The organism is Serinicoccus sp. CNJ-927, from assembly GCF_001942435.1.
GTDB lineage: Bacteria > Actinomycetota > Actinomycetes > Actinomycetales > Dermatophilaceae > Ornithinicoccus > Ornithinicoccus marinus.
On sequence record NZ_MKKF01000050.1, the window covers coordinates 169,406 to 214,309 of the forward strand.

Consider the following 44,904-nt stretch of genomic DNA (forward strand, 5'->3'; position numbering starts at 1 on the left):
GATCTGTCCGGCGTCCTTGGGGTAGACGACCTGGGCGCGCGCGGCATGGAGAGGACGAAGTCGGAGAGCAGCGGGCGCAGCGCGAGGTACTCGGCGCCGGAGGTGTGCCGCACGACCGAGCCGTCGGGGGCGTCGATGAGGTCGTCGTGCCGCAGGTGGCCGCGGTGGGTGTGGAACTCCTTGCCGACCTCCAGGGTGATGGTGTGCATCCGTCCCTTGGGATCGGTCAGCTGCACGCGGTCGCCCGCCCGGAAGGGTCCGCGCCGCATGTCGGCGCCCGTCGGCCTGCTCACCTGGTCAGTCTACGAGCGGGGCGCCGGTGAGCTCGTGCGTGCTCACCACGCCCCAGGGCCGGCCGTCGTCGTCCAGCAGGGCGACGACGCCGGACCCGGACCGGCGCATGACGTCGATGACGCTGTCGAGCCTCGCCTCGGGCGCCATCGGCACGGCCCAGCCGCCGGGGAGCCGGACCGCCACGGCCGAGACCGGGGTGCCGGTCCACTGCTCGCGCGGGACCCGCTGCAGCGAGGGCGGGTCGACGAGGCCCTCTGGGCGCCCGTCCGCGTCGAGCACGACCCACACCGGCCGCTCGGACCAGGCGACGGTGTGCAGCGGCTCGTCGTTGCGGACGACACCGGCGGGCAGGGCGGCGTCGCCGAGCCGTCGGCGGGAGGCACGTCGGCCGTGGACGCCGACCTTGATCGCCTGGCTGGCGCCCTGCCACAGGAAGAGCCCCACGAGGGCCACCCACGCGACGCGGGTGAACGGCACCCGCTCGCCCTGGAGTAGCGGCGGGAGGAGCAGCGCGAGGGCCACGAGCACGACGACGGCGCGACCGGCCCAGCCGGCGGTGATGGTGCCGACGTGCCGGTCGCCGGACAGCTTCCAGACCAGGGCCTCCAACAGGTAGCCCCCGTCCAGCGGCAGCCCGGGGACGAGGTTGAAGACCGCCACGAAGGAGTTGGCCCAGGTGAAGGCATACGCCAGCAGGAGCGGGACGCCGGTGCCGTCCACGAGGGTCCAGGACCACCAGCCGAGCACAGCGAGCAGCCCGTTGGCCAGCGGCCCGACCACCGCGACCGCCGCGCTGCGCCCGGGCGTCCCGCCGGCCCCGTCGTGCGCGGTGTGGCCGCCCCAGAAGTCGGCGACGATCCGGGAGACGCCGAAGCCGACGCGCTGCGCGACGAGGGCGTGCGCCGCCTCGTGCACGAGCACGGAGACCAGCAGCAGCAGCACGAAGACGAGGGCGACGGCATAGCTCCACAGCCCCAGCTCGGGCAGGACGCGCCCCACCGTCGGCCCGAAGAGGGCGATCATGACGACGGCGACGAGGACCCAGCTGCGGCCGAGGTAGATCGGGATTCCGGACAGGGTGCCGATGCGCCACCCGGGCTGTCGCTCCATCCTCCGAGCGTAGAGTGCGGCGCATGGAGCCGGGCACCGAGGACTGCGCCCGTGCCCTCTCCCCGTCGCGGGCCGCCGACTTCATGCAGTGCCCGCTGCTCTACCGGCTGCGGGTCGTCGACCGCCTCCCCGAGCCGCCGAGCGCGGCCGCCGCCCGCGGGAGCCTCGTGCACGCGGTCCTGGACCGCATCTTCGACCGTCCGGCGCAGGAGCGCACCCTGGAGCAGGCGACCGCCCTGGTCCCCGCCGAGTGGGAGCGCATGGTCGCGCAGGAGCCGGAGCTGGCCGGGCTCGCTGTCGCCGACACCGCCGGTGCGGCCGACGGGCTGCTGGCGCGCTGGTTCGAGCTGGAGGACCCGACGAGGCTGGAGCCGGCCGAGCGCGAGCTCTACGTCGAGGCCGACCTGGACGGGCTGGTCATCCGCGGGTATGTCGACCGCCTGGACGAGGCGCCGGACGGGGCGCTGCGGGTGGTGGACTACAAGACCGGTCGCGCACCCTCGGAGACCTTCGAGGGGCGGGCGCTGTTCCAGCTGAAGTTCTACGCGCTCGCGCTGTGGCGCAGCCGCGGGGTCCTGCCGCGGCGGCTGCAGCTGGTCTACCTGGGCGACCGGACGGTGCTGTGGATCGACCCCACCGAGGCCGAGCTGCGGGCCACCGAGCGCAAGATCCGTGCGCTGTGGGCGGCCATCGAGCAGGTCGCCATCTCCGGTGACTGGCGCCCGCGGCGGGGCCGAGCCTGCACCTGGTGCTCCTTCCAGGAGCACTGCCCGGCCTGGGGTGGGACGCCGCCACCGCTGCCGGAGGGCGCGACCCTGCTGGCGCTGGACCCGCGGTCGGCGGGGCGGGTCAACACCGGGCAGGACGCGCGGTCAGCCGCGGGGTGAGCCGTCGTCGCGCCGCCGCAGGTAGCGCTCGAACTCCTTGGCGATCGCGTCGCCGGAGGCCTCCGGCAGGTCAGCGGTGTCCTGCGCCTCCTCGAGCTGGCGGACGTAGTCGGCGACCTCCTCGTCGGTCGAGGCGAGGTCGTCCACGCCGCGCTCCCAGGCCCGCGCCGACTCGGTGATCGCGGTGTCGTCGATGACGCAGTCGAGCAGCTCCTCCAGCTGCCCCAGCAGCGCCAGCGAGGCCTTCGGCGAGGGCGGGCCCCCGGCGTAGTGCGGGACGGCTGCCCAGCAGGACAGGGTCGGGACGTCCTGCTGCCGCGCCTCGTCCGAGAGCACGCCCACGATGCCGGTCGGGCCCTCGTAGGTGCTCGGCTCGATGTCCTCACTGCTGGCCAGCAGCTCGGCGTCCTCGGAGCTGACGCTGACCGGGATGGGTCGGGTGTGCGGGACGTCGGCCAGCAGGCCGCCGAGCACGATCATCAGCTGGACGTCGCGCGACAGCAGGTAGGCGAGCAGGTCGCTGGCGAAGGTCCGCCACCGGACCGAGGGCTCGATGCCCAGCACCAGCAGCACGTCCCGGCCCAAGGGGGTGTTGCGGGCGAGCATCACCCGGGTGCTCGGCCACCGGATCATCCTGCGGCCGTCCACGGTGAGCACCTGCGGGCGGTTGACCTGGAAGTCGTAGAAGTCCTCCGGGTCGATCGCGGCGACCACCTCGGCGTCCCACACCTGCGCCAGGTGCTCCACGACGCTGGAGGCGCACTCGCCCGCGTCGTTCCATCCCTCGAAGGCCGCGATGACGATCGGGTCGCGCAGCTCGCCCGTGTCCTGCAGCTCGATCACTGCCTCACCTTCCTGATCGGCACCGTGCGACCACCCTAGACGCTCTGCTCTAGCGTGGGGGCGTGACGCGCCAGCACCCCGACCAGCCCTTGCTGCCCGCCGCCGTCCTGTGGGACATGGACGGCACCATTGTCGACACCGAGCCGTCCTGGATCGCCGAGGAGTACCTCCTCGTCGAGGAGGCCGGGGGCACGTGGACCGACGACGACGCCCACGACCTCGTCGGGCAGGACCTGCTGACCTCGGCCCGGATGATCCTCGAGCGCACCCCGGTCCAGGGGGATCCGGAGGACGTGGTGCGGCGGCTCCTCACCGGCGTGGTGCGGCGGACCCGGGCGCACGTCCCGTGGCGTCCGGGAGCCGTCGAGCTGCTGCGGGCCGTCCGCGCGGCCGGTGTGCCGTGCGCCCTGGTCACGATGTCGTGGACCGAGCTCGCCGACGTGCTCGTGGAGCACCTCCCCGCAGGCACCTTCGACGCCGTCGTCACCGGCGACCAGGTGAGCCACGGCAAGCCGCACCCCGAGGCCTACCTCGACGCGGCGCGCCGGCTGGGCGTGGAGCCGCGACGCGCGGTCGCCGTCGAGGACTCCTTCACCGGGGCCACCGCCGCGACGGCGGCCGGGGTCCCGACGCTGGTGGTCCCGCACACCGTCGCGGTGCCGAGCCTGCCCGGGGCGATGCAGGTCGGCACGCTGGAGGGGCTGTCGCCGACGGATCTCGCCGAGGTCGGGCGGACGCTGGTCTCAGAGCTGCACCCCGAGGAGCGCGTCGACCGCGCGCGGGACCAGGCCTGAGGCGGGCTCGCCCGCCGCGACGGTCGTCGCCCAGTCGTCGACCGCGTCGAGCGCGCCGGGGGTGTCGAGGTCGTCGGCGAGACGCTCCCGCAGCCGGAGGACGGTGGACCGACCGATCTCGGTGACCGTGTCGTGGGCAGCCATGTCGCTCGCCCGGCGCCACAGCTCGAGCCGTTCCACGGCCTCGCGCAGGACCTGGTCGGTCCACTCCCACTCGGTGCGGTAACGCTTCGAGAGCAGGGCCAGCCGGATCGCCATCGGGTCGACGCCGGAGGCCCGGAGCCGGGACACGAGCACGAGGTTGCCCCTGCTCTTGCTCATCTTGCCGCCGTCGAGCCCGACCATCGCCTGGTGCACGTAGGCACGCGCGAAGCAGTCATCCCCGCACAGCGCGGCCGCCTGGACGGCGCTCATCTCGTGGTGCGGGAAGACCAGGTCGGTGCCGCCGCCCTGCACGTCGAAGGCGGCGCCGAGGTAGCGCTGGGCGATCGTGGAGCACTCGATGTGCCAGCCCGGGCGTCCCTGGCCGAGCGAGGCGCCGTCCCAGTGCGGCTCCCCCGCGCGTCCGGAGCGCCAGAGCAGCGGGTCCAGCGGGTCCCGCTTGCCCTCCCGGTCAGGGTCGCCCCCGCGGTCGGCGAAGACCTCCATCATCTCCGCCCGGCTCCAGCCCGAGACGGCCCCGAAGCTCGGCTGGGTCGCCAGGTCGAGGTAGACGTCCTCGCCGGTGGCTCCCTCGGCGACCGGCTCCCCGTCGGGCACCGCCAGCCGGTATGCCGTGCCGGCCGCGAGCAGCCGCTCCACCGCGCTGACGTCGTCCGGGATGCCCTCGACCGCACCGACGTAGTGGTCCGGCGGCAGCACCCGCAGCGCCTCCATGTCCTCGAAGAACAACCCGATCTCGCGGGACGCCAGCTCGCGCCAGTCGATCCCGTCGCGCTCGGCCCGCTCCAGCAGCGGCTCGTCGACGTCGGTGACGTTCTGGACATAGGTGACCTGCAGACCCGCGTCCCGCCAGGCGCGCTGCAGCACGTCGAAGGTGACGTAGGTGGCGGCGTGCCCGAGGTGGGTGGCGTCGTAGGGGGTGATGCCGCACACGTAGAGGCGCGCGCGGCCGTCGCCGTCGCCACCGCCGACCGGGACCAGGGATCCGGTGGCGGTGTCATGGACCCGGACGGGTCTACCGTCGTGGTCGATCGGCAGCCGTGGGACGTCGGTGGTCGACCAGGTCATCACGTCGGGGAGCCTAACCCTCGCCCCTGACGCCACCCCAATCGCCCGTCCTCACCAGTCCGTCCCTCCCCCAGAGCCCGGGGAGCCGAGGCTGGACCGGGCGCTCACCAGAGCGGCCACGGCAGCGGGTAGCGGTCGGCCGGCGGCATCGGCAGGATGCCCGCCTCGAGCAGTGCCTCCGTCCGGTGCCGCAGCCCGGCCAGCTCGGCCGGGCTCAGCAGGGTCGCGAGCACGTCGGCCGTCTCCCCCGCCTCCGCCAGCACCTCGGCCACGGCCGTCACGCGTCGCCGGTCCTCCTCGGGCAGCGCCTCACCCGCGAAGCCCCACAGCACGGTGCGCAGCTTGTCGTCCTCGTGCAGCGCGAGGCCGTGGTCGAAGCCACGCAACCGGCCCTCGACGTCGATCGTCAGGTGGGCAGCCTTGCGGTCGGCGTTGTTGAGGACGACGTCCAGAGTGGCCATCGTCCGCAGCCGGGGGTCGTCCGCGTGCGCCACCACGACCGGCGAGCCGTGCTCGTCCTCGGCCTGGACGACCGCCCGCCAGCCCGGCTCCAGGTCCTCGGGCGCGAGCACGTCGACCAGCCCGGCCGAGGGGTCGACGAGCCGCTCGGGCTCCTGCTCGACCCACCACTGCACCGACCCCTCCCCGAGCGGGCCGTCACGCAGGACCGTGGGCGGCACCAGGTCGAAACCACCGGCGCGGGACACGGCATACGCCGCGACCTCACGCGCGGCGAGCGAGGCGGGCGGGAAGTCGTGGAGCGGTCGCTCACCCCGCGCCGGCTTGTAGACGGCCCGGTGACCCGTGGCGGCGCCGTCCTGCGCGAGCTCGACGAGGAGGGTGAGGTTGGAGGCCTGGGTCAGCCGTCCGACCGGCTCCAGCGCGCAGTCCCGCAGCAGGGCCAGCGCCTCGTCCTCCCGCACGTCAGCGGCGGTAGCCGTTGGCGCGGGGGCAGATGTGGCCTCCGGGGTCGAGCGGCTGGCCGCAGAACGGGCAGGACGGGCGGCCACCCTCGATCGAGGCGGTGCACCGCTGCGCGAAGGCGCGCGCCCGGCCGGGCTCCAGGACGATCCGGAGGGACTGTGGGGGCAGACCCGCCCACGGCAGGTCGGCCGGCTCCTCCTCGCCGCTCAGCTCGGCGACATCCTCCTCGCTCGGACGGTCGTAGGCCTCGAGCACGATGCGGCGCTGCCCCGCCTCCCAGGCGACGGAGAGCCGCTGCACGCGGAAGTCGTCCTCGATGGGGGTGTCGAGCGGCGCGTTGTCGGTGTAGGCCTCGGCGGCCTCCTCGCTGCCCTCGTCCCCGGCCACGTCGTCCAGCATCTCCACGAGGGACTCCCCCAGCAGGCGCACCTGCTCCTTCTCCAGGGAGACCGTCATCACCCGCTGGCCGTCGCTGGCCTGGAGGAAGAAGGTGCGGCCCCCGGGAGGACCGACGCTGCCGGCGACGCACCGCTCCGGCGGGTCGAAGACGTGCTCAGCCATGCCGTCAGCCTACGTCCTGGGAGGTCGGCAACCGCTGTCGCCACCGCCCCCGTGTCCCGCGCCACCTCCGACGTCGGCGTCCCCCGAGGCCCCCTCGCTGCTCACCCGGGCGACCAGTCCGGAGAGGTCCAGCGGGTCGCTGCCGGTGTCGTTGGTGCGCAGGACGAAGGGTCGGGCGGCCGTGCGGTGCACCAGGCTGATCGAGGCCGGGTCGACCACGATGCGCTGGAAGTCGTCGAGCCGGGTGGCGAGGGCGTCGGCCAGGATCGCCTTGATGACGTCGCCGTGGCTCACCGCGACCCAGACCGCGCCCGGGCCGTGCTCGGACTCGATCTGCGCGTCCCAGCGTGCGACGGCGCGCACCGCCCGGTCAGCCATGTCGGCCATCGACTCGTGCGCGAAGTCGTCGTCCGCGGGGAAGGTCACCGACGAGGGCTCGTCCTGCACCGCCCGCCACAGCGGGTCGTCCGCCAGCTCCTTCAGCGGCCTGCCGGTCCACGCGCCGTAGCGCGCCTCCCCCAACCCGTCCTCGGTATGCCTGTCGACCGCACGGTCGGCGGGCTGCGCCGCGAGCAGGGCGGCGGCGGTCTCCTGGCAGCGCTGCAGCGGGCTGGCGACCACCGCGGCGAGCGGCGTCGCGGCGAGCCGCTCGCCCACGCGACGCGCCTGCTGGGCGCCGGTGTCGTCGAGCCCGAGACCGGGACTCCACCCGGCCAGGACCCCGTCGGCGTTGGCCTGGGTGCGGCCGTGGCGCACCAGGACGCAGATCGCCATCAGGACCCCCCGAGCCGGGAGTGCGCCTCGACGGCGGCCTCGAGCCCCAGCATGCGGGCCTCGAGATCCGTGCCCCACGGCGCCACCGTGAGGGTGGTGATGCCGGCGTGCTGGTAGCGCCGCATCCGTTCGGTGATCCGGTCGACGTCGCCGAGCAGGCTGGTGTCGTCGACGAACTGCGGCGGCAGCGCCGCCGCCGCCTCGCCCCAGCGCCGGTCGAGGTAGAGCTCCTGCACCTGCTGCGCCTCCCGCTCGTAGCCCATCCGGCAGGCGAGCTGGTTGTAGAAGTTGTGCTCCCGGCTGCCCATTCCGCCGACGTAGAGCGCCGGGTAGGGGCTCACGGTGCGGGCGCAGGCCTCGAGGTCCTCGCCGGTGGCGAGCGCGACGGTGGCGTCGGTCTGGAAGCCACCGTCCGGCAGCGGGTCGGCCCGCCGCCGCATCCCGGCCTCGAGGTGCTCGCGCTGCTCGGCGAAGAAGTCAGGTGCCACGAAGACCCCGAGCCAGCCCTCGGCGATCTCCCCCGCGAGCTCGAGGTTCTTCGGGCCGACGGCGGCGAGGTAGATCGGGATGGACGGCCGGTGGACGTGCGTGAGCCGCAGGGCCTTGCCCGGCCCGTCGGGCAGCGGGAGGGTGAAGAACTCTCCCTCGTGGCTCACCGGCCGGTGCCGCAGCGCGGTCCGGACGATCTGGGCATACTCCCGCGTCCGGGCCAACGGCTTGGCGAACCGGACGCCGTGCCAGCCCTCGGAGACCTGTGGCCCGCTGACGCCCAGGCCGAGCCGGAAGCGGCCCTTCGACAGGCTGTCCAGGCTGACTGCCGCCATCGCCGTCGCTGCCGGGGTCCGCGCCGGGATCTGCATCACGCCCGCGCCCAACCCGATCCGCTCGGTCTGCGCCGCGAGGTAGGACAGGATCGTCACGGAGTCGGGCCCATACGCCTCGGCGACCCAGACGACGTCCACCCCCAGCTCGTCGGCGCGGCGCACCAGCGCCAGATTGTCCTCGTCGCGTCCCTGCCCCCAGAAGCCGCAGCTCAGCCCCAGCCGCACGGATCAGTGCCGTCCCGAGGTGGTGTCGTCGAGATCCTCGTCGTCGTCCTCCACCTCCGGGTCGTCGAGCTCCTCGTCGAGATCGTCGTCGTCCAGGTCGTCGTCGAGGTCGTCATCGTCCTCGCCGTCATCTGCGTCCTCGTCGTCGTCGCTCGCGAGGTCGTCATCGTAGACCTCCAGCGGCGTCACCTCGCCGTAGGCGTCCATGAGCGCGTCGTCGTAGGCGGTGAACGCCTCGGCGATCCGCTCGTAGGCCTCGATCACCGCCGGGTCGTCCTCGCCGCGGCTGACGGCCGAGGTCTCCAGGTGGGTCTCAAGGGCGGCGACGAGGGCGGTCAGGGCGGCACGCGGGTCTGCGGTCATGGGGTGACGGTAGCGCGGATCGCTTCCGCGCGGCGGGTTGTTTCTCCAGGCCGAGAAGGGGTGCCTATGCTGGGCGGCCATGGTGGAGTACGAGTACCGCGAGCTCACCTTCCACCGCGACCAGGGGCGCGGTGAGGTGCGGCAGGCGCTCACCGAGCACGCGGAGTACGGCGCGTGGGAGCTGGCCCGGGTCCGGGTCTACCTCGGGGGCGTGCGCCGCGTGCTGTTGCGCCGCAAGATCATCCGCGTCCGCCGCACCGCCTGACCGCCTCTCGCGACCGGCCGCACGGTCTGCGACGACCGGCCGCGCGGTCTGTCAGCAGTCGGCGATCAGCTGGCCCAGCACCCGCGTGCCGAAGCGGATGGCGTCGACCGGTACGCGCTCGTCCACGCCGTGAAACATGCCGACGAAGTCGAGGTCCTCGGGCAGCCGCAGCGGCGCGAAGCCGTAGCCGGTGATGCCGAGCCGGGACAGATGCTTGTTGTCGGTGCCGCCGGACAGGCAGTACGGCAGGACATGCGCACCCGGGTCCTCCTTCAGCAGCGCGCGCTTCATCGAGTCGACCAGCTCGCCGCTGCTCGGCGCCTCGAGCGCGACGTCCTTGTGCTCGATCTCGACCTCGACGTGCTCACCGGCCAGCTCCCGGATCGTGCCGAGCAGCTCCTCCTCGTGCCCCGGCAGGAAGCGGCAGTCCAGCGAGGCGGAGGCGCTCTGCGGGATGACGTTCATCTTGTAGCCGGAGTCGAGCATCGAGAAGTTCGAGGTGTCCTGCAGCGTGCCCTCGACGAAGCGGCGCGCCCCACCGAGCCGGGCTAGCACGTCCTCGACCCGCTCCTCGCTCCAGCCCTCCCCGGTGACGCGCTCGACCCCGTCGAAGAGCTCGCGCACCGAGGCGATGTAGGTGCGCGGCCACTCGTGGGCGTCGATCCGGGCGATCGCCTCGGCCAGCCGCACGATGGCGTTCTCGGGGTTGGGGACCGAGCCGTGCCCTGCGCGACCGCGCGCGTGCAGCCGCAGCCACGCGATCCCCTTCTCCGCCGTCTGCAGCAGGTATGCCCGCGTCGGCGCCCCGGTCGCGTGGTCCGGCAGGGTGATCGAGAAGCCGCCGACCTCGCTGATCGCCTCGGTGCAGCCCTCGAACCACTCCGGGTGCTCGGCGACGACGTGCCCGGCGCCCTGCGTGCCCCCGGCCTCCTCGTCGGCGAAGAAGGCCCAGACGATGTCGCGCGGAGGCTTCTCCCCGGACCGGGCGAGCTGGCGCAGGGTCGCCAGCAGCATGGCGTCCATGTCCTTCATGTCGACCGCGCCGCGGCCCCAGATCATCCCGTCCTTCTCCACGGCCTCGAACGGGTCGACGGACCAGTCCTCGGCCGCCGCGGGGACGACGTCGAGGTGGCCGTGCAGGACCAGGCCCGGTCGGAAGCTGTCCCGGCCCGGGGTCCGCACGACGACGCTGGTCCGCTCGGGGTGGTCCGCGGGCGCGGTGACCTGCGGGTCCAGCCCGACCTCCCGGAGCAGCTCCACGACGTAGTCCGCTGCGGCCCGCTCCCCCGGCCCGCTGCCGTCGCCGTAGTTGCTGGTGTCGATCCGGATGAGCTCCTTGCAGATCCGGACCGCCTCCTCCTCGGCGGTGCTGGAGGCGGTGAGGTCGTCATGCGTCGAGGTCATGGCGCCACCCTAGTCAGTCTGGACACGGCATAGCGCGGAGGACCGGTCCAGCCGCACCGATGCTCACCGGTACGCCACCGCTCCCCACGCGATCTCGTCAACCGTCGCCGTGAACGGCACCGGCGTCCGGCTCACTCGTGCTCCTCGGCGAAGAGCTCGAGGTGGCGGCACTCCCGGCAGCGCAGCGCGCGGACCGGGTGCCGGGCGGCCTGGTCGAGCGCGGCGAAGCCGAAGATCTCGGTCGACGGCGGCTCCCCCACCCACTCCACGTGCCCGGTCGTGCCGTCGCCGCGACCGATGAGGAACCCCTCGTCCACGAGGCCGAGACTGCCGCAGGCGGTGCACGTCGCGCGCGCCCGCTGCCAGGCGTCGTCGCCGGCCGCCCCGGTGACGAGCCGGTGCATCCCGTCGCCGCGCGCCGGCTCCGCCGGCAGGTCCTCGCTCACGACCGGATCACGCCGTGAGCTTGCCCTCGATGCACTCGACGAACTGGCCGAGCAGCTTGTCCGAGACGCTCTGCATGACGCCGCGGCCGAACTGCGCCGGCTTGCCGGTGATGTTCATCGAGGTGAGCACGTCGGCTTTGGTGCCGGTCCCGTCCGGCTCGAGCTGCAGGGTGACCGTCGCCGAGGCGTTGCCCAGGCCCCGCAGGCCCTTGCCGAGCCCTTCGATGACGGCACGGTGCGCCTCGTCGTCGCGCTCGAGGAACCTGCCCTCGCCCTGGTAGGTCACGCCGATCGGGCCCAGCTTGACCTTGACGTTGCCGGTGAACTCCTGCTCCGACGCCGAGGTGACCGTGGCGCCGGGGAAGCAGCCGCCGACCTGCTCCAGGTCGGTGAGCAGCGCCCAGGTCTGGTCCGGTGGCGCGTCGACGGTGAAGGTGTGGTGCAGCTCCATCGCCATGGGGTCAGGCCCCTGTCGCGGCCAGCACGGCGCGCCGGGTGAGCACCCCGGCGACGTGCTTGCGGTAGTCCGCCTGGCCGTTGAGGTCCGAGGGTGGATCGGTGCCTTCGCCCACCTGGGCGCAGACCTCGGCGATCGCCTCCTCGGTCGCCTCCTTGCCGACCAGTGCCTGCTCCACCGCGGTCGCCCGCAGCGGGGTGGCACCCATGTTGGTCAGCCCGACCTTGGCCTCGGCGATGGTGCCGCCCTCGGCCCTCACGGCCGCGGCGATGCCGATGATCGCCCACTGGTGCGACACGCGCACGAACTTCTCGTAGTGCGCACCCCACCCGGTGTGCTTCGGGATCTCCACCGCCACGAGCAGCTCGTCCTCGCCGACCGCGGTCTCGAAGAGGTCGACGAAGAAGTCGCTGCCCTTGACGATGCGCTCGCCGTCCTGGCCTTGGATGACCATGCGCCCGTCGAGCGCGAGCACGGGCGCGCCGACGTCACCCGCCGGATCCGCGTGCGCCAGCGCGCCGCAGACCGTGCCGCGGTGCCGGATCTGTTCGTCGGCGACCTCCTTGAGGGAGGTGTGCAACAGCGCGAGGTGCTCCCGGACGAGGTCGGAGTCGAGGGCGTCCTGGTAGGTCGCTCCCGCGCCGATCCGGATGGCGTCGCCGACCTCGGTGATGCCCTTGATCTCCTCGATCCGGGAGATGTCGACGATGATGCCGGGCGCGTTGAGCCGCATGCGCAGCACCGGCAGCAGCGACTGACCGCCGGACATGACCTTGGCCTCGTCGCCGTGCTCGGCGAGCAGCGCGAGCGCCTCGGCCACCGTCGCGGGTGCGGCGTAGTCGAACTCGGGGGGGATCATGCCTGACCGCCTTCCTGCGTCGTCGTGGTCGTCGACGTCGGCGCGTCACCGGTGCCGGACGGACCAGGTGGGTCCTGGTTGGGCTCACCCTGGATGAAGTGACCGGCGGCGTCCTCCGCCGTCTCGGCCCGTGCTCCGGCGTTCCCCTCCTGGATGGCCCGCCACACCCGCTCGGGGGTGCAGGGCATGAGGATGTCCTCGACGCCGTACTGCCGGATCGCGTCGAGCACCGCGTTGACCACGGCTGGTGTGGAGGCGATGCACCCTGCCTCGCCCACGCCCTTGACCCCGAGGTCGTTCGACGTCGCCGGCGAGGTGGTGCGGTCGGTGACGAAGTTGATGGTGTCCGCCGTGGTCGGCAGCGTGTAGTCGACGAACGAGCCGGAGACCAGCGTCCCCTGGTCGTCGTAGACCGCCTCCTCCCACAGCGCCTGGGCGATGCCCTGGACGAGCCCGCCGTGGACCTGGCCCTCGACGATGAGCGGGTTGACCACGTTGCCGATGTCGTCGACGCAGACGTAGGACCGCATCGTCGTCGCCCCGGTCTCGGTGTCGACCTCCATCGCGCACAGGTGGGTGCCGTGCGGGAAGGAGAAGTTGACCGGGTCGAAGGTCGCGTCGGCGTCCAGGCTCGGCTCCATGCCGTCCGGGAGGTCGTGCGCGGCGAAGACCGCGAGCGCGAGCCCCGCGAGCCCGATGCCCTCCTGGTCCTCGCCGGCGCCCAGGACGGTGAACTTCCCGTCACGGAACTCCAGGTCGTCCACGTTGGCCTCGAGCTGGTGCGCCGCGAGCGGTTTCGCCTTCTCGATGACCTTCTTGGCGGCGTTGATGACCGCCTGCCCGCCGACCACGAGGGACCGCGAGCCGTAGGTGTCCAGCCCCTTGTGGCTGATCTGGGTGTCCCCGTGCAGCACCTCGACGTCTTCGAAGGGCACCCCGAGCTGGTCGGCCACGATCTGGCTCCAGGCGGTCTCGTGCCCCTGCCCGTGGGCGGAGGAGCCGGTGATGACCTCCACCTTGCCGGTCGGCAGCATCCGCACCGAGGCGTGCTCCCAACCACCGGCGCCGTAGTTGAGCGAGCCCAGCACCCGGGACGGAGCCAGCCCGCACATCTCGGTGAACGTCGAGATGCCGATCCCGAGCTGGACCCGGTCGCCGCTCTCCCGGCGACGCCGCTGCTCGGCCCGCAGCTCGTCATACCCGAAGAGCTCCTTGGCGCGGTCGGTGGCGGCCTCGTAGTTGCCGGAGTCGTACTCCAGCCCGCACACCGTGGTGAAGGGGAACTCGTCGTGGGTGATCCAGTTCTGCTCGCGCACCTCCATCGGGTCGCGCCCCAGCTCGAGCGCGAGCTCGTCCATGATCCGCTCGATGGCGAAGGTCGCCTCCGGCCGACCGGCGCCGCGGTAGGCGTCGGTCCACGTCTTGTTGGTGAAGACGTTGGTGCAGGCGAAGTGGTAGGCGGGGAACTTGTAGATCGAGTTGAACATGAAGGCGCCCAGGATCGGCACGCCGGGCGTGACCAGACCGAGGTATGCCCCCATGTCGGCGAGCAGCTCCACCTTGAGCCCGGTGACGGTGCCGTCGGACCTCGCGGCGAGCGTGAGCTTCTGCCACTGGTCGCGGCCGTGGTGGGCCGAGAGCAGGCTCTCGCTGCGGGTCTCGGTCCACTTGCAGGGCCGGCCGGTGTGCCGGGCCATGAGGAAGGTGATGATCTCCTCCGGGGTGACCTGCAGCTTGCCGCCGAAGCCGCCGCCCACGTCGGGGGCGATGACGCGCACCTTGCCCTCGTCGACGCCCAGGGTCATCGCCAGCATGAGCCGCAGGATGTGCGGCACCTGGGTGGCCGACCACATGACGAACTGCTCGCCCGTGGGGTCGACGACGGTCGAGCGTGGCTCCATGAAGGCGGGGATGAGCCGCTGCTGGCGAAACTCGCGCTCGACGACGACATCGGCCTCCGCGATCGCGTCGTCGACGCTGGAGCCGGTGCCGGCCTCGGCCGAGTCGAAGACCCAGGTGGCCGAGCGGTTGGTGCCGAGGTCGGGGTGCGCCAGCGCCTCGTCGGCGGCCGCGGCCTTGAGGTCGAGCACCGCGGGCAGGTCCTCGTAGTCGACGTCGACCAGCTCGGCGGCGTCCCGGGCCGCCGCGGCGGTGCGGGCGGCGACGACGGCGACGATCTCGCCGGAGAAGGCGACGCGGTCGACGGCGATGGCCGGGTGGGGCGGTGCCTTCTGGTCCTCGGTGATGGGCCAGGCGCAGGGCAGGCTGCCCTGCAGGTCCTTGACGTCCTCGCCGGTCAGCACGGCGATGACACCCTGCGACTCCTGGGCCGCGGTGGCGTCGACGCCGGTGATCCGGGCGTGGGCGACCGGGCTGCGGACCATGGCCAGGTGCAGCATCCCCTGGAGCTGGAGGTTGTCGGTCCACTTGGTGCGGCCGGTGATGAGCCGCTGGTCCTCCTTGCGGCGCCGGTCGCGGCCGACCTCCCCGCTCGGGGACGCCGCGTCGGTGGCCGGCCTGTCGTCGACCGCGGTCATGACTGCTCACCTCCGGTGGCGGTGCCCTGGCCGGAGGCCTGCAGGACCGCCTTGACGATGTTGTGGTAGCCGGTGCACCGGCACAGGTTGCCCTCCATGCCGACGCGGACCTCCGCCTCGGTGGGGCTCGGGTTGCTGCTGAGCAGGTCGGTGGCCTGCATGATCATGCCGGGGGTGCAGTAGCCGCACTGCAGAGCGTGGCAGTCGCGGAAGGCCTCCTGGACCGGGGTGAGAGACTCCCCGTCGGCCAGCCCCTCGATGGTCGTGACCTCGTGGCCGTCGGCCTGGACGGCGAGGACGTTGCAGGACTTCACGCTGCGACCGTCGAGCAGGACCGTGCAGGCGCCGCAGTTGCTGGTGTCGCAGCCCACCACGGTCCCGGTCTTGCCGAGGGTCTCGCGCAGGTGGTAGACGAGCAGGGTCCGGGGTTCCACGTCGTCGGTGTAACTGGTGCCGTCGACCTTCACGGTGATCTTCATGCAGCCCTCCGTCGGGCAGTCGGGACGTCGCTGTCCCTGCCGATCCTGCCGTGACCCAGGTCACCCTGCAACAGATGAGCGGACGCCCGGTCGCACCGGCATTCGGGCACGCGAAGGGGCGCTAAATCCGGCTCACGCGGTATGCCGGTGGATCTCGCCCTCGGTGTCGCGCAGCGGCTCCCCGCGCCCGCCCCAGCGCAGGGCGATGATCTCCGAGGCGATGCTCACCGCGGTCTCCTCCGGGGTGCGCGCGCCGAGGTCCAGACCGATGGGGCTGCGCAGCCGCTCCAGCTGCGGGTCGGTCACGCCGACCTCGCGCAGCCGGGCCAGCCGGTCCTCGTGGGTGCGGCGCGACCCCATGGCCCCGATGTAGGCGAGCTCGGGCGTGTCCTCGCCGAGCAGGACCTCGAGCAGCGGCACGTCGAACTTCGGGTCGTGGGTGAGCACGCAGGCGACCGTCCGCTCGTCGAGCGCGCCCGCGGCGACCTGCTCCTCGACATACCGGTGCGGCCAGGAGACCACCACCTCCTCGGCCTCCGGGAAGCGGGACGCCGTGGCGAAGACCGGTCGGGCGTCGCAGACGGTGACGCGGTAGCCGAGGAAGGTCCCCACGCGCGCGACGGCGGCGGCGAAGTCGATCGCGCCGAAGACGAGCATCCGCGGGCGGGGGGCGTAGGAGGCGACGAAGACGCGCATCCCCTCGCCGCGACGTTCACCGTCCGGGCCGTACTCCAGGGTCGCGGTGCGGCCCTGGGCTAACATGCCCCGGGCGTCGTCGGACACGGCCGCGTCCGCCCGGTCGCTGCCAAGGCTGCCCGCGGTGTCCCTGCCCTCGGGGCGGACCACCATGCGGCGTCCGACGTGGCTGGCATCGGGATGGGCGACCACGGTGGCCACGGCCACCGGTCGGCCCGCGCCGATGTCGGCGGCCACCTCGCCGAGCCCCGGGAAGTCGTCCTGGGAGACCCGCTCGACGTAGACGTCGAGGATGCCGCCGCAGGTCAGACCCACCCCCATCGCCTCGTCGTCGGAGACGCCGTAGCGCTGGAGCACCGGGGTGCCGTCGGCGATGACCTGCTGGCCCAGCTCGTAGACCGCACCCTCGACGCACCCGCCTGAGACCGACCCGACGGCCTCGCCGTCCTGCCCCACCAGCATCGAGGCCCCCGGCTGGCGCGGCGCGGAGCGCCAGGTGCCCACCACGGTGGCCATCGCGGCGGTCTCCCCCGCCGCCCACCAGCCCTCGAGGCGGTCCAGGACATCGCGCATGGTCCGATCGTGCCACGGACCCCCGGCGCCGTCCTGACGGTCCCGTGGGAGTCGGGACCCTTCCCGACTCCCACGGGACGCTGCGCGGTGATCGGATGATGCCGTCCGGGAGCGACGACGCAGGTCAGCGCTGGTATACCTGCGCCATGTCGACACCGCGCCGAGCGCGCCGCCGAGCCACCCCGACCTCACTCGCGCTCCTCGTGGCGCTGACGGTGGCACTGATGACCGGCTCCACCGGCCCCGCCGCGGCCTCGCACGACGACTACGGGCCCGGCGAGGTGATCCTGCGCGACGAGCCGGGCTCGCGCGACCGGGTGAGCGTCGTCTTCCCGGAGGACACCCCGCACGAGGACGCCGAGGCCCGGGTCCGCGACGTCGCAGAGGCGAACGGGCTGGAGGTCGCCGACCTCGACGTCGTCGACAACTCCGGCCCGGACACGGTGCGGGTGCAGGTCACCACGCCGGTCGGCACGGCCACCAGCCTGCTGGGCGCGACCGTGCCGGCGAGCGTGGCACAGCAGTGGGCAGGACTGTCCGAGAGCGGGGAGGTGCACCTGTCGCTGCCCCGGTGGTCCACCGTCGACGGGGACCCTAAACGGCACGACGGCGACGTCGTCATGGGCGGCGAGGCAATCTCCTATCGCCAGGCGTGGTGGATTCCGGTGCTGCCGGCGCTGCTCCTCGTGGTCCTGCCGGTCGTGATCCACCTCCTGCTGCGCGGGTATGCCCGTCGTCAGGTCGCGAGCGAGGAGGAGCGCGACGTGCGGGTGCACCGGCTGCGGGTGGCCACGTCCGCGACGCTGCTCGGGGGGATGCTGCTCCTCGTGGCCGGCTCACTGCTGGGCGGCCAGGACGGCGTGACCCTGCTGCTCGCCGCGGTCGCCCCGGGGGCGCCGGGATGGCTCGCGATCGCGGTGAGGTTCTCGCTCCTGCTGCTGGCGCTCGTGCTGGTGGTCCTGGCGGTGCTCCTCGCGGTCGTCCCGGCGGACCGGGAGCTACGGCGGACCGAGCAGAGCACCGGCGGCGCCGTGCGGGAGGCGGTGCGGGCCTTTCTCGTCATCGGCGTCCTGGGCGGCGTGGTCGGCGGCATCGGCGGGGCGGTGATGGTGTGGGACACCTGGGCCTACCTCGCCTTCCTGGTGGTCGTGATGGTCGTCGTGGCGGTTCTGGGACCCATGCTCATCAGCCGCATGATGCGCACCCGGAAGCTGCCGGAACCGCACCGGTCCCGGCTGCGCGAGCAGCTCGAGGCGCACGACGTCCGCGTCCGTGACCTGCGGATGATCGACACCCGCGGCGGCAAGGTGGTCAACGCCGCGATCAGCGGTGTGCTGCCGCAGCTGCGCTACGTCTTCGTCACCGACCACGCGCTGGAGGTGCTGAGCGAGGAGGACCTCGAGGCGGTCCTCGCGCACGAGGCGGGGCACGGCAAGGGTCACCACCTGCTCATCAAGGCCGGCGCCGCACTGCTGCCCCTGCTGCTCATCGTCGGCGGCGGCTGGGCCGCACGCGAGCAGCTCGGTCGGCTGCTGGAGACGGTGCCGCTGTGGGGCGTGCTCGCGGCGGTCTGGCTGGTCGTGCCGGTCCTGCTCATCACGGTCCAGGGTGTGGTCGGCATCGCCTTGGAGAAGCGGGCGGACGACTACGCCGCCCGCACCGTGGGCGCCGAGCGGCTCGCCTCGGCGCTCGACGCCCTCGCCGAGGCCAACGTCGCGAAGCGGCGCACCGGGTGGCTGTGGAACCTGCTGCAGCAGCATCCCGGGCTCGAGGGGCGCATCGCGCGCCTGCGGTCCGCGCCGCGCAGCGAGGAACCCGCCGACGGGTGAGCGGGAGCCGCGCTGCGACCAGAGCGTCCCGTGAAAGTCGTGACCCTTCCCGACTCTCACGGGACGCTCTGACCGGCGGCGGGTCAGGCGCGCGCGATGACGTCCAGCAGCTCCTCGAAGGTCGCGAGCGAGTGGCCGGCGACGAAGTCGTCGACGTGCGGCAGGGCGGCGACGATGCCCGCCTGGACCGGGGCATACCCCGCCTTGCCGCGGTGCGGGTTGGCCCACACCACCCGGTGCGCCAGCGAGCGCAGCCGTCGCATCTGCTCCCCCAGCGCCTCGGGCGCCTGCCGCTCCCACCCGTCGCTGAGCACGACGACGACCGCACCGCGGGCCATCCCCCGTCGCCCCCAGCGCCGCAGGAAGACCTCGACGGCCTCGCCGAGCCGGGTCCCGCCCGACCAGTCCGGCACCGTCTCCCCCGCGGCGAGCAGCGCCCGATCGGGGTCGCGCTCGCGCAGCGCCCGGGTGACGTGGGTGAGCCGCGTGCCGACGGTGAAGACCTCGGTGCTGGCCGGCGCGGACTGCACGACCGTGTGCGCCAGCCGCAGCAGCGCGTCGGCGTAGGAGCTCATCGAGCCGGAGACGTCCACGAGCAGCACCACGCCGCGTCGCCGGACCGCCTGCTCGCGCCACCGGATCCGGGTGGGCTCGCCGAGGTTGCGCAGGTGTGCGCGCACCGTCGCCCGGCCGTCCACCTCCCCTCGTCGTGACCGGGTATGCCGTCGCCCGCGCCGCGTGGGAGGGCGCGGGCGCAGCGTCGTGAACTGGCGGCGCAGCGCCGCCCGGTCCGCCGGTGACAGCCCGGCCACGTCGCGGTGCCGCAGCACCTCCTGCGCGGACGCGAGCGCGTGCAGCATCTCCTGCCCGTCGGCGTCGTCCTCGCCCCGGCCGTCCTCCAGCGGCGACTGCACCGTCGTGGGCCGCGGCGGCTCCTCGCGGCTCACCGCGTCCAGCGGCACCCCGCCGAACCAGCCGGCGAAGACCCGGTCGTAGGCACCCAGGTCGGCCGGCGAGGCGGTGAGGGTCGCCCGACCGGCCCAGTAGACCCGCGCCTGCTCCCCCAGCCCGACGGCGGCGCAGGCCTGCAGGAAAGTGCGCTCCCGGTCCGCGGTGACCGGGAGCCCGGCGCCCCGGCAGGCCCGGGCGAAGCCAGCGAGCACCTGGCCGGCACCCCACCCCTCGGGCCGGGTCGAGCCGTCGGCCCCGGCCCCGGCGTCATGGGCGTCGGCGCTCATCTCGACCCTCGCCCGGTCCGGATGCATCACGGCATACCTCTCAGCCGGCGAGCATCCGGTCGAGCGCGACGCGGACCCGCTCGGCGTCCTCGCGGTACTTCACCGCAGCCCCCATCGTCGCGGCGGCCACCTCGGGGTCGAGCCGGCTGCGCCCGAGCGCGGCCAGGGCGCGCACCCAGTCCAGCGTCTCGGCCACCCCGGGCGGCTTGACCAGGCTCTCGTCGTCCCGGACCTGCTGGACGAGGGTGACGACCTCGCGTGCGAGGGTCTCCTCCACCTGCGGCAGCCGGGCACGGACGATGGCGAGCTCGCGCTCCAGCCCGGGGTGCTCGATCCAGTGGTAGAGGCAGCGGCGCTTGAGCGCGTCGTGCAGCTCGCGGGTGCGGTTGGAGGTGAGCACGACGAATGGCGGCGTGTCGGCGGCGACGACACCGAGCTCGGGGATGCTCACCGACCACGTCGAGAGCACCTCGAGCAGGAAGGCCTCGAACTCGTCGTCGGCCCGGTCGATCTCGTCGATGAGCAGCACGCACGGCGCCTCCCGCAGCGCCCGGAGCACCGGGCGGGCCTGGAGGAAGCGCTCGTCGAAGAGCTCGGCCTCGAGCTCCTCCACCCGCTGCCCCGCCGTCGCCTTCTGCGCGAGCGCCTCGACGGCACGCAGGTGCAGGATCTGCCGCGGGAAGTCCCAGTCGTAGAGCGCCTGACTGGCCTCGATCCCCTCGTAGCACTGCAGCCGGATGAGAGGCACGTCGACCAGCTCGGCCACCGCCTCGGCCAGTGCCGTCTTGCCGGTGCCGGGCTCCCCCTCCAGCAGCAACGGTCGCTGCAGCGAGTGCGCCAGCCAGGTGACCGTGGCGAGCCCGTCGTCGGCGAGGTATGCCGTCCCCGCCAGCGCGGCGCTCAGCGTGTCCGGGCTGGTCAGGGCGTCGTGCTGCATGGCCGCCAGCATTGCGGACCGGTGCCGGGTTGTCCACGGCGGAGGCTTGCCCCGCCAGGGATGACCCACTAATGTATTAGTCCCGAGTGCTACAGAAAGGAGCGGTGGTGTTCTGGTTCGCCCTCGTCGTCTGCCTGGCGGTGCCGCCCGTCGGCTACCTCATGCGTCGTGCCGACACCGAGCGCCAGCTGCAGCCCCTCCTGTCCGCGGGGTGGAAGCCCGAGAAGGACGTGCTGGAGCGCGCGCGGACCAGCCTGGCCCGGCAGCAGGTCTTCGTGACCACCGGGGCCGCCGTGGGCGGTGTGCTGACGCTGCTCGCCCTCGCGACGCTCCTGCCCGAACCCGCCTACGGCGTCCTGGGCTTCGGCCTCGTGAGCGGGTCGACACTCGGCGGCGTCGCAGGGCACCTCTCCGGCGGGCGGATCCCCACGGGTCCCCGCGTCGCCGAGGCGGTGCCGAGGTGCGCTGCCGACTACCTCGGCCGGGCGCACCTCGTGGCGCTCGGTGCCTGGGGGCTGGTGACGGCGGTCGCCGCGCCCTGGGCGCTGCTGCAGCTCCGCTCGGTGGAGGGGTCGGCCGGGTGGCTCGTGCCGGGTGCCTGGTGGTCGCGGCCGGGTGGCTGGTGGCCGCCCTGCTCATGGGCGTCGCCGTCCTGCGGCGGCGGACGACCGCGCTGGTCGAGGGCGACCTGGTCTGGCAGGAGTGGCTGCGGGCGCGGGTCCTCAGCGACCTCGCCGGGTCCCTCTGGCTCTCGGTCTGCTGCGTCGGCACGGCGCTGTGGGTCGCGCTGCTCGAGGGTTCTGGTGCGGCCATCGCCCTGGAGCTCGCGGGGTGGATCACCGCCCTGGCCGTGCTCGGTCTGTTCGCGTTCTGGTGGGCGCGCACCGGCATACCCGCCGCGGTGCAGGAGGCGGGGGCGTGCTGATCCGGATCGACCCCGACCTCGCCACCCCCGTCTTCGAGCAGATCGTGGACCAGGTGGTCGCCGGGGTGCGCGCCGGCGACCTCGTGCCCGGCGAGAAGCTGCCCCCGGTCCGTCAGCTCGCCGGCGACCTCGGCATCGCCCCCAACACGGTCGCCAAGGCCTACCGCCAGCTCGAGGAGGAGGGGCACGTCGAGACGCGCGGGCGCGGCGGCACGCTCGTGCGGGACGAGCTGGCCCCCGCCCTGCCCAGCCGCGGCGCCGCCGAGGACTTCGCCCGCTCCGCCCGCGCGGCCGGTCTCGACCTGTCCCAGGCGATCGGGCTGCTCCGCCGGAGCTGGTGAACGTGGTGGGGACGACACCGAGGCGGACGCTCGTCGCGCTCGCCGGCCTGCTGACGCTCGGTGCGTGCGGCGGTTCCCAGGACGCGCCCGCGCAGGACGGGCAGACCACGGCGACCTCGACAGCTGGGTCCGAGACCGCCGAGCAACGCTTCCCGGACGTGGTCGAGGCCGAGCTGGTCCCGGCCGAGGAGGGGACCTACGACGTCGAGCAGGTGACGGTCGAGGGCCGCGACCAGCAGTACGGCTACGGCGGTGGGACGGTCACCGCGGACGTCCCCTGAGCGGCTGCTCGTCGACGTCGCGCCCGCTCGCCAGGTCGCCGCACTCGACCAGCGCGGGCCGGGCGCGCCGCAGGTAGGCCCGCGCTCCCGCGTCGCCACTCGCCCCGCCGAGCACCTGCTGCCAGTGCTCCTGCCCGATCGACACGGGGTGGCCGGGCGTGCCCCGGTATGCCGCCCGCGCCAGCGTCGACGGGCGTGCCCCGCCCTCGTCGAGGAGCCGGGCGACCACCTCGGCGCCGACATCGGGCAGGTCCACGAGGTGCACGACGGCGAGCAGTGGCACGGTGCGCCCGCGGGAGACCAGCGAGGTCAGGCCCGCACGCAGCGACTCCCCCATTCCCTGCTCCCACGTGCCGCAGAACGTCGTCGCGACCCGCTGCATACCCTCCGCATCGGCGAGCACCCGCTCGACCCCGTCCGCCTCGGCGCCGGTCACCACGAGCACGTCGCCGCAGCCGCCGTCGAGGAGCGCGCGGGCCGAGCGCACCACCCACGCCTCGCCGTCGCTTCTGGCCAGCGCCTTGGGCCCGCCGTAGCGGCGCCCCGCCCCCGCGGCGAGGAGCAGGCCGGTGGTGCGGGCGGACGGCGCGGACATGGCGACCAGTGTGCCGTGCCTGCCGCACGCCGCCCGGCACGGGTCGCTGACCCGCCGCCACACGAAGATCGGCAACCCCTCCACAAATGTCCGTACATCAGGTAGCGTGAGCCGCGGGCGACGACGCCGAGTGCTCGCCCCCGACCGAGGAGAGCCCATGGACCAGCCCGCCACGCACCACCACGTCCTCGTCGTGGGAGGAGGCACGGCCGGCATCAGTGTCGCGGCACGCCTGCGGCGCAAGGGTGTCCAGGGCGTCGCGGTGATCGAGAAGTCCGAGACGCACGACTACCAGCCCCTGTGGACCCTGGTCGGCGGTGGCTGCGCCACGGCGGCCCAGACCCGGCGGGCCGAGGCGGGTCTCATCCCGGAGGGGGTCGAGTGGATCCGGGCGAGCGCGGTCGGCGTCGACCCGGAGAGCAAGGTCGTGACGCTCGACGACGGCACGCGCCACGGCTACGAGTACCTCGTCATGGCGCCGGGCATCCAGCTCGACTGGGACCGGATCGACGGACTCACCGAGACCCTGGGCCAGGACGGCGTCTCCAGCAACTACCGCTACGACCTGGCCCCGAAGACCTGGGACTTCATCCGCACCACGCGCTCGGGCTCAGCGGTCTTCGGTATGCCCTCCGGCCCGATCAAGTGCGCGGGAGCGCCGCAGAAGATCGCCTACCTCGCCTGCGACTACTGGCGCCAGCAGGGGGTCCTGGACCAGATCGAGGTGCACCTCGTCCTTCCCACCCCGGGGATGTTCGGCGTGCCGGTCTTCGCGCAGGCGCTGGAGAAGGTGGCCCGCGACTACGGCATCACGGTCCACCTCCAGTCCGAGGTCACCGTGGTCGACTCCGCGGCCCGCACGGCCACGGTCACCGACCTCTCGGGCGAGGGGACGGACCGGACGCTGCCCTACGACGTGATGCACCTGGTGCCCCCCCAGTCGGCGCCCGACTGGGTGAAGGCCTCCCCGCTGGCCGCGGCGGACAACCCGGGCGGCTACGTCAGCGTGGACAAGCACACGATGCAGCACACGGCATACCCGGACGTCTTCGCGCTGGGCGACGCCGGCTCCACGCCGAACTCCAAGACGGGTGCGGCCATCCGCAAGCAGGCTCCGGTCCTGGTGGAGAACCTGCACGCGCGAATGCTGGGCGGCCAGCCGACCGCCTCCTACGACGGGTATGCCTCGTGCCCGCTGACCACCTCGCGCCGCACCATGCTGCTGGCCGAGTTCGACTACTCGATGGAGCCGGCCCCGACCTTCCCGATCATCGATGCCACGAGGCCGCGCCGCGACATGTGGTACCTCAAGAAGTACGGCCTGCCCGCGATGTACTGGAACGGCATGCTCAAGGGCGTGGCCTGACCGCAGATCCCCCCAGACGGCCGAGAGGCTGCCCCGTCTCCCCTGCAGACGGAGCAGCCTCTCGGCGCCTTCTGGACCTCAGCTCGCGAGGGGCACGCCCGCGGCCTCGGCATCCCCGAAACCGGCGTCCACGTGGACCGGCGAGCCACCGGCACGCTGGATGAGGCTGGCGGCCACGCCGGCGCGGTAGCCCGAGCCGCAGTGCACCCAGACGGTGCCGGTCGGCACCTCGTCCATGCGGGTCAGCAGCTCGTGCAGCGGCACGTTGACCGCGCCCTCGACGTGCGAGGCGGCGAACTCGTCGGTCCGGCGCACGTCGAGCACGGCCTCGTCCGCGCCGCGCTCCTGGAGCATCTGCTCCCAGCCGACCCGGGGGTAGGACGCGGTGGCGGCGTCCGGGGCGAGCTGCGCGGGGTCGGTGCCGAGCGCTGCGTCCGGGGAGTCGATGCCGATGCGGGACAGGTCGCGGATGGCCGCCTCGACCTGCTCCCGGCTGCCGGCCAGGGTGATGCGGTCGTTCCACGGCAGCACCCAGCCCAGGAAGGTGGTGAAGCTGGCGCCGTCGCCGTACTCGAAGCTCACCGCACCGGAGAGGTGCCCGTCGGCGAAGGCGACGCGCTCGCGCAGGTCGACGACCCACTCCCCCTGCTCCAGGCGCCGGGTCAGCTCCTCGGCGTCCAGCGGCTCGGGGACGGCCAGGTCGACCGGCTGCGGGCCCTTGAGGTTGGCCGGACCCATGTGCGCGTAGTAGGTCGGGTAAGCCGTGAGGTTGGCGATGAGCTGCTCGACGAAGTGGGCCTCGTCCTGGTCGGTCAGGGCGTGGTTGTGCTTCCGCTGCTCGGCGATCGTCGAGCTCTCGGCACCCGTCGCCGGCCCGCTGGAGCAGAACGAACCGAAGCCGTGGGTGGGGTAGAGCGCGGCGTCGTCCTGGGACTCCCCCACGAGCCGCCGCACGGAGGCATACTGCGCGTGCGTGAGCTCGGTCGTCTTGGCCGGCGCGACGAGGTCGGTGCGCCCGACCGAGCCGAAGAGCAGGCTGCCACCGGAGAACACCGCCTGCTCGCCCTCGTGCGTGACGACGTAGGACAGGTGGGTCTCGGTGTGACCCGGCGTGGCGACCGCCTGCACCTGCAGCCCGCCGACGGCGACGCTCTCGCCGTCGCTGATCGGGGTGCGGTCGAACTGCACCGGGTCGGCGGCGTTGACGAGGTATGCCGCTCCCGTCGCCCGGGCGAGCTCGAGCCCACCGGTGACGTAGTCGTTGTGGATGTGCGTCTCCGCGACGTGGGTGATCCGCACCCCTGCCTGCGCTGCGGCGGCGGTGACGCGGTCGATGTCGCGCTGCGGGTCCACGACCAGGGCCACCTCGCCGTCGTGCACGAGGTAGGACCGGTCGCCCAGGGCTGAGGTGTCGATGACGGTGACGTTCATGAGGGGTGCTCTCTCTCCTTCGGTTTGGCGGCGTACCTAAATGTACGTACTATTGCTGCCCGGTGCAACAGCACCACCCCTTCACATCTTCCCCACCACTCGAGGAGCGAACGTGAGCAACACCCCCGCCAGCACGAGCATTACCGTCGACGCCCAGTGGCTCGCCGAGCGCCGCGCCGCCGGAGCCGACCTGCTCGTCCTGGACGTCCGCACCCCCGCCGAGTTCGAGTCGGCCCACATCGAGGGCTCCTACAACGTGCCGCTGGACACGCTCAAGGAGCACCGCGCCGACATCGCCCGGCACCTGGACACCGACGTCGTGCTCGTCTGCCGGTCCGGCGCCCGGGCGGAACAGGCCGACGTCACCCTCAGCGCCGCCGGCAGCGACAACCTCCACGTCCTGCGCGGCGGGATGGGCGCCTGGGAGAGCTCGGGCCAGCGGGTCGTCCGCGGCGCCCAGCGCTGGGAGCTCGAGCGCCAGGTCCGGCTCGTCGCCGGCGGCATCGTCCTCTCCAGCATCCTCACCAGCACCGTCGTGCCGGGCGCCAAGTGGGTCGCCGGCGGCATCGGCGCCGGCCTCACCTTCGCCGCGCTGAGCAACACCTGCGCGATGGGGATGCTGCTGTCCAAGCTGCCCTACAACCAGGTCAAGGGGACCGACCCGGCCCAGCTCGTCGCCCAGCTGACCGGACGCTGACCGTGCTCGTCCTCCTCCTCGCCGCGCTCGTCGGGGTCACCCTCGGCCTGCTCGGCGGCGGCGGCTCGATCCTCATGGTGCCGCTGCTCGTGTACGTCGCCGGGATGGACACGAAGGAGGCGATCGCCACCTCGCTGCTCGTCGTCGGCGTGACCAGCGCCGTGGGTGCGGTCTCGCACGCCCGCGCGGGGCGGGTCCAGTGGCGGACCGGGCTCGTCTTCGGCGTGGCGGGGATGGCGGGGGCGTATGCCGGTGGCCGGCTCGCCGCCTACGTGCCGGGCCACTGGCTGCTCGTCGGTTTCGCGGCCATGATGCTCGCCACGGCCTTCGCCATGCTGCGCGGACGCCGCGAGGTGGACCCGCGCAAGGTCCACGACCACCTCCCCGTGCCCCAGGTCGTCCTGGAGGGGCTGGTGGTCGGGCTGGTCACCGGCCTGGTCGGCGCGGGCGGCGGCTTCCTCGTCGTGCCGGCGCTGGCCCTCCTGGGCGGCCTGCCGATGCCGGTGGCCGTGGGGACCTCGCTCGTCGTCATCGCCATGAAGTCCGCTGCGGGCCTGGGCGGCTACCTCGCCTCGGTCCACATCGACTGGACCACGGCCGGGGCGGTCACCGCCGCGGCCGTGGTCGGCGCCCTGCTCGGCGGCCCGCTCGCCGGCCGCATCAGGCCCGACCGGCTGCGCACGATGTTCGGATGGTTCGTGCTGGTCATGGCGGCGTTCATCATCGTCCAGGAGGTCGTCGTCCCGGCCCTGGCACGGTGACCTCTCCTCGTGAACCTCCCGTGGCTACCCTGGATGGAGTGAGACTCGACCGGACCAGCGCACAGCCGCTCTGGGCACAGCTGCACGCGGACCTGCTGCGGCGCCTGGAGGCGGGCGAGTTCACCCGGGGGTTCCCGGCCGAGGGAGAGCTGCGCGAGGAGTATGCCGTCTCCCGGCATACCGTCCGCGAGGCGCTGCGCCGGATCCGCGCCGCCGGCCTGGTGCGCTCCGGCCGGGGCCGGCGCAGCGAGGTGCTGGCGACCACCATCGAGCAGCCGCTGGGGACCCTCTACTCGATGTTCGCCCAGGTCGAGTCCCGTGGCATGACCCAGCGCAGCCAGGTCCTCTCCTGCGGCATCACCCAGGAGGCCCGGGCGGCCGAGGCGCTCGGTCTGGCCCCGGCGACCGACCTCTTCGGGCTGCAGCGGCTGCGCCTCGCCGACGACGTGCCCCTGGCCCACGACTGCGTCTGGATGCCGGCGTCGCTGGCCGGCGACCTCGTCGGCACGGACTTCACCCGGACCGCGCTCTACGAGGAGCTGGAGCGGCACGGCGTCGCCCGCCCGGACGGTGGGCGCGAGCGGATCGCCGCCGCCGTCCTCGACGACGAGCTCGCCGAGCTGCTCGAGGTGGACCCACCGGCCGCCGGCCTGGTCATCGAGCGCACCGGGACTCTGCAGGGGTCACCCGTCGAGTGCAGACGGACCACGGTGCGGGCGGACCGCTACGCCCTGACCCTTTCCTTCGACGCCGACGGCTTCACCGTCGGACGCTAGAGGCAGGATGTCCCCATGAGCATCGTGGTGGACCTGGAGGAGCTGGCCGAGGCGCTGGGGCGGCACCCCACGGCATACCTCCTGCTGTCCGGGGAGGAGCGCCCGCACGTGGGTGAGGTGCTGGTGAGCATGCGCGACGACGTCCTCGTCGTCGAGCGGCCCGGACGCACCGCGTCGCGCACCGTCCCCGACCGTCCGCACGTCACGCTGCTGCTGCCGCCGGCCGAGGCGGGCGGCTACTCGCTGATCGTCGACGGCGAGGCGGCCCTGGTCGGCGACGAGCTGCACGTCGAGCCGAGCCACGCGGTCCTGCACCGTCGCCCCCGGGAGGGCTCGCCGCCGTCCGCGACCGGCTGCGGCAACGACTGCCAGCCGCTGCCGTGAGCAGCGAGGAGGTCGTCGGCGGCACCGTGCTCGACGAGGACTGGTATGCCGCCGAGCTCGCCGAGGCGTCCTGGCGCGACTGCGTCTTCCGGGAGGTCGACCTCACCGAGGCGGTGACGACCGGGTGCCGCTTCACCGACTGCACCTTCGACCGGTGCCGGTTCAACGCCTCGGTGCACCGCGGCAGCGCCTTCGTCGCCTGCACCTTCACCGACACCTCGTTCTTCGACGCCACGCTCGAGGGCTGCCGGCTGGACGGGTCCAGCTTCGGCGGCTGCGACCTGCGGCCGCTGACCGTCTCCGGCGGCTCGTGGTGGGGCGTGTCGCTGCGGGGCGCCGACCTGCGCGACCAGGACCTGAGCGGGCTGCGGCTCACCGAGGCCGACCTGACCGAGGCCGACCTGCGCAAGACCACCGTGCGCGGGAGCGACCTGTCGGGCGCGCTGCTGCGCGCGGCCCGGCTCGACGGGGCCGACCTGCGGGAGGCGACCCTCGTCGGTGCCGACCTCACCGACGCCGCCGTGCGCGGCGCGAGGCTCGACCTGGCCGGGGCGCTGGCGCTCGCCGAGTCGCTCGGCGCGGTCGTCGACGCCTGACCCGCCCGGGCGTCGCGACCCGGTGCGGCACCGGCGCGTCGCCGGTAGGCTCGTGCGTTTGTGACCCCCTCGGCTGCTGCTCCGGTCGCGCCTGGCCCGGCGCGCGCCTACCTGCGGCTGCTCGTGGCGGGTTTCCGGCAGCAGAGCGCCTACCTCGCCGCGGCCGTCGGCGGGCTCGTCGCCAACGCCACCTTCGGCTTTCTCAAGGCGGCCATCCTGCTCGCGACCCTCGCCGCCGCGGGCGGCACCCTCGGTGGCTACGACACCGGCACGATGCTGGCCTACGTCTGGCTCAGCCAGGCGATGCTGGGCCTCGTCAACGTCTACGGTCGCGACGTCCTGGCCGAGCGCATCCGGTCGGGCGACATCGCGGTGGACTTCCTGCGCCCGCTCGACCTGCAGCTCGCCGGCCTGGCCACCTTTCTCGGGAGCCGGCTCTTCACGCTGCTCCCGCGCGGCCTGCCCACCCTGACCGTCGGCCTGCTCACGACGGGCATGGCGCTGCCCCGGGGGGTCTGGCCCTACCTCCTCGGGACGCTCAGTGTGCTCCTGGCGATGACGCTGTCCTACCTGTGCGTCTACGCCCTGTCCATGAGCGCGCTGTGGCTGGTCGAGATCCGCGGCCTGCAGGTGGCCTACATGGTCGTGGCCAGCTTCTGCTGCGGGCTCTACATCCCGGTGGGCCTCTTCCCCGGCTGGCTGGAGACGCTCGCCCGGATCACCCCCTTCCCGTCGACGCTCATGACGCCGGTCGAGATCCTGTCCGGGTATGCCGCCGGCATGGACGCGCTGCGCCTGGTCGCCGTCCAGGTCCTGTGGATCAGCGTGGTCGCCGCGGGCGGGCACCTCCTCACCCGCGCCGGGCGCCGCCACCTGGAGGTGCAGGGTGGCTGACACGGCAGCACTCGTCGCCGACCTGCGGGCATACCGGGCGGTCCTGGCCTCCCGCGTCCGCGCGCAACGCTCCTACGCGACGTCCTTCCGGCTGGACCTGCTCGGCGCCGGTCTCATCACCCTCGTCGAGTTCGGTGAGGTGTGGGTGCTCTTCGGTCAGGTCGACGCGATCGGTGGGTTGACGCTCGCCTCGGTGATGCTGGTCTTCGGGCTGGCCGAGATGACGTTCAGCCTCGCGGACCTGCTCGTCGGACACTGCGACCGGATGCCGACCTACGTGCGCGCCGGGACGGTCGACATCTTCTACCTCCGTCCGCAGCCGGTGCTGGCCCAGCTGATGACCAGCGATCTCGACCTGCGCCGGATCGCGCGGGTGCTCGGGGGAGGCGTCATCCTCGTCGTCGGTCTCGCGGTGAGCGGGGTGACCTGGACCCCGGAGAAGGTCACCCTGCTCGTGCTGACGATCCCGGCGGCGACCGCGATCTACGCCGCGATCTTCATCGCCGCGGCGGGCCTCCAGTTCTTCCTCGTCAACGGGGCCGAGACCACCAACGCCTTCGTCTACGGCGGGAGGTATGCCGCGAGCCAGCCCGCGTCGGTGTGGCCGCGGTCGCTGGTGCTGGTCTTCGGGCTGATCTTCCCGGTGGTCTTCACCGGCTACCTGCCCGCCCTGGCGCTGCTGGACCTGCCGGTGCCCTTCGGTCTGCCCGGCTGGATCGCCTGGCTCGCGCCGGTCGTGGCCGGCTGGAGCTGGCTGCTGGCCCTCGGGTGCTGGCGGCTGGGGATGCGGCACTACCAGGGGGCGGGCGGATGAATCCGACAGGTACCGGCGGTCGTCCGGCGGGTGAGGGCGCCGTCGTGCAGGTCAGCGGGCTGACCCGCGACTTCGTGGTCCGCTCCCGCGGTCACCGGATCCGTGGCCGGCGGGTCCGCGCGGTGGACGACCTGAGCTTCACGATCCGGCCCGGTGAGGCCGTGGGTTACATCGGGGCCAACGGCGCGGGCAAGTCGACCACCATCAAGATGCTCGCGGGCATCCTGGTGCCGACCGAGGGCGAGGTGCGCACCTGCGGGCTGGACCCGGTGCGGCAGCGGCGCGCGCTGGCCCGGCAGATCGGGGTCGTCTTCGGGCAGCGCTCCCAGCTGTGGTGGGACCTGCCGGTCGCCGAGTCCTTCCGCATCCTCGCGGCCATCCATCACCTCGACGCCACGACCGAGCGGGTGCGCACCGGCGAGCTGGTCGAGCGACTCGAGATGGGGGGCTACCTCGACACCCCGGTCCGGCAGCTCTCGCTCGGGCAGCGCATGCGCGCCGAGGTCGCCGCGGCGCTGCTGCACTCCCCTCGGCTCGTCGTCCTCGACGAGCGACGATCGGGCTGGACGTGCTCTCCAAGCAGCGGCTGCGCGAGTTCCTCATCGAGGAGCGCCGCGAGCACGGCACGACGCTGCTGCTCACCACGCACGACATGGGCGACGTCGAGCGCCTGTGCCCGCGGGTCCTGGTCATCGACGACGGCCGGCTCGCCTACGACGGCACGCTCTCCGGGCTCTCGCGCACCGTCGGCGCCCGCCGGGTGCTCGTCGTGGACCTGGAGCGGCCTGCCGAGCCGCTCACGGGCATACCGTCGACCGAGCACCTGTCCAGCGAGGGGCACGGGCTGCAGCAGCGCCTCGCCTTCGACCCCGAGCGGACCACGGCTGCGGCCGTCCTCGCGGCGGTCTCGCAGCGTGGCGAGGTGCGCGACCTGGCGATCGAGGAGCCCGAGATCGAGGACGTCGTGCGCCGCATCTACGCCTCACGGCGCTGAGCCAGATCGCCCCTCCGCCGCCCGCAGGAGTCCGACCCCTGTTCCTCGGTGATCGGCGCCTGGACGGCGGGCCCCGATGGCTCGACCGCCGGTGCGGGTCGGTGCCCGTGGCGCTCATCACCCGAGAGAGCGGCCTGCCGACGGGCGTGCGGGTACTGGACAGACGACGCGGACCGTGCCCACCGTCAGCTGCAGGAGGCGGGGTCCGTCCGCACGAGGACGTCCTGCGGCTGGAGGGGATGCCGCCGATGTTCACCTTCGACGACTCCGAGGGCAACACCGTCATCCTCCTGGAGCGCGCGGCCCCACCGGTGCCGCGGTGACCGTCCAGGCGCAGGAGGGCACGGCGGTGGCAGGGTTCGCCTCCCTCGAGGACCCCGACGGCAACCTGGTCACCCTGGTGCAGACGGCCCCTGAACTCACGGAAAAACCCCCGGACCGAGGGTCCGGGGGTTTCCCTGTCCTGAGACAGGACACAGTGGGTCGTTTGCGGGTTCGCTCCTAGCGCGCTGACCTGCGGCGCAACGACACCTCCGGGGGATCGGCGGGAACACTTCCCAGGCTCGCGGGCCGTATTTCCCAGGACTGGCTATCGCAGGAATCACCGCGTCAGTGCTCGAACCGAGCGCGCACCTGCTGCGCTTGCTCGGGGGTGAGGTACCAGCGTGCGTAGGGCACGGACTGCCAGCCTTGGTCTCTGAGCCACTGGCGGATCGTCTTTGCGCTCACACCCAGTCCTTTTGCGAGTTGCTCAGGGGTCACGGTCTCCTCGGTCATCCTCAGAGACTAGTGAGCGAGGCGCAGCCTCTCCACGTGCCGTCTGATATCCGATGAGCACGGCCTTCTCAGTGTCGCCTGCGACGATCCTGAGATGAGCAACTTCCCCGCTGCTCGGGTCTGGCAGGCCCGATGGCGCTACTGGCTGGGCGAGCGCAAGGCGTCCCTCATGCGGGTCCTGGGCCGAGGAGCCGAGGCGGATGACTCCTTCTACCGGATCGCGGCCTCTCTGCACGAGAAGCGTGTGGCTTCGGGGGATCGCTCTGATGACGCCCTGGACCAGTCACTCTCCGAGGCGATGGACCTCGTGATCGAGAACGGACCACCTGCCGTGGCGGAGGCCCTGAAAGCGGATGCGCCCAGGATGCTGGCCGACCGTGAGCGCCTGGACAGTGGCTTCGGGAAGCGCCTTCGCAAACGGTGGGGCAGCGCCTTTGACCTCTACATGATGGTGGCGGTGGCCAACCAGGAGATCGGTGCTCAGGGCTACCAAGACGCGCTGCAAGACGTGGATGCAGACGAGGCGACACGTGCACTGCTGGAAGCAGTGAGTGGCTTCAGGCGCGAACCTGTCGCCAGTCGTTGGAGGTGTACGCGCTTCTGGAAGGAGGCTTCCCGAAGGGGGCGCACGTCATCAGCAGGAGCATGCACGAGGCGGCTGTGGTTGCCTCGGTCCTCTGCGAGTTCGGTACGACGCCTGGGCATGAGGACCTCGGCCTGCGGTTCCTGTCGTTCGACCACATGACCAATCTCATGGACGCCGAGGAGCACCAGCGCCACGCCGAACGTCTGGGCTATGAACCCTTCTCCGACGAAGAGATGGCTGCCCTCCGGGCCACGAAGGCCGAAGTGCTGGAGCGTTTCCCAGACCTTGATGCCCCACTTGGTTGGGCTGGCAGCCTTCCAGGACTGAAGAAGCGGGACTTCCGAGGGTTGGAGGCGCTCGCGCGACTCGACCACCTACGCCCCTACTACACCTGGGCAAGCCACGAGGTGCACGCCTACCCCAAGGGGGTAAGGCTCAACCAGTCGGGTCTTGACGGGCGGCAGTGGAAACTGGCGGGGCGAACGAATGCCGGACTCGCTGACCCTGCCCAGAGCGCGCTGATCGCGCTGAATCAGGTCACGGCCTCCATGCTCACCCTTCCCGGCGTCCCATCTCCCAGTCGGCTGGTGGCCTCTCAGGCAGCGATGATCCTCCAGAACGAGGCCTGCCACGAGTTCGTGCGTATCGAGGACGAGATTGCCGCCGAGCACTCAGTAACAGTCGTCTAGCAGGGCTCCCCGACTCTCCACCTCCTGGCCCAGCCCTCCACGGACGACCACGTGACCCTGGTCTGTCAGACATGGGGGGCATGCTGCCTGTGAGCGACACGAAGAAGGTGAATCATGGCAGGCAAGAAGCCCGGCGTAGAGACCTACCGCGAGGACGGCGCGTGGAAGAACCGCGTGCAGGGAAACCAGCGCGCGAGCAACACCCACGGGACGAAGGCGGAGGCGCAGGTCAAGGGCCGAGAGATGGCCCGAGAGCGAGGCACGGAGCACCTCATCAAGAAGATGGACGGCACCATCGGTGAGCGGAACTCCTACGGCAACGATCCTCACCCTCCGAAGGGCTGATCCTCGTGAAGGAGCCCCGGGAACCCGTAGGGACGCGGGGCTCCTTCACGCTGGCGGGAGTCGGGGCGACATCGGCTGCGGCTGTCAGTCGGGCGTGGCAGTCTCCCTGCATGCCGAAGACGCCATGCACGCCCGCGCCAGTGCGTATCGCTGGGCCCAGCCGACCGGATGGACCCCATGTCGCAGGGTGATTTGCGCAAGGCCCACCACACCGTGCCCCGCGCTCTGCTGCGGGGGTTCGCGGACGGCGACAAAGTGCTGTGCCGTCGGCGCGGCAAACGAGACTTCGAGCAGTCCGTGGATCGTGCCTCCGTCGTGCGTCACTTCTATTCGGTGCTGGACGACGCAGGCGACCGGAATGATGACGTCGAAGTCTGGCTCTCGCAGGAGATCGAGGATCCGTTCCACGCACTTCTCCCGAGCCTCGCTGCGGGCGAGCAGCCTCCTGCTGGCTCTGGCCAGGTGATCGCTCGCTACGTCGCCGCCCTGGCGGTCCGGTCCGCCGAAGCAGAGGCGATGCAGCGAGATGTCACCCCCGCCTTGGGCGGCTCCAGCGTCCTGGCGCGATGGGCCGCTATGAACGACGTCAAAGTGGCCGACCTGCCCGAGGGGCGCAGTCTCGACCTACGGGATCAGGCCGAGCGTCTCTTCCATGACTACTTCGGGGAGCCATCTAAAGCCAGCCTGCTCCGCGTTGCGCTCTGGGTGTACGACCAGGCCGCGTGTCGGCTGAAGCACTACGAGTGGGCGGTCGTCACGGTCGATGAAGACCTCGTGCTCGCAGATGCTCCAGTCGTTGCCATAGCCCACCAGGGACTCGGCTGGAAGGGTCTCGTACCTCATGGTTGCAGCATCTTCCTGCCGCTGGCCCCCAGGCTTCTGCTCGTGGGCACCTCGCCCTTGTTCGTCCAGCCTCGGTACGGGGTGACAACTCCGCCGCGAGTCATCAACCTACTGGCGGTTCGCGACGCTCACTCAACCGTCTTTCGCCACCCCAGGACCCCCTGGCCGCACGACCTTTCCCTGGCACCCGAACGCGTTGTTGGTGAGACAAGGATGGAGCGTGCACGCCGTGACCGACGAAGAACGAGACCCACAGGCAGGCAATTCTGAGCGAGGGCTGCCGATCCTCACCGATCCGACTGCTCAACGCTTGATGGAGACCCTGCGGAAGCACGAGGACGCCAAGGTCGAGAGGATCGCGCAGAGCATGACCGATCAGATCATGCAACAACTCCGCACAGGTGATGTTGGCGGCGACTACCTCTTCCACGACTCGTAGAAGCCGTAGGTGTCGAGCACCTTGGCTACCGGCATCTGCCGCTCGGTCGCTGAGCCGGTGGTGAAGTCCCAGACTGGGTACTGCGCCCGGACGCGCTCGATCTCGTCCTTGTGCTGAACCCAGACGTCGTGCAGCATCCCGAGGGCATCCGCACCTGCACGGTTCCAGGCCCCGCTCTCAGTCCGGCCCTTCGATAGTCCCTTGAAGGTCTGAACGAAGAAGGTGTCGAACGAAGGGATGCAGCCCCAGACCCCCATCATGACCTTCGAGACGAGGGTCAATCCTGTCCGGTCGGCGGGGATCAGAGCAGCGCGCACTTCGTCCCAGGCGGCGTTGAACGCCTCAAATCGAGCGGTGTCCACATAGTCCGGAACGTCCCAGCCGCGCAACGCCTTGTTGTGCTTCTCGATCACCCCGATGACGGCCTGATAGTGAAGTGCGTTCGTCTCGTGGAAGAGGAAGGACGAGCCGCGCAGCATGCCCCAGGAGGCCAGGTAGTAGCCCAGGTGCAGGCAGGAGGTCTCCATCACCTTGGTCGGCTCAGGGTGGTCCTGGAAGTGGCAGTAGCACAGGTCCCAGGAGCGCTCGCGACGGCGTGGCGAGGCACGGGTGTCCCCATCTCTACCGAGGAAGCCCTCCAGGGCTCGCTCGATGCTTCCAGGCAGGACCGGCTTCACCGCTCAAATCGTTCACTGGCCGCGAGCGGGTCGCGGAAACGCCTTCGCGTTTCCCCTGGTACGGCTGGCCTATGCACTCAGTTGCTCGTCCTTTCGCGTCAGCACGACCGCCCGTTCCTCGTTGACAGCATTGGCTGCGTGCATCCCGTACCGGGGCCAGGTCTCCAATGAGATTATCTCGTTGAGGACGTATCCACGGTCCTCCGCGACTGCTCCCACCAACTCGGGGGTAGAGATAGCGACTTGCGACTCTCCGCGTCCGGTTCGGTTCGACCCAACGACCATGATGGCTCGTTCCCCTGGGCGGAGGACCGTTCCCATCGCCGTCAATGTCCTGCCCATGTCGGAGAAGTACCGGTACAAGAGCGAGGGAACCGCTGCCCGCCTGAACCCAGCATCATCTCGCGCGTTGAAGGCCGCGATCCTTCGTATGAGGGTCAGCACCTCGGCTGGCAAGTCATCACGGTTCACAGACCGCGCTGAGTCCCACTCTCTGTGCACCTTAGCGGTCCACTCGCGGCTGCCCGTGAGTTCGCGCTCCAGCACCTTGATCTCATGCGCTTGCGCGAGGCCAAGCAGGACCAGCGAGAGGCGGTCGGTGTCGATGTAGGGCAGCGCGGTTGCGTAGGGCGGAGAAGTCAGGACAAGCCGACGTCCTTCTGTCGCCACCGCTCGAAGAACATCGTCGCTCTGGCTAGAGCCGTGGAGGACCACTGAAGACAGTGACCTGTCGATACTGCTGGCTAGGCCGACTTCTTGCAGCGCTAAAGCGTTCCCTCCTGCGGCTTTGGAGAAGACCTCCACCACATCGGGTGGAGTCCAGGTGGCTGGTCGACGGCGCACGCGCAGGTCTTCGGGCAACTGCCACGAGACGCTGCGCACGATGTTGGAAACGGTCAGCCGAACAACATCCGCACAGACGTCATCGGGCTCTTCGTCTGCAACATCGAGCGCGGCCCACAGCCCGGCGAGCACGGGCTCGGGGAACCAGTGGCGAAGATAGGCGTCGTCGTCGCTAGTAACGTGTGGTGGAGTGACGACAGCACCCCGTCCCAGCGCCCCCCTCATTCGGTCTGTCACCTGGTCGACCACTTGCCCAAAGCGCAGCCCGAGCGACACATCGCCGCTTGCACGCAGAGTGCGCAACTTTACTTGCGCCATCCACGCCGCTAGCGGATTCTTGTCGACCCCTCCCACGTGCAAGCCCAACCGCAAACCCTCGATCAGGGAGGTGCCGGACCCGCAGAATGGGTCGATCAAAGACGTTGCAGTCGGATCAACCACGTTGATCAGGGACCGCGCCATCTGAGGATTGAACTTGCCCTTGTACTCATGCAAACCGTGGACCAGGAACCGCGTCGACTGACGCTTCGTGCGCCGCTTGCGGAGTTCCCGGTGCGACTCTTCGATCTTGCTTTGCGTGGTAGGCAAGACTCCCCCTGCCTTACCCCCCACGGCCCTCAGGAAGGTGGCTCGCGCGATGAGAAGGTCCTCGCTGCCCTCCCCACCACTACTCAGCGAGCCCTGAAGGCTCGTCACCTCCCGCGCCCCGAGAGCCTTCTCATACTCAAACATGGGGTAATCAACCCACTCCATGCGTCTCACGCCTCCTTGCGGTAGACGAGGACATGCTCATCCCTCCGGCCCCGGCTGTGGGCTCGGTTGAACGAACTCCGCCCAACAGCGATCGGACGAACCCCCTCGTAGATCGTTGTCATCCCCACCCTGCCAGCAACCTCAGTCATGAGCCGACCGTTATCCACAGGGCGACCCCCGATGGTGCTGTCACCCACCACCGCCACTACGTGCGCCCCGGGCATACAACTCGTTGAAGTTCGGCGAAGACCTCGGTCATCTGGTCCGCGAAGTCGTTCTCGTCCAAACCGTTGGGCTTGCAGTAGTGGGGGCGAGCCCCCATCTCCAGCCCCCGCACCTGAACAGCGTCGAAGCCGAGCCAGTACATGCGGTACTTGTGATAGAGCCAGTACTCGTAGGCGTTCGGGTAGGGCGGGGAGAAGCACACGGCAGAGACTGATGCGTCCTCGATAGGCGCGAGATCGCGTGCGTCTCGCTGGAGCACAGAGACCTCGCCGGGACGCGAGCGTGTGGCGTTACTGTCCAACCACTCCACCGTCCTCCTGAGCGACCTCAGTATCGAAGCGACCGCGGATTCGAAGTCACCCCCCTTGCTGATGGCCGCATATCGAGTGTCCGACTCTTGGTTCGAGATGCGTACCGTGGCTGCCGACACCGACACCGCAATGACGTCCCGCCAGGGGTCGTCCGCATTGAGACTCCGCAGGTAGCGGACAGCCCCGGTCAGCGCCCGCTGGGCATCGAGTGTGAACCAATGGTCAAGCCGTGGGATGGTGGCGAACTCCTGACCGACATCACCCGATGAACTCGCCACCTCCCTGAGTCCCTCTAGGTGCCGGTCCAGGTCACCAGTCCACACGGGGTGCCACGCCATCGAGCGCACCCGACTGATCAAACAGGCGATGGGATTGATGTCAACCCCGATGGTGTCTAGCCCTCGCTGCCGCGCTTGCGCCAAGGTCGTTCCGGAGCCGCAGAAGGGGTCGAGCACCAACCCCGACTTGACGTCGAGCAGGTCCAAGACTTGACCCGGGATCGCCGGAATGAAGCGCGCCGGGTAGGGGTGGAACTCACTCCTGGAGCCTGCGGCCGCGTCTGCGAACGTCCAGTCGGCCTGCGCGAACCGTTCAGCGAGAGAGGGACCGGCACTGACACTCATGTGCGACATGCTACCGGAAACCCAGTATTAACCCAGTATCCTCGTATAGCATGTCCCACATGGCTCAGCGACCCTCTATTCAGCCGGATGAACCCGTGCTGTCCACACCGGGCCGACACAGGACGTTTCACCTGCCCGATCTCGTGAGTGACCGACTGGATGATGTGGTGACGGCGGTGCATGAGCAGGGCTATACCGCGAGCAGGGCCGAACTCGTGGGGGCACTGATAAGCCTCACTCCACCCGACCCTCAGAGCCTCCACGAACTCATGCAGCGGTACCGTCAACTTGCAGCACGGGACATCGCTCACGAAGGCAGCCGCATCGAGCCGCGACCCGTTCGCCCCGGACCGCGCGGATCGAGCCAAGCGCCTCACCACGGCGGCAGCAGCGCAGAAACGTCTGAGGCAGACAGCCAACCGTAGCCGTTGGGTGGCCTGCCAAAGTTCCCGGCACCGCTGCCCTGTCCGACGTGGGAGGCCAGGGGTGCGTACTGTGGGTCGCTCTGGCGGACGAACGTCAAACGTACGACGACCGGACTGTTGTCGAGATATTCGGCTACCACGAGGTCCCCGGGCTCAGGCAAGGCCTCGGTATGCCTAGCAGCCATGGCACGGAACTCGCTCGCGAGGTGTTTGCTCAGGTTGACCCTCGTGTTGAGATTCGTCTTGGTACCCGCCGCAGCGCCTTCGAGAGTGATGGACGTCGTGTCACCGGGGGCAGTGGTAACGCTGTCCATCGGCTGACTACAGAGACGCGCTTCGACAACCGTTTCAATCCGTGGGTCCGCCGGAACCGCCCCCACCTTCTGCGGGAAGAAGCCCTGATAGGGCAGACCGAAGGAGAGATACCACGTCCCGCTCTGCTCCTTGATGCCCTTTACGTCAGTCTTCCCGAGGGTCTTCACAGTGGCGACGACGCCAGGCGGAAGGGCTGGATGTGGGGTCCCAGCCATACCACCTGATGCAGCACTGACCACTCCCACTGCGCCGCCCTTGCCCTGCTTGCCCGCCCCCTTCCCCTTCGATGGCGACGGACGTCGTGGCGGGTCAAGGAACGGGATCGAGGGGCCCTGCCCGCCCTTCTTCCCCGAGCCTCCAACGGAGTCCTTGCTTTGCCCTCTCACGAGAACTCCGCGAGCGCTGAGCAAAGGGAGCGTTGCGCGGCTGAGCGGAATGATATTGCCGTTCAGTGGATGGCCCGAATCGAACAGTGCTTCCGTGTGCTCAGCAACCTCTCGAACGACGTCCGCCTCGGCCTCGCCGGAAAACGAAACGCCCAACTCGACATTGTTCGCAACTCCGAAAGCCGTGAAGTTTGCCGAACCCACCCAGGCACTATCGCCACCCGGATGACTGACATGATACGCCTTGGAGTGCACTAACAATCTGCCTACCTCAGGGTAGACGACAATGGCTTGGGCCGCGGCGTGGGGCTCCATGAAGTCTAACAGAATCTCAATGTCCGCTACTCTCGCGGCAGCCTGATTCCCGCCGATCACCAGTCGGAATGACCCACCGCCTTCCAAGATTTCTCGAAGATATTCCTCGACGTGAAACAGCGCCCCATCGCTGTAGTAGGCCGTCTGGAGATCGAACGCGGTGGCCCCGGGCAGCCGTGTGTTCAGCCAGTGTCCGAGGGTGGAGGTTGGCTCCCGGTCCCCACTGTCCCAGAGTTGCATCTGGCCAAGGTACATGGTGGGCTCTTGTCGCCGCCCGCCGCTCGCTCCCCCGAGCGCAAGACTCTGCATCAATAGCGCGGCCTCTGGGGCCCGTGGTAGTCCGGCGACGCAGACCAGTTGAGAGCAAGGTCGCTGGCTGTCCCGCGCCCCGCACGACGGTCGAGAGTCACTCGGTTGTTCCGATCACCCCCAAGTCCGCCCAGCCCTCAAACGTCCGGGGGCAGTCCTGCCGCTCGCCCTGCCCGGCCCGCAGAGCCTTCCGCGCAAGACGCCGGTCCTCACGCTCGTCGGCAGCGAACTCGGCCTCCAAGTCGGCCATCCAGTCCGGCACAGGCTCTGGCTCGCTCACACGTCGACCAGGTGATCGAGGTGGTGGGACTGGAGTCGCTGCGCGGCCTCAAAGGCGGTCAGGTTGCCTGAGCGCAGTGCCTGCTCGGCCCACTCGCGCTCCGCCCAGTAGGCGGCGTAGCGTTCGTTGAGGTTCCAGCAGATGCGGCGGTTGTTCTCGCGCAACTGGCGCACGACGAAGATGACAGCGCCGGGCAGCCAGCCCGTGAGAACTGCGGCGATGAACGCGCCCATCACGGCACCGAGGATGTCCATCGGGAGCGGCCACTCCGGGTCGGCCACGCCGAAGACGAGCATGAAGATGCCCACCGGGACGGCGACGACGGCCATGCCCAGGGCGAGGCTGGTGACGACCCGCAGCGGTAGCGAGCGCTTCTTCTGCGTGAGCGGTAGGACGGGCTGCGCGGACGGCAGGTGGCCGTCCCGCCCGAGCACGAAGAGGTCCTGCTCGATCTGCGCGTTCATGGCCTGCGCGGCCCTCTCGAAGGCGCGGTTCGCGGCTCCGACAGTTGCGCCGAACATCCCGGCTCCGAGGCCGAGGGCTGCTCCGCTGCTGGCTTTCATGGCTCACTCCTTGATCTGGTTGGCGGTGAGGATGGCGTCTTCGGGGTCCCAGTGGATGGCGATGTCGCCGTCCATGACGCCGATGGGCAGCCGTGCCCCTTCAGCCAGATCAGACACCACGGGCTCGCCGGACGGCGGCAGGTCCACGAAGCGCGTCTCGTTGGCTCCTTGGTGGGCGACCCCGAATGCTCGCCCCGAGTCCGTAATGGCGTGCAGAATCACGCGACGCTCACCCTCGCCGCCACCGACGCACTCCACCTCGCCGTTGGCGTCGATGCGCATGGAGTCGAGGACGCCCCACTCACGACCTGGGCTGGTGACGAACTGCGTGGGTGTCGGTGGATCGCACTCTGGGTTGGAGAGCACCTCCCCGGTCTCGACGTCCAGCACCTGCAACACGCCCTTGCCGTAGGGGACAGCGAAGCGCACCAGCAGAAGGTCCTCGGCGTTGCTGGCTTCGATGGCCCCGATCTCGAACTCTGGCCCTGGGGCGAGGTCCTCCGAGTCGTAGGACTCCCCGGCGTACCGCTCGGGAGCTCCTCGGTGCCGCCGCTGAGTGTGAAGGCGTGATCTCCGACCGTCACCACACCCACGAGGTCGTCGGTCGCCGGGAGTGCCTCCACCTCCCCGGAGGCAGTGACCGCGACCGCCTCGCGCTCACCAGGGTCGGATCGAACCACGAAGCCGAGACCCATCCCACCGATCTGAGGCAGGCTGCTCTCGTCACCGGGCACCGTGACCTCCTCGATCACGGTTCCCGAGGCGATGTCGAGCAGAGTCACCCGTACTTCCTGAGTGTCGGCGTCCAGGCCTTCGCCGTCAGACCTACCACCATCGACCACTGCGATGACCTCTGGCGCGACCTGACGCAACAGCGGGTAAGGCGAGCCCGGATTCCGTTCGTCGGCGGTGAAGGCCTCCCAGCCCCGCGACCACGCTTCCTGGCCCTCCGCGTCCAGGGCACGCACCTGCGTCCCGTCGAGCACCACGACCCGCTCGGCAGTCACAACAGGCGTCCACGGAGCCTCCTGAAGCCCGAGCGTGATCCCCCAGGCAGGCTCCGCGAAGACCTCCGCCACCGGCAGCGAGACAGCGGGCTCCGATGGTTCTGCGGTGCTGGTCGTGACGGCCTGCGCGTCTGCCGTGCTCGGGGTCGAGTCCCCTCCGGACGCGCTCGAACAAGCGGAAACCGTAACGAGCGTTACGGCCATCAGCGTGGCGGTGCGGGTGTGAGTCATAGGTGAGTCCTCCCTGCGCACTGGCGTGACCGCCCCAAGGGGGACCGTCAAGTGGTGAGACACCCTCAGTGAAGCACCTTTAACCAGATTGGTGCAAGGGCTTGTACTGTGCTCGCTGCCGAAAACCAGTGGGCTATCCCGGTGAGCATCTTCCCGGTCCCTGAGCCCGAACTTGACCGCCTACCTGCGATCTTCTCCGAGCGGAAGACGGCCAGCGGGCTGTCCTACGACCAACTCGCGAACCGCAGTGGCCTGACGAGGACGACACTGATGAACGTCGCGCACGGGCGCTACCACGGTGACCTCCGTACCTGGTTGCGGCTGTCGAAAGCCTGGCAGATCAGCCTGGACGAGTTGCTCGCGCCCGTCTGGGAGGGCAAAGCAGGCGAAAAGGCCAAGTGAGCCGCCCTGGCGCGAGTCCTTCCAGCCGGAACGCGAAGCCCTGGCAGGTACTGAACTCGATCTCCCCACGCTCCAGAGACATCGCCTTCGCGGTACGCGGGAACCGGCACAAGCCTGTCGAGTCTCTGCCGCTCGCCGTGCGCATCGCCCTGGCGGTGGCCCGTGCCTTGTTCGATGAGGTGCAGGCGCGGCAGTTCGATGACTCAGACGGCTCGACCTATCGCATCGAGGCCTGGGAGAGGCTCGGGCGAGAGGTCGATATCAGTGAGCGATCACTACGGCGTCTGGAGGCGGGCGAACGGTGGGTCTCCCTCCCCGAACTCGACCGCCTGGCCCGCCATCACACCGTGGGCAAGCGCCTCCGAAAGACCCTTGCGTCCATGAAGGTGAACCTGCTAAACCCTGGGCCAAATCTGGCCAGGAACGGCGGATCACCCGTCCGCCCCGTCACCGTGGAAGACATGAACAACGACACCCGCGCCGTGCTGGAGCGAGAGGTCCGAGAGCGGATCGACCGCCTGGTCCGTGCACAGGCGTCGGAACCACCTGACGCCGAAGAGGTCGACTGGCGTCAAGTGGAGTGGGCGATGCACATGCAACGGTCTACCCCGCAGCCCACGCCGGACCTGGCGTTAGAACTCAAGATTCAGGGAACGAGCATCGCGACGCTGGTGCGGCAAGTTCTCACTGAGACCGCTGGCCCGACCCGGGTTAGCACTATCTGGAACGGGGTGAACCGGATCGTGCAGACACTGCATCAAGATCGCGGCATGCCTCTGATCGAGGCCCACCGTCGTCAGATCACCGAAGCACTGACCTACCTGCGCTCTCGCGGAGAGGTCCACTCCGAAGACGGATTACACGCGCTCATACGAAAGGACTGATCACAGACCATGAGCCCGCGCCCGTGGGCGCGCGGACAAGAGGAAACCCCCACGATCAGTGATCGCAGGGGCCCCGTAGAACTAGACACTCTCACGGTAAGCCCTCTATTACTCTTCGTCAAGCGTTTCCGTACGACCCGTGCGCCGATCTCGTCCTACCCGAATGACTTTCCGAGGCCCCTTGGCCTCAGTCCACGGTTGCTGCCGTGACGTATCTGACGGAGCAGACGCGCCTAGTCTTTCGGCAAAGCAACCGGCCCCTCCCAGAGGCGCGCCCCGAGGCCCTTCTCGCTGCGCGCCACCGTGATGGCGTCCGGCCAGGCCTCGCCGCGCAAGACCGCGTGAAGTGTGGAGTAGTTGACCTTCGTGAGTTCCGCCGCCGAACGGATCGACCCGTCACCGATGGCACGGGTGAGGTTGAGCACGTAGCGCCGCACGCTCTCGTACACGGGGTCGAGGACAGGCTCGCGTGGCCAGGCGGCGCTGACCTCCACCGGCTTAAGTCTCTCTCTCCTGCCCACGGGGCCACCGTACCCACGCTTGACGGTCCCCCTTGCGCTCACCCGACGCTTGTCGCTTCACGGTGCTACCGTAACCGTAGTTACGATCATTGGCGCTGGGAGACAGAGGCTATGGACATTGCCGACTACCGCCCGAACAGGATGCCGCCATCGGAATGGGAGGACGTCGCCGAGTTCGTCCGCGCGGTTGTCACGGAAGCACAGGCGCACTACGCCGGAAGGTACGACACCAAGGACATGCTCGTGACAGTCGCTGACTTAGCCCGTTGGGCGTCGGCAGTCGCCTGCTTACCACTGGAGCGCAGCGTCATCTTCCACCGCGAGACCGTGGCTGACTACGCCAGCGACGCCTGTGGGCACATGACACTCAACTCTGCTGCCACCCGGCGCTCCATGCTCCTTCGCGTGGCCGAGGCGGTGCTCCCACCAGAGGAGCGGGTTGCACCGCTGGCACCGCTCAACCACGACGCTCCCCCGCGTCCCTACTCGAAGTTCGAGCAGCGGGGCTTCCGATCCTGGGCGCAGGGGCAGACCACGGCAGCGCGCCGACTCGACTCTCGGGTCATTCTGGCCCTTGGCCTAGGAGCGGGGCTGGCGACCCCGGACCTGCGGTCCCTCAGGGTCAAGGACATCGTTGTCGACCACCTGGGCGTCCTAGTGTCGCGCGTCATTAATTCATTGACAGTATGGGATGATGGCGTATGCCGTCACCTGCTCTGGAGATCAGCGATGAGGATCGTGCGACCCTGAC

At 70.7% G+C, this 44,904-nt stretch carries 49 protein-coding genes and 3 pseudogenes (1 of these 52 running past the window's edge); 24 read left to right on the forward strand and 28 right to left on the reverse strand.

The window, feature by feature from the left end:
* Positions 1-269, reverse strand: a pseudogene (locus BJF86_RS15145) (tRNA (adenine-N1)-methyltransferase) (it extends 729 nt beyond the left edge of the window).
* A gap of 28 nt (positions 270-297) precedes the next feature.
* Positions 298-1,404, reverse strand: coding sequence for a site-2 protease family protein (locus tag BJF86_RS15150; protein WP_075820114.1), 1,107 nt, complete (start codon positions 1,402-1,404; stop codon positions 298-300).
* A 23-nt stretch (positions 1,405-1,427) separates the two neighbouring features.
* Here BJF86_RS15150 and BJF86_RS15155 point away from each other — a divergent pair, with 23 nt between their 5' ends.
* A complete protein-coding gene (locus tag BJF86_RS15155) occupies positions 1,428-2,291 on the forward strand; it encodes a RecB family exonuclease (RefSeq protein WP_075820116.1) in 864 nt (287 codons plus the stop codon).
* Here BJF86_RS15155 and BJF86_RS15160 read toward each other — a convergent pair.
* Positions 2,277-3,134 carry a PAC2 family protein gene (locus BJF86_RS15160; protein WP_075820118.1) on the reverse strand — a complete coding sequence of 286 codons (858 nt, stop codon included), beginning with the start codon at positions 3,132-3,134 and terminating at the stop codon, positions 2,277-2,279. The two genes, BJF86_RS15155 and BJF86_RS15160, sit on opposite strands and share 15 nt — an antisense overlap.
* 62 nt (positions 3,135-3,196) lie before the next feature.
* Between BJF86_RS15160 and BJF86_RS15165 the strand changes: the two genes are divergently transcribed.
* On the forward strand, positions 3,197-3,928 hold the full coding sequence (locus tag BJF86_RS15165; RefSeq protein WP_075820120.1) for an HAD family hydrolase: 732 nt from the start codon (positions 3,197-3,199) through the stop codon (positions 3,926-3,928).
* On the opposite strand, the gene mshC is transcribed toward BJF86_RS15165, so the two are convergent.
* The 6 genes from mshC to BJF86_RS18035 form a co-directional block, all read right to left on the reverse strand.
* Entirely contained in the window at positions 3,878-5,161 is a 1,284-nt protein-coding gene (gene mshC / locus BJF86_RS15170) for a cysteine--1-D-myo-inosityl 2-amino-2-deoxy-alpha-D-glucopyranoside ligase (protein ID WP_075820122.1), read from the reverse strand. The genes BJF86_RS15165 and mshC overlap by 51 nt on opposite strands.
* Before the next feature lie 101 nt (positions 5,162-5,262).
* Positions 5,263-6,081: an SCO1664 family protein gene (locus tag BJF86_RS15175; RefSeq protein WP_075820124.1), complete on the reverse strand. Its 819-nt coding sequence runs from the start codon at positions 6,079-6,081 to the stop codon at positions 5,263-5,265.
* 1 nt (position 6,082) lies between these two features.
* The gene (locus BJF86_RS15180) at positions 6,083-6,643 is read right to left on the reverse strand and encodes a DUF3090 family protein (protein WP_075820126.1); all 561 of its coding nucleotides are present in this window, start codon (positions 6,641-6,643) and stop codon (positions 6,083-6,085) included.
* A gap of 9 nt (positions 6,644-6,652) precedes the next feature.
* Positions 6,653-7,417, reverse strand: a complete 765-nt coding sequence (locus BJF86_RS15185) for an MSMEG_4193 family putative phosphomutase (protein WP_075820128.1) — start codon at positions 7,415-7,417, stop codon at positions 6,653-6,655.
* Positions 7,417-8,466, reverse strand: coding sequence for an LLM class F420-dependent oxidoreductase (locus tag BJF86_RS15190; RefSeq protein WP_075820130.1), 1,050 nt, complete (start codon positions 8,464-8,466; stop codon positions 7,417-7,419). Before BJF86_RS15190 ends, BJF86_RS15185 begins: the two co-directional genes overlap by 1 nt.
* 3 nt (positions 8,467-8,469) lie before the next feature.
* Positions 8,470-8,829, reverse strand: a complete 360-nt coding sequence (locus tag BJF86_RS18035; RefSeq protein WP_022923984.1) for a hypothetical protein — start codon at positions 8,827-8,829, stop codon at positions 8,470-8,472.
* Positions 8,830-8,908: 79 nt separating this feature from the next.
* On the opposite strand from BJF86_RS18035, the gene BJF86_RS15200 reads away from it, so the two are divergent.
* Positions 8,909-9,094, forward strand: coding sequence for a DUF5703 family protein (locus tag BJF86_RS15200; protein WP_022923985.1), 186 nt, complete (start codon positions 8,909-8,911; stop codon positions 9,092-9,094).
* Between the two features lie 51 nt (positions 9,095-9,145).
* Here BJF86_RS15200 and BJF86_RS15205 read toward each other — a convergent pair whose 3' ends face one another.
* From BJF86_RS15205 to BJF86_RS15235, 7 genes are all read right to left on the reverse strand, one after another.
* The gene (locus tag BJF86_RS15205; protein ID WP_075820132.1) at positions 9,146-10,498 is read right to left on the reverse strand and encodes a M20/M25/M40 family metallo-hydrolase; all 1,353 of its coding nucleotides are present in this window, start codon (positions 10,496-10,498) and stop codon (positions 9,146-9,148) included.
* Between the two features lie 131 nt (positions 10,499-10,629).
* On the reverse strand, positions 10,630-10,944 hold the full coding sequence (locus BJF86_RS15210; protein WP_083653195.1) for a hypothetical protein: 315 nt from the start codon (positions 10,942-10,944) through the stop codon (positions 10,630-10,632).
* A gap of 7 nt (positions 10,945-10,951) precedes the next feature.
* Positions 10,952-11,395: an SRPBCC family protein gene (locus tag BJF86_RS15215; RefSeq protein WP_083653218.1), complete on the reverse strand. Its 444-nt coding sequence runs from the start codon at positions 11,393-11,395 to the stop codon at positions 10,952-10,954.
* Positions 11,396-11,405: 10 nt separating this feature from the next.
* Positions 11,406-12,260 carry an FAD binding domain-containing protein gene (locus tag BJF86_RS15220; RefSeq protein WP_075820136.1) on the reverse strand — a complete coding sequence of 285 codons (855 nt, stop codon included), beginning with the start codon at positions 12,258-12,260 and terminating at the stop codon, positions 11,406-11,408.
* Complete coding sequence (locus tag BJF86_RS15225; protein WP_075820138.1) at positions 12,257-14,797, reverse strand: xanthine dehydrogenase family protein molybdopterin-binding subunit; 2,541 nt, start codon at positions 14,795-14,797, stop codon at positions 12,257-12,259. The genes BJF86_RS15220 and BJF86_RS15225 overlap by 4 nt, the downstream gene beginning before the upstream one ends.
* A complete protein-coding gene (locus tag BJF86_RS15230) occupies positions 14,794-15,276 on the reverse strand; it encodes a (2Fe-2S)-binding protein (protein ID WP_075820139.1) in 483 nt (160 codons plus the stop codon). Before BJF86_RS15230 ends, BJF86_RS15225 begins: the two co-directional genes overlap by 4 nt.
* 132 nt (positions 15,277-15,408) lie before the next feature.
* Positions 15,409-16,545, reverse strand: coding sequence for an XdhC family protein (locus BJF86_RS15235; protein WP_075820141.1), 1,137 nt, complete (start codon positions 16,543-16,545; stop codon positions 15,409-15,411).
* A gap of 146 nt (positions 16,546-16,691) precedes the next feature.
* On the opposite strand from BJF86_RS15235, the gene BJF86_RS15240 reads away from it, so the two are divergent.
* Positions 16,692-18,374 (forward strand): M48 family metalloprotease, encoded by a 1,683-nt coding sequence (locus BJF86_RS15240; protein WP_075820143.1) that lies wholly within the window; start codon positions 16,692-16,694, stop codon positions 18,372-18,374.
* 83 nt (positions 18,375-18,457) lie between these two features.
* Here BJF86_RS15240 and BJF86_RS15245 read toward each other — a convergent pair whose 3' ends face one another.
* Both BJF86_RS15245 and BJF86_RS15250 read right to left on the reverse strand, forming a co-directional pair.
* Positions 18,458-19,612 carry a vWA domain-containing protein gene (locus tag BJF86_RS15245; protein ID WP_083653220.1) on the reverse strand — a complete coding sequence of 385 codons (1,155 nt, stop codon included), beginning with the start codon at positions 19,610-19,612 and terminating at the stop codon, positions 18,458-18,460.
* A gap of 40 nt (positions 19,613-19,652) precedes the next feature.
* Entirely contained in the window at positions 19,653-20,549 is an 897-nt protein-coding gene (locus BJF86_RS15250) for an AAA family ATPase (protein ID WP_075820247.1), read from the reverse strand.
* A 580-nt stretch (positions 20,550-21,129) separates the two neighbouring features.
* Here BJF86_RS15250 and BJF86_RS17670 point away from each other — a divergent pair.
* Genes BJF86_RS17670 through BJF86_RS15270 form a run of 3 tightly spaced genes read left to right on the forward strand, consistent with a single transcriptional unit; the run spans position 21,130 to position 22,096 of the window.
* The gene (locus BJF86_RS17670; protein WP_143553876.1) at positions 21,130-21,474 is read left to right on the forward strand and encodes a hypothetical protein; all 345 of its coding nucleotides are present in this window, start codon (positions 21,130-21,132) and stop codon (positions 21,472-21,474) included.
* On the forward strand, positions 21,468-21,815 hold the full coding sequence (locus BJF86_RS15265; protein WP_143553877.1) for a GntR family transcriptional regulator: 348 nt from the start codon (positions 21,468-21,470) through the stop codon (positions 21,813-21,815). Before BJF86_RS17670 ends, BJF86_RS15265 begins: the two co-directional genes overlap by 7 nt.
* A complete protein-coding gene (locus BJF86_RS15270; protein ID WP_075820148.1) occupies positions 21,812-22,096 on the forward strand; it encodes a hypothetical protein in 285 nt (94 codons plus the stop codon). The genes BJF86_RS15265 and BJF86_RS15270 overlap by 4 nt, the downstream gene beginning before the upstream one ends.
* On the opposite strand, the gene BJF86_RS15275 is transcribed toward BJF86_RS15270, so the two are convergent.
* On the reverse strand, positions 22,077-22,691 hold the full coding sequence (locus BJF86_RS15275; protein ID WP_075820251.1) for an NTP transferase domain-containing protein: 615 nt from the start codon (positions 22,689-22,691) through the stop codon (positions 22,077-22,079). The two genes, BJF86_RS15270 and BJF86_RS15275, sit on opposite strands and share 20 nt — an antisense overlap.
* A gap of 157 nt (positions 22,692-22,848) precedes the next feature.
* Between BJF86_RS15275 and BJF86_RS15280 the strand changes: the two genes are divergently transcribed.
* Positions 22,849-24,057, forward strand: coding sequence for an FAD/NAD(P)-binding oxidoreductase (locus BJF86_RS15280; RefSeq protein ID WP_075820150.1), 1,209 nt, complete (start codon positions 22,849-22,851; stop codon positions 24,055-24,057).
* A gap of 78 nt (positions 24,058-24,135) precedes the next feature.
* Here the strand turns inward: BJF86_RS15280 and BJF86_RS15285 are convergent, their stop codons facing one another.
* A complete protein-coding gene (locus BJF86_RS15285) occupies positions 24,136-25,488 on the reverse strand; it encodes an MBL fold metallo-hydrolase (RefSeq protein ID WP_075820152.1) in 1,353 nt (450 codons plus the stop codon).
* A 112-nt stretch (positions 25,489-25,600) separates the two neighbouring features.
* Here BJF86_RS15285 and BJF86_RS15290 point away from each other — a divergent pair, with 112 nt between their 5' ends.
* The 9 genes and pseudogenes from BJF86_RS15290 to BJF86_RS17675 all read left to right on the forward strand — a co-directional run bounded on the left by BJF86_RS15290 (position 25,601) and on the right by BJF86_RS17675 (position 31,727).
* A complete protein-coding gene (locus tag BJF86_RS15290; RefSeq protein WP_075820154.1) occupies positions 25,601-26,185 on the forward strand; it encodes a rhodanese-like domain-containing protein in 585 nt (194 codons plus the stop codon).
* Positions 26,182-26,946, forward strand: a complete 765-nt coding sequence (locus tag BJF86_RS15295; RefSeq protein WP_083653222.1) for a sulfite exporter TauE/SafE family protein — start codon at positions 26,182-26,184, stop codon at positions 26,944-26,946. Before BJF86_RS15290 ends, BJF86_RS15295 begins: the two co-directional genes overlap by 4 nt.
* A 38-nt stretch (positions 26,947-26,984) precedes the next feature.
* A complete protein-coding gene (locus tag BJF86_RS15300; protein WP_202817366.1) occupies positions 26,985-27,722 on the forward strand; it encodes a GntR family transcriptional regulator in 738 nt (245 codons plus the stop codon).
* A gap of 15 nt (positions 27,723-27,737) precedes the next feature.
* A complete protein-coding gene (locus tag BJF86_RS15305) occupies positions 27,738-28,106 on the forward strand; it encodes a hypothetical protein (RefSeq protein ID WP_075820158.1) in 369 nt (122 codons plus the stop codon).
* The gene (locus BJF86_RS15310) at positions 28,103-28,702 is read left to right on the forward strand and encodes a pentapeptide repeat-containing protein (RefSeq protein ID WP_075820159.1); all 600 of its coding nucleotides are present in this window, start codon (positions 28,103-28,105) and stop codon (positions 28,700-28,702) included. Before BJF86_RS15305 ends, BJF86_RS15310 begins: the two co-directional genes overlap by 4 nt.
* Before the next feature lie 60 nt (positions 28,703-28,762).
* Positions 28,763-29,596, forward strand: coding sequence for an ABC transporter permease (locus tag BJF86_RS18425; protein WP_083653200.1), 834 nt, complete (start codon positions 28,763-28,765; stop codon positions 29,594-29,596).
* A complete protein-coding gene (locus BJF86_RS15320; RefSeq protein ID WP_075820161.1) occupies positions 29,589-30,410 on the forward strand; it encodes an ABC transporter permease in 822 nt (273 codons plus the stop codon). Before BJF86_RS18425 ends, BJF86_RS15320 begins: the two co-directional genes overlap by 8 nt.
* A pseudogene (locus BJF86_RS15325) lies at positions 30,407-31,404 on the forward strand (ABC transporter ATP-binding protein). The gene BJF86_RS15320 and the pseudogene BJF86_RS15325 overlap by 4 nt, the downstream one beginning before the upstream one ends.
* Positions 31,405-31,511: 107 nt before the next feature.
* Positions 31,512-31,727 (forward strand): hypothetical protein, encoded by a 216-nt coding sequence (locus BJF86_RS17675; RefSeq protein WP_143553880.1) that lies wholly within the window; start codon positions 31,512-31,514, stop codon positions 31,725-31,727.
* A gap of 286 nt (positions 31,728-32,013) precedes the next feature.
* Here the strand turns inward: BJF86_RS17675 and BJF86_RS17125 are convergent, their stop codons facing one another.
* Positions 32,014-32,181 carry a YfeC-like transcriptional regulator gene (locus tag BJF86_RS17125; RefSeq protein WP_083653203.1) on the reverse strand — a complete coding sequence of 56 codons (168 nt, stop codon included), beginning with the start codon at positions 32,179-32,181 and terminating at the stop codon, positions 32,014-32,016.
* Positions 32,182-32,754: 573 nt separating this feature from the next.
* Here BJF86_RS17125 and BJF86_RS15340 point away from each other — a divergent pair.
* From BJF86_RS15340 to BJF86_RS17680, 4 genes and pseudogenes are all read left to right on the forward strand, one after another.
* Positions 32,755-33,456, forward strand: a pseudogene (locus BJF86_RS15340) (DUF5677 domain-containing protein); the annotation flags it as partial.
* Positions 33,457-33,570: 114 nt separating this feature from the next.
* Positions 33,571-33,801 carry a DUF2188 domain-containing protein gene (locus tag BJF86_RS15345; RefSeq protein WP_075820167.1) on the forward strand — a complete coding sequence of 77 codons (231 nt, stop codon included), beginning with the start codon at positions 33,571-33,573 and terminating at the stop codon, positions 33,799-33,801.
* Between the two features lie 177 nt (positions 33,802-33,978).
* Entirely contained in the window at positions 33,979-34,914 is a 936-nt protein-coding gene (locus BJF86_RS15350) for a DUF4238 domain-containing protein (protein ID WP_158068436.1), read from the forward strand.
* Positions 34,865-35,083: a hypothetical protein gene (locus BJF86_RS17680; protein WP_237768254.1), complete on the forward strand. Its 219-nt coding sequence runs from the start codon at positions 34,865-34,867 to the stop codon at positions 35,081-35,083. The genes BJF86_RS15350 and BJF86_RS17680 overlap by 50 nt, the downstream gene beginning before the upstream one ends.
* Here BJF86_RS17680 and BJF86_RS15355 read toward each other — a convergent pair.
* The 6 genes from BJF86_RS15355 to BJF86_RS15390 form a co-directional block, all read right to left on the reverse strand.
* Positions 35,062-35,760: a hypothetical protein gene (locus BJF86_RS15355; protein ID WP_075820171.1), complete on the reverse strand. Its 699-nt coding sequence runs from the start codon at positions 35,758-35,760 to the stop codon at positions 35,062-35,064. The genes BJF86_RS17680 and BJF86_RS15355 overlap by 22 nt on opposite strands.
* Before the next feature lie 69 nt (positions 35,761-35,829).
* Entirely contained in the window at positions 35,830-37,356 is a 1,527-nt protein-coding gene (locus tag BJF86_RS15360) for a hypothetical protein (RefSeq protein WP_075820173.1), read from the reverse strand.
* Positions 37,357-37,561: 205 nt separating this feature from the next.
* A complete protein-coding gene (locus BJF86_RS15370; RefSeq protein ID WP_158068437.1) occupies positions 37,562-38,515 on the reverse strand; it encodes a DNA methyltransferase in 954 nt (317 codons plus the stop codon).
* 373 nt (positions 38,516-38,888) lie between these two features.
* Positions 38,889-40,196: a phospholipase D family protein gene (locus BJF86_RS17685; protein WP_158068438.1), complete on the reverse strand. Its 1,308-nt coding sequence runs from the start codon at positions 40,194-40,196 to the stop codon at positions 38,889-38,891.
* A 345-nt stretch (positions 40,197-40,541) separates the two neighbouring features.
* A complete protein-coding gene (locus BJF86_RS15385) occupies positions 40,542-41,108 on the reverse strand; it encodes a hypothetical protein (protein ID WP_143553883.1) in 567 nt (188 codons plus the stop codon).
* Positions 41,109-41,111: 3 nt separating this feature from the next.
* On the reverse strand, positions 41,112-41,537 hold the full coding sequence (locus BJF86_RS15390; protein WP_075820185.1) for a hypothetical protein: 426 nt from the start codon (positions 41,535-41,537) through the stop codon (positions 41,112-41,114).
* Between the two features lie 950 nt (positions 41,538-42,487).
* On the opposite strand from BJF86_RS15390, the gene BJF86_RS15400 reads away from it, so the two are divergent.
* Complete coding sequence (locus tag BJF86_RS15400) at positions 42,488-42,748, forward strand: helix-turn-helix transcriptional regulator (RefSeq protein ID WP_075820253.1); 261 nt, start codon at positions 42,488-42,490, stop codon at positions 42,746-42,748.
* 137 nt (positions 42,749-42,885) lie between these two features.
* Positions 42,886-43,632 carry a hypothetical protein gene (locus BJF86_RS15405; protein ID WP_075820189.1) on the forward strand — a complete coding sequence of 249 codons (747 nt, stop codon included), beginning with the start codon at positions 42,886-42,888 and terminating at the stop codon, positions 43,630-43,632.
* Between the two features lie 233 nt (positions 43,633-43,865).
* On the opposite strand, the gene BJF86_RS15410 is transcribed toward BJF86_RS15405, so the two are convergent.
* Positions 43,866-44,126 carry a hypothetical protein gene (locus BJF86_RS15410; RefSeq protein WP_075820191.1) on the reverse strand — a complete coding sequence of 87 codons (261 nt, stop codon included), beginning with the start codon at positions 44,124-44,126 and terminating at the stop codon, positions 43,866-43,868.
* Between the two features lie 138 nt (positions 44,127-44,264).
* Between BJF86_RS15410 and BJF86_RS15415 the strand changes: the two genes are divergently transcribed.
* The gene (locus tag BJF86_RS15415; protein ID WP_075820192.1) at positions 44,265-44,903 is read left to right on the forward strand and encodes a hypothetical protein; all 639 of its coding nucleotides are present in this window, start codon (positions 44,265-44,267) and stop codon (positions 44,901-44,903) included.
* Position 44,904: the final 1 nt, after the last annotated feature.

Excerpts from the sequence above, each read along its gene's own strand:
- BJF86_RS15150 (WP_075820114.1), bottom strand. The coding sequence starts at position 1,404 with ATGGAGCGACAGCCCGGGTGGCGCATCGGCACCCTGTCCGGAATCCCG.
- BJF86_RS15155 (WP_075820116.1), top strand. The coding sequence starts at position 1,428 with ATGGAGCCGGGCACCGAGGACTGCGCCCGTGCCCTCTCCCCGTCGCGG.
- BJF86_RS15180 (WP_075820126.1), bottom strand. The coding sequence starts at position 6,643 with ATGGCTGAGCACGTCTTCGACCCGCCGGAGCGGTGCGTCGCCGGCAGC.
- BJF86_RS15185 (WP_075820128.1), bottom strand. The coding sequence starts at position 7,417 with ATGGCGATCTGCGTCCTGGTGCGCCACGGCCGCACCCAGGCCAACGCC.
- BJF86_RS18035 (WP_022923984.1), bottom strand. The coding sequence starts at position 8,829 with ATGACCGCAGACCCGCGTGCCGCCCTGACCGCCCTCGTCGCCGCCCTT.
- BJF86_RS15200 (WP_022923985.1), top strand. The coding sequence starts at position 8,909 with ATGGTGGAGTACGAGTACCGCGAGCTCACCTTCCACCGCGACCAGGGG.
- BJF86_RS15205 (WP_075820132.1), bottom strand. The coding sequence starts at position 10,498 with ATGACCTCGACGCATGACGACCTCACCGCCTCCAGCACCGCCGAGGAG.
- BJF86_RS15215 (WP_083653218.1), bottom strand. The coding sequence starts at position 11,395 with ATGGAGCTGCACCACACCTTCACCGTCGACGCGCCACCGGACCAGACC.
- BJF86_RS15220 (WP_075820136.1), bottom strand. The coding sequence starts at position 12,260 with ATGATCCCCCCCGAGTTCGACTACGCCGCACCCGCGACGGTGGCCGAG.
- BJF86_RS15225 (WP_075820138.1), bottom strand. The coding sequence starts at position 14,797 with ATGACCGCGGTCGACGACAGGCCGGCCACCGACGCGGCGTCCCCGAGC.
- BJF86_RS15230 (WP_075820139.1), bottom strand. The coding sequence starts at position 15,276 with ATGAAGATCACCGTGAAGGTCGACGGCACCAGTTACACCGACGACGTG.
- BJF86_RS15235 (WP_075820141.1), bottom strand. The coding sequence starts at position 16,545 with ATGCGCGATGTCCTGGACCGCCTCGAGGGCTGGTGGGCGGCGGGGGAG.
- BJF86_RS15240 (WP_075820143.1), top strand. The coding sequence starts at position 16,692 with ATGTCGACACCGCGCCGAGCGCGCCGCCGAGCCACCCCGACCTCACTC.
- BJF86_RS15245 (WP_083653220.1), bottom strand. The coding sequence starts at position 19,612 with ATGAGCGCCGACGCCCATGACGCCGGGGCCGGGGCCGACGGCTCGACC.
- BJF86_RS15250 (WP_075820247.1), bottom strand. The coding sequence starts at position 20,549 with ATGCAGCACGACGCCCTGACCAGCCCGGACACGCTGAGCGCCGCGCTG.
- BJF86_RS15275 (WP_075820251.1), bottom strand. The coding sequence starts at position 22,691 with ATGTCCGCGCCGTCCGCCCGCACCACCGGCCTGCTCCTCGCCGCGGGG.
- BJF86_RS15280 (WP_075820150.1), top strand. The coding sequence starts at position 22,849 with ATGGACCAGCCCGCCACGCACCACCACGTCCTCGTCGTGGGAGGAGGC.
- BJF86_RS15285 (WP_075820152.1), bottom strand. The coding sequence starts at position 25,488 with ATGAACGTCACCGTCATCGACACCTCAGCCCTGGGCGACCGGTCCTAC.
- BJF86_RS15305 (WP_075820158.1), top strand. The coding sequence starts at position 27,738 with ATGAGCATCGTGGTGGACCTGGAGGAGCTGGCCGAGGCGCTGGGGCGG.
- BJF86_RS17125 (WP_083653203.1), bottom strand. The coding sequence starts at position 32,181 with ATGACCGAGGAGACCGTGACCCCTGAGCAACTCGCAAAAGGACTGGGT.
- BJF86_RS15345 (WP_075820167.1), top strand. The coding sequence starts at position 33,571 with ATGGCAGGCAAGAAGCCCGGCGTAGAGACCTACCGCGAGGACGGCGCG.
- BJF86_RS15350 (WP_158068436.1), top strand. The coding sequence starts at position 33,979 with ATGTCGCAGGGTGATTTGCGCAAGGCCCACCACACCGTGCCCCGCGCT.
- BJF86_RS15360 (WP_075820173.1), bottom strand. The coding sequence starts at position 37,356 with ATGGAGTGGGTTGATTACCCCATGTTTGAGTATGAGAAGGCTCTCGGG.
- BJF86_RS15370 (WP_158068437.1), bottom strand. The coding sequence starts at position 38,515 with ATGAGTGTCAGTGCCGGTCCCTCTCTCGCTGAACGGTTCGCGCAGGCC.
- BJF86_RS17685 (WP_158068438.1), bottom strand. The coding sequence starts at position 40,196 with ATGCAACTCTGGGACAGTGGGGACCGGGAGCCAACCTCCACCCTCGGA.
- BJF86_RS15385 (WP_143553883.1), bottom strand. The coding sequence starts at position 41,108 with ATGAAAGCCAGCAGCGGAGCAGCCCTCGGCCTCGGAGCCGGGATGTTC.
- BJF86_RS15415 (WP_075820192.1), top strand. The coding sequence starts at position 44,265 with ATGGACATTGCCGACTACCGCCCGAACAGGATGCCGCCATCGGAATGG.